The sequence below is a fragment of the Marinitenerispora sediminis genome (assembly GCF_003336425.1).
Classification (GTDB): domain Bacteria; phylum Actinomycetota; class Actinomycetes; order Streptosporangiales; family Streptosporangiaceae; genus Marinitenerispora; species Marinitenerispora sediminis.
Map to the genome: position 1 here is coordinate 1 of NZ_QEIO01000016.1, position 57,671 is coordinate 57,671.

The 57,671-nt window shown below is 75.3% G+C and carries 48 protein-coding genes (1 of these 48 running past the window's edge); 25 read left to right on the top strand and 23 right to left on the bottom strand.

Features of this window, described 5'->3' with window-relative positions:
• Positions 1-1,523: 1,523 nt before the first annotated feature.
• Positions 1,524-1,994 (top strand): nucleoside deaminase, encoded by a 471-nt coding sequence (locus DEF28_RS04605; RefSeq protein WP_114397380.1) that lies wholly within the window; start codon positions 1,524-1,526, stop codon positions 1,992-1,994.
• Positions 1,991-3,331 carry a cytosine permease gene (gene codB / locus DEF28_RS04610; RefSeq protein ID WP_114397381.1) on the top strand — a complete coding sequence of 447 codons (1,341 nt, stop codon included), beginning with the start codon at positions 1,991-1,993 and terminating at the stop codon, positions 3,329-3,331. The genes DEF28_RS04605 and codB overlap by 4 nt, the downstream gene beginning before the upstream one ends.
• A 63-nt stretch (positions 3,332-3,394) precedes the next feature.
• Here codB and DEF28_RS04615 read toward each other — a convergent pair whose 3' ends face one another.
• The 4 genes from DEF28_RS04615 to sigE form a co-directional block, all read right to left on the bottom strand.
• Entirely contained in the window at positions 3,395-4,480 is a 1,086-nt protein-coding gene (locus DEF28_RS04615; protein WP_233515089.1) for a S1C family serine protease, read from the bottom strand.
• Positions 4,481-5,279: 799 nt separating this feature from the next.
• A complete protein-coding gene (locus DEF28_RS04620) occupies positions 5,280-6,320 on the bottom strand; it encodes a sigma-E factor regulatory protein RseB domain-containing protein (RefSeq protein ID WP_114397383.1) in 1,041 nt (346 codons plus the stop codon).
• Between the two features lie 38 nt (positions 6,321-6,358).
• Complete coding sequence (locus tag DEF28_RS04625) at positions 6,359-7,195, bottom strand: zf-HC2 domain-containing protein (protein ID WP_114397384.1); 837 nt, start codon at positions 7,193-7,195, stop codon at positions 6,359-6,361.
• Positions 7,192-7,836, bottom strand: coding sequence for an RNA polymerase sigma factor SigE (sigE, locus tag DEF28_RS04630; protein WP_233515090.1), 645 nt, complete (start codon positions 7,834-7,836; stop codon positions 7,192-7,194). Before sigE ends, DEF28_RS04625 begins: the two co-directional genes overlap by 4 nt.
• Before the next feature lie 212 nt (positions 7,837-8,048).
• On the opposite strand from sigE, the gene DEF28_RS04635 reads away from it, so the two are divergent.
• Positions 8,049-8,753, top strand: coding sequence for an O-methyltransferase (locus DEF28_RS04635; RefSeq protein ID WP_374058090.1), 705 nt, complete (start codon positions 8,049-8,051; stop codon positions 8,751-8,753).
• Between the two features lie 84 nt (positions 8,754-8,837).
• Here the strand turns inward: DEF28_RS04635 and DEF28_RS04640 are convergent, their stop codons facing one another.
• Both DEF28_RS04640 and DEF28_RS04645 read right to left on the bottom strand, forming a co-directional pair.
• Positions 8,838-10,352, bottom strand: coding sequence for a leucyl aminopeptidase (locus tag DEF28_RS04640; RefSeq protein ID WP_114397386.1), 1,515 nt, complete (start codon positions 10,350-10,352; stop codon positions 8,838-8,840).
• Positions 10,353-10,495: 143 nt separating this feature from the next.
• Positions 10,496-10,663, bottom strand: coding sequence for a DUF3117 domain-containing protein (locus DEF28_RS04645; protein WP_114397387.1), 168 nt, complete (start codon positions 10,661-10,663; stop codon positions 10,496-10,498).
• A 279-nt stretch (positions 10,664-10,942) separates the two neighbouring features.
• On the opposite strand from DEF28_RS04645, the gene DEF28_RS04650 reads away from it, so the two are divergent.
• Positions 10,943-11,734, top strand: a complete 792-nt coding sequence (locus tag DEF28_RS04650) for an enoyl-CoA hydratase-related protein (RefSeq protein ID WP_114397388.1) — start codon at positions 10,943-10,945, stop codon at positions 11,732-11,734.
• A gap of 47 nt (positions 11,735-11,781) precedes the next feature.
• Here DEF28_RS04650 and DEF28_RS04655 read toward each other — a convergent pair whose 3' ends face one another.
• The 4 genes from DEF28_RS04655 to DEF28_RS28305 all read right to left on the bottom strand — a co-directional run bounded on the left by DEF28_RS04655 (position 11,782) and on the right by DEF28_RS28305 (position 15,303).
• Positions 11,782-13,257, bottom strand: a complete 1,476-nt coding sequence (locus tag DEF28_RS04655; RefSeq protein ID WP_114446108.1) for a serine/threonine-protein kinase — start codon at positions 13,255-13,257, stop codon at positions 11,782-11,784.
• Between the two features lie 141 nt (positions 13,258-13,398).
• Positions 13,399-13,971, bottom strand: coding sequence for a hypothetical protein (locus DEF28_RS04660; protein WP_309485806.1), 573 nt, complete (start codon positions 13,969-13,971; stop codon positions 13,399-13,401).
• Between the two features lie 367 nt (positions 13,972-14,338).
• Positions 14,339-14,806 (bottom strand): SRPBCC family protein, encoded by a 468-nt coding sequence (locus tag DEF28_RS04665; RefSeq protein ID WP_233515092.1) that lies wholly within the window; start codon positions 14,804-14,806, stop codon positions 14,339-14,341.
• Positions 14,803-15,303 (bottom strand): hypothetical protein, encoded by a 501-nt coding sequence (locus DEF28_RS28305; RefSeq protein WP_233515093.1) that lies wholly within the window; start codon positions 15,301-15,303, stop codon positions 14,803-14,805. The genes DEF28_RS04665 and DEF28_RS28305 overlap by 4 nt, the downstream gene beginning before the upstream one ends.
• Before the next feature lie 104 nt (positions 15,304-15,407).
• On the opposite strand from DEF28_RS28305, the gene DEF28_RS04675 reads away from it, so the two are divergent.
• Positions 15,408-15,728 carry a hypothetical protein gene (locus tag DEF28_RS04675; RefSeq protein ID WP_114397390.1) on the top strand — a complete coding sequence of 107 codons (321 nt, stop codon included), beginning with the start codon at positions 15,408-15,410 and terminating at the stop codon, positions 15,726-15,728.
• Positions 15,729-15,918: 190 nt separating this feature from the next.
• Positions 15,919-16,689: a nucleotidyltransferase domain-containing protein gene (locus DEF28_RS04680; protein WP_114397391.1), complete on the top strand. Its 771-nt coding sequence runs from the start codon at positions 15,919-15,921 to the stop codon at positions 16,687-16,689.
• A gap of 234 nt (positions 16,690-16,923) precedes the next feature.
• On the opposite strand, the gene DEF28_RS04685 is transcribed toward DEF28_RS04680, so the two are convergent.
• The gene (locus tag DEF28_RS04685) at positions 16,924-17,901 is read right to left on the bottom strand and encodes an LLM class flavin-dependent oxidoreductase (RefSeq protein ID WP_114397392.1); all 978 of its coding nucleotides are present in this window, start codon (positions 17,899-17,901) and stop codon (positions 16,924-16,926) included.
• Positions 17,902-19,025: 1,124 nt separating this feature from the next.
• On the opposite strand from DEF28_RS04685, the gene kdpA reads away from it, so the two are divergent.
• From kdpA to DEF28_RS04715, 5 genes are all read left to right on the top strand, one after another.
• On the top strand, positions 19,026-20,702 hold the full coding sequence (gene kdpA / locus DEF28_RS04695) for a potassium-transporting ATPase subunit KdpA (protein ID WP_114397394.1): 1,677 nt from the start codon (positions 19,026-19,028) through the stop codon (positions 20,700-20,702).
• Positions 20,703-22,817, top strand: a complete 2,115-nt coding sequence (gene kdpB / locus DEF28_RS04700; RefSeq protein WP_114397395.1) for a potassium-transporting ATPase subunit KdpB — start codon at positions 20,703-20,705, stop codon at positions 22,815-22,817. It begins immediately after the preceding gene.
• Position 22,818: 1 nt separating this feature from the next.
• Entirely contained in the window at positions 22,819-23,409 is a 591-nt protein-coding gene (gene kdpC / locus DEF28_RS04705) for a potassium-transporting ATPase subunit KdpC (RefSeq protein ID WP_114397396.1), read from the top strand.
• A 139-nt stretch (positions 23,410-23,548) separates the two neighbouring features.
• Positions 23,549-26,119, top strand: coding sequence for an ATP-binding protein (locus DEF28_RS04710; protein WP_114397397.1), 2,571 nt, complete (start codon positions 23,549-23,551; stop codon positions 26,117-26,119).
• A gap of 61 nt (positions 26,120-26,180) precedes the next feature.
• Complete coding sequence (locus tag DEF28_RS04715) at positions 26,181-26,867, top strand: response regulator (RefSeq protein WP_114397398.1); 687 nt, start codon at positions 26,181-26,183, stop codon at positions 26,865-26,867.
• A gap of 350 nt (positions 26,868-27,217) precedes the next feature.
• On the opposite strand, the gene DEF28_RS04720 is transcribed toward DEF28_RS04715, so the two are convergent.
• Entirely contained in the window at positions 27,218-28,138 is a 921-nt protein-coding gene (locus tag DEF28_RS04720; RefSeq protein WP_114397399.1) for an aminoglycoside phosphotransferase family protein, read from the bottom strand.
• Between the two features lie 290 nt (positions 28,139-28,428).
• Between DEF28_RS04720 and DEF28_RS04725 the strand changes: the two genes are divergently transcribed.
• From DEF28_RS04725 to DEF28_RS04735, 3 genes are all read left to right on the top strand, one after another.
• Positions 28,429-28,851, top strand: a complete 423-nt coding sequence (locus DEF28_RS04725) for a DUF6153 family protein (protein ID WP_114397400.1) — start codon at positions 28,429-28,431, stop codon at positions 28,849-28,851.
• A 114-nt stretch (positions 28,852-28,965) separates the two neighbouring features.
• On the top strand, positions 28,966-29,610 hold the full coding sequence (locus DEF28_RS04730) for a DUF305 domain-containing protein (RefSeq protein ID WP_233515094.1): 645 nt from the start codon (positions 28,966-28,968) through the stop codon (positions 29,608-29,610).
• Positions 29,611-29,832: 222 nt separating this feature from the next.
• A complete protein-coding gene (locus tag DEF28_RS04735; protein WP_114397402.1) occupies positions 29,833-30,192 on the top strand; it encodes an MmcQ/YjbR family DNA-binding protein in 360 nt (119 codons plus the stop codon).
• Positions 30,193-30,416: 224 nt separating this feature from the next.
• On the opposite strand, the gene DEF28_RS04740 is transcribed toward DEF28_RS04735, so the two are convergent.
• Positions 30,417-31,097 (bottom strand): sirohydrochlorin chelatase, encoded by a 681-nt coding sequence (locus tag DEF28_RS04740; protein WP_114397403.1) that lies wholly within the window; start codon positions 31,095-31,097, stop codon positions 30,417-30,419.
• 716 nt (positions 31,098-31,813) lie between these two features.
• Here DEF28_RS04740 and DEF28_RS04745 point away from each other — a divergent pair.
• The 4 genes from DEF28_RS04745 (at position 31,814) to DEF28_RS04760 (ending at position 36,353) form a co-directional block, all read left to right on the top strand.
• Positions 31,814-33,115, top strand: coding sequence for a hypothetical protein (locus DEF28_RS04745; RefSeq protein ID WP_114397404.1), 1,302 nt, complete (start codon positions 31,814-31,816; stop codon positions 33,113-33,115).
• Between the two features lie 638 nt (positions 33,116-33,753).
• Positions 33,754-34,563 (top strand): nucleotidyltransferase domain-containing protein, encoded by an 810-nt coding sequence (locus tag DEF28_RS04750; RefSeq protein WP_114397405.1) that lies wholly within the window; start codon positions 33,754-33,756, stop codon positions 34,561-34,563.
• Between the two features lie 39 nt (positions 34,564-34,602).
• Complete coding sequence (gene def / locus DEF28_RS04755; protein ID WP_114397406.1) at positions 34,603-35,175, top strand: peptide deformylase; 573 nt, start codon at positions 34,603-34,605, stop codon at positions 35,173-35,175.
• A gap of 191 nt (positions 35,176-35,366) precedes the next feature.
• Entirely contained in the window at positions 35,367-36,353 is a 987-nt protein-coding gene (locus tag DEF28_RS04760; protein ID WP_114397407.1) for a coiled-coil domain-containing protein, read from the top strand.
• A 192-nt stretch (positions 36,354-36,545) separates the two neighbouring features.
• On the opposite strand, the gene DEF28_RS04765 is transcribed toward DEF28_RS04760, so the two are convergent.
• The 5 genes from DEF28_RS04765 to DEF28_RS04785 form a co-directional block, all read right to left on the bottom strand.
• Positions 36,546-37,847, bottom strand: a complete 1,302-nt coding sequence (locus tag DEF28_RS04765) for an MFS transporter (RefSeq protein WP_114397408.1) — start codon at positions 37,845-37,847, stop codon at positions 36,546-36,548.
• A gap of 749 nt (positions 37,848-38,596) precedes the next feature.
• Positions 38,597-39,472 (bottom strand): alpha/beta hydrolase, encoded by an 876-nt coding sequence (locus tag DEF28_RS04770; protein ID WP_233515095.1) that lies wholly within the window; start codon positions 39,470-39,472, stop codon positions 38,597-38,599.
• Between the two features lie 105 nt (positions 39,473-39,577).
• Positions 39,578-40,168 (bottom strand): TetR/AcrR family transcriptional regulator, encoded by a 591-nt coding sequence (locus DEF28_RS04775; RefSeq protein WP_114433301.1) that lies wholly within the window; start codon positions 40,166-40,168, stop codon positions 39,578-39,580.
• A 49-nt stretch (positions 40,169-40,217) separates the two neighbouring features.
• Complete coding sequence (locus DEF28_RS04780) at positions 40,218-40,541, bottom strand: DMT family transporter (RefSeq protein ID WP_114397409.1); 324 nt, start codon at positions 40,539-40,541, stop codon at positions 40,218-40,220.
• 149 nt (positions 40,542-40,690) lie between these two features.
• The gene (locus DEF28_RS04785; protein WP_233515096.1) at positions 40,691-41,485 is read right to left on the bottom strand and encodes a CPBP family intramembrane glutamic endopeptidase; all 795 of its coding nucleotides are present in this window, start codon (positions 41,483-41,485) and stop codon (positions 40,691-40,693) included.
• A gap of 221 nt (positions 41,486-41,706) precedes the next feature.
• Between DEF28_RS04785 and DEF28_RS04790 the strand changes: the two genes are divergently transcribed.
• The gene (locus tag DEF28_RS04790) at positions 41,707-43,869 is read left to right on the top strand and encodes an elongation factor G-like protein EF-G2 (protein WP_114397413.1); all 2,163 of its coding nucleotides are present in this window, start codon (positions 41,707-41,709) and stop codon (positions 43,867-43,869) included.
• A 433-nt stretch (positions 43,870-44,302) separates the two neighbouring features.
• Here the strand turns inward: DEF28_RS04790 and DEF28_RS04800 are convergent, their stop codons facing one another.
• Positions 44,303-45,121, bottom strand: coding sequence for an inositol monophosphatase family protein (locus DEF28_RS04800; protein ID WP_114400710.1), 819 nt, complete (start codon positions 45,119-45,121; stop codon positions 44,303-44,305).
• A gap of 161 nt (positions 45,122-45,282) precedes the next feature.
• On the opposite strand from DEF28_RS04800, the gene DEF28_RS04805 reads away from it, so the two are divergent.
• The gene (locus DEF28_RS04805) at positions 45,283-46,224 is read left to right on the top strand and encodes a threonine ammonia-lyase (RefSeq protein WP_199493139.1); all 942 of its coding nucleotides are present in this window, start codon (positions 45,283-45,285) and stop codon (positions 46,222-46,224) included.
• 42 nt (positions 46,225-46,266) lie between these two features.
• Here the strand turns inward: DEF28_RS04805 and DEF28_RS04810 are convergent, their stop codons facing one another.
• Together DEF28_RS04810 and DEF28_RS04815 are read right to left on the bottom strand one after the other, a co-directional pair.
• The gene (locus DEF28_RS04810) at positions 46,267-47,064 is read right to left on the bottom strand and encodes a M48 family metallopeptidase (protein WP_114400709.1); all 798 of its coding nucleotides are present in this window, start codon (positions 47,062-47,064) and stop codon (positions 46,267-46,269) included.
• A gap of 493 nt (positions 47,065-47,557) precedes the next feature.
• On the bottom strand, positions 47,558-49,279 hold the full coding sequence (locus DEF28_RS04815; RefSeq protein ID WP_114446111.1) for an amidohydrolase: 1,722 nt from the start codon (positions 49,277-49,279) through the stop codon (positions 47,558-47,560).
• Positions 49,280-49,852: 573 nt separating this feature from the next.
• Between DEF28_RS04815 and DEF28_RS04820 the strand changes: the two genes are divergently transcribed.
• A complete protein-coding gene (locus tag DEF28_RS04820; RefSeq protein WP_233515097.1) occupies positions 49,853-50,965 on the top strand; it encodes an acyltransferase family protein in 1,113 nt (370 codons plus the stop codon).
• Between the two features lie 91 nt (positions 50,966-51,056).
• On the opposite strand, the gene DEF28_RS04825 is transcribed toward DEF28_RS04820, so the two are convergent.
• Positions 51,057-52,046: a CDP-alcohol phosphatidyltransferase family protein gene (locus tag DEF28_RS04825; protein ID WP_114433597.1), complete on the bottom strand. Its 990-nt coding sequence runs from the start codon at positions 52,044-52,046 to the stop codon at positions 51,057-51,059.
• A gap of 275 nt (positions 52,047-52,321) precedes the next feature.
• Between DEF28_RS04825 and DEF28_RS04830 the strand changes: the two genes are divergently transcribed.
• From DEF28_RS04830 to DEF28_RS04840, 3 genes are all read left to right on the top strand, one after another.
• Positions 52,322-53,761, top strand: a complete 1,440-nt coding sequence (locus tag DEF28_RS04830) for a GuaB1 family IMP dehydrogenase-related protein (RefSeq protein WP_114396079.1) — start codon at positions 52,322-52,324, stop codon at positions 53,759-53,761.
• A gap of 313 nt (positions 53,762-54,074) precedes the next feature.
• Positions 54,075-54,296 carry a hypothetical protein gene (locus tag DEF28_RS04835; RefSeq protein ID WP_114446109.1) on the top strand — a complete coding sequence of 74 codons (222 nt, stop codon included), beginning with the start codon at positions 54,075-54,077 and terminating at the stop codon, positions 54,294-54,296.
• A gap of 419 nt (positions 54,297-54,715) precedes the next feature.
• Complete coding sequence (locus DEF28_RS04840; RefSeq protein ID WP_114396080.1) at positions 54,716-55,111, top strand: DUF3592 domain-containing protein; 396 nt, start codon at positions 54,716-54,718, stop codon at positions 55,109-55,111.
• A 40-nt stretch (positions 55,112-55,151) separates the two neighbouring features.
• Here the strand turns inward: DEF28_RS04840 and DEF28_RS04845 are convergent, their stop codons facing one another.
• Positions 55,152-56,279 carry an RDD family protein gene (locus DEF28_RS04845; protein ID WP_114396081.1) on the bottom strand — a complete coding sequence of 376 codons (1,128 nt, stop codon included), beginning with the start codon at positions 56,277-56,279 and terminating at the stop codon, positions 55,152-55,154.
• Between the two features lie 389 nt (positions 56,280-56,668).
• On the opposite strand from DEF28_RS04845, the gene DEF28_RS04850 reads away from it, so the two are divergent.
• Positions 56,669-57,671: the beginning of a sensor histidine kinase gene (locus tag DEF28_RS04850; protein ID WP_233515098.1), read on the top strand. Its footprint extends 1,529 nt past the window's final position; only the first 1,003 of its 2,532 coding nucleotides appear in the window; the start codon lies at positions 56,669-56,671; its stop codon lies off the right edge, out of view.

Here is a 57,671-nt window from a genome sequence, read left to right on the forward strand (position 1 = left end):
GCCCCGCACGCCTCGTCGGGGCCGCGATAGGTGTCCCCCCGGGTGCGGCCCCCGCCTGCCCGCCGGTGGCCTCCCGGACTGCCGGCCGCCGCCCGGTCCCGGCTGCCCGCCACCGCACGGCGACTCGGCCCAGCGGCTCCTGCCGCCGCGCGATTCCGCCGGCGCGCGGTCCCGGACCACCAGCGCCCTTTCGGGACGCCCGGCCTGACGGGGCCGTTGGCCTCCTCGTCGGAACCCCGCCGCCCGGGGCCGCCGGGCTCTCCGGCATGGACCGGGACGCCAGACGCCGTCGAGCAGGCGTGACGGTCCCTCTCAGACCGCGGCCGCCGGACGGAGAGCTCTCAGGCGGCGCGGACGGCCCTGGAGCTCCGCCACGGAGGGCCTGGCGGACCGGCTCCGGCCGGTGGCCGTGAGGCAGGTAGGCGAGCGGCGAGTGGCGGGTGCCGCGCCGCAGCGGAGTGCCGACCAGCGGAACCGCGCCCGGCACCGGCGAGGCGGGCGCCCCTCCCCGTACCCGGCGGCAGCGCACTCGGCGGCCGCGGCGGGACACCGCCGATCGCGACCGCGAGGTGGTCCCCTCGGTACGGGCGCTGATGGGGGCATCGCGGTTGGCACTTGCGGCGGCCGGTGCCCAGCCGGGCGCCCGCACCCCGCAGCCGGCCTGGGGCCCGGGCCGCCGAGGACCGACAGGTGGTCTCGGACGCGATGTGCGGCAGGATCGCGGTGGCGCCTGGCCTCCCGGCTGATGGCCGCGGGCCGGCACGGCGGCGATCGTGCGGATGGACGTCTTCTCCCGCCGCGCGTCAGGGATCCGGACGCGCTCGTCCTCGGACCGGTTCCGCCCGGAGTCGGACGCCGGGTCCCCCGCCTGCGCCTTGGCGGCCAGCGTGCACCGGCCGCCGGTGACGGGCGCCGATCCGCCGGCCTCGTCCTCGTGCCTCTGGCGGTGGGAAGCACGGCCACGCCCCCTGAGCCCGCTCGGGCCGCTCCGGGGGATGCCGGCGGCACAGCCGGCAACGTTCGCGCTCGCGCCCGCCGAACTCACGCACCCCCCTTCGCTTGGGGCGCTTCCCGCGCCGTCGGCGTCCGCCACGGATCCGGCGTCCCCCGGGACCGGGGGGTGCGGCGGCCAGGAGGACCCGGGAGCTGCCGAGGCGGCCGTCACCGCTCCCCCGCCGGGCCCGGCATCCGCGGCCCGGGCCGCCACTCCGCCAGCCGCCGGGTGTGCGCCCGGAGGCGCCGCCCGGGTCGCCCGCCGGGGGAGGGGCGGCCGGGTGCGCGGCAGTCGCGGTGCAGGTCGTCGCGGCCGTCCGCGGCGCGGTGCCGGGCCGCGACGTGGCCGGGCGCACAGCTCCCGGCCGTCCCGTCACACCCGTGCGCTGGGTAGGGTCATCGAGACCCGTGGGGCGAATCGTCCGAATCGTCCCCTTGTCGGAGCGGTGACCGAAGTGATCTCCTGACGCCGCCGCCTCTGCCGTCGGGCCCCTCCGCCGTCCGCTCCGCCGAAAGGAAAGAACACCCGCATGACCGACACCGACACCGCGCGCTACGCGCACTGGCTGCGGATCGCCGTCGAGGAGGCCCGGACCGGCCTCGCCGAGGGCGGCATCCCCATCGGCGCCGCACTGATCGGCCGGGACGGCGCCGTCCTCGGCCGCGGCCGCAACCGCCGGGTGCAGGACGGCGACCCGTCCGTGCACGGCGAGACCGCCGCCTTCAAGGCCGCCGGGCGGCAGCGCTCCTACGCGGGCACCACGATGGTCACCACGCTGTCCCCCTGCTGGTACTGCAGCGGCCTGGTCCGGCAGTTCGGCATCAGCCGCGTGGTGATCGGCGAGGCCCGCACCTTCCACGGCGGCCACGACTGGCTGGCCGAGAACGGTGTGGAGGTGGTACTGCTCGACGACCCCGAGTGCGTCGGGCTGATGACCGACTTCATCGCCGCGAACCCCGAGCTGTGGAACGAGGACATCGGCGAGGAGGGCGACGCGTGAGCGCGGCCGACGAACCCGGCGACGACGCAACGACCGCGCCCACCGCCGGGACCGCCACCACGCCGGAGACGGGCCCGCGTCCCGCCCCCGGCAGCGACCCGGACTACCCGGTCGAGCCGGTCCCACCGCACGCCCGCCGCTCCCTCTTCTCGCTGGCGGTCGTGCTGACCGGGTTCACGCTGTTCACCCCCACCATGCTGGCCGGCGCCCAGGTCGGCGTGGCGTTCCCGCTCGGACCGCTCCTGGGCGTGCTCGCGCTCGGGTCGCTCGTGCTCGGCCTGTACGTGGCCGCCATCGGCTGGATCGGCGCCCGCAGCAATCTGACCACGGTCATGATGGCGCGCTACACGCTCGGCACCCGCGGGGCCAAGTTCGCCTCCCTGCTGCTCGGCGGCACCCAGATCGGCTGGTACGGCGTGTCCATCGCCACCGTGGGCCTGCTCGTGGCGCAGGTCGCGGGGTGGGGCGGCACCGGCGCGGCGCTGGTCATGGTGCTCGCGGGCGCGGTCATGGGGGTCACCGCCTACATCGGCTACCAGGGGATGTACTGGCTGTCGGTGGTCTCGGTGCCCCTGCTGCTCGCGCTGGCCGGCTGGGTGGGGTGGCGCGCGCTCGCCGAGACCGGAGGGGTCGCCGGGCTCGCCGCGATCGAACCCACGGCCACCCTGCCGCTGACCGCGGCCGTGACCATCATCGTGGGGACCTTCGCCTCGGGCGGCACCCAGGCGCCGAACTGGACCCGGTTCGCCCGCACTCCAGCCGCCGGCTTCTGGTCGTCCCTGATCGCCTTCTTCGGCGGGCAGCTCCTCATGCTGGCCTGCGGCGCCGTCGGCGCACTGGCGTTCGGGGAGGGCGACTTCGTCCTGGTGCTCTTCCAGCTGGGCCTGGTCGCGTGGGGCGTGGTGTTCCTCGTCGCGAACATCTGGACGACGAACGACAACGCCGCGTACGCCGTCGGCGTGGCCGGCGCGGAGATCTTCAACACCCGCTCCCGCAAGCCATGGGTGCTGGCGTGCGTCGTGATCGGCACGGCGCTCGCCGTCACCGGTATCTACGACCACCTGATCGGCTACCTGACCTGGCTGGGCATCCTCATCCCGCCGCTGGGCGGAGTGATCATCGGGGACTTCCTGCTCCGCCGGCGCGGTGAGCTCCCCGACTCCGCCACCCTGCCGGCCGTGCGCTGGGAGGTGGTGGCGGTGTACGTCGCCGCCTCGGTGGCGGCCTGGTGGAGCAGTGAGGCGGGCTGGTTCATCCCGCCCGTGGTAGGCGTGCTCGTCGCGGCCGGCGGCGCGCTGGCGGTGCACCGGCGTCCGGCCGCCCGCGCGGCCGGGTGAGGCGGCCGCCGGGGTCCCGGGCGGGTCGGCGCGGATCCGGCCCCGGGGCCCCGGCGGACGGGCTCACTCGTTCGATGAGCCGAGCGTCATCTGGGTCGTGTGCTCCTCGCCGTCGCGCTGGTAGGTGATCTCGACCTCGTCGCCCGGGGACCGGTCGCGGATCAGGGAGACCAGCTGGTTGGCGTCGCGGACCTCGACCCCGTCGAACTCCATGATGACGTCGCCGGACCGCAGGCCGGCCCGGTCGGCCGGGCCGTTGTCGACGACCGCTCGGCCGCCCGCCGCCTTGTCCGTGCTGATCAGCGCGCCGTTCTCCTGGTAGCGCATGTCCAGGACCGCGCCGATGACGGCGTAGGGCGCCTCGCCGGTGCGGATCAGCTGGTCCACGACCCGCTGGGCCTGCTTGGCCGGGATCGCGAAGCCCAGACCGATGCTGCCGGACTGCTCGCCGTTCATCCCGGTGCCCATGGTGGCGATCGCGGAGTTGACCCCGATGACGCGCCCCTGCGCGTCGACCAGCGGCCCGCCGGAGTTGCCGGGGTTGATGGCGGCGTCGGTCTGCAGCGCGTTGAGGTAGGTCTCTGCGCCGCTCTCCCCCACGGTGACCGGCCGGTCGACGGCGCTGATGATGCCGGTGGTGACCGTGCCGTCCAGACCGAGCGGCGCACCGATGGCGATGACGGTGTCGCCCACGGTCGCGTCGTCGGAGTCGCCGAACTCCAGCGGGTCGACGTCCAGCGGGTCCTTCAGTTCCAGCACGGCGAGGTCGGATCCGGGGGCCGCACCGACCACGGTGGCCGGGCTGGTGTGGCCGTCGCTGTACACGACCTCGATCCCGTCGCCCTCCAGCGCGGCGGAGACGTGGTGGTTGGTCACCACGTAGTTGTCCTGGATGACGAACCCGGAGCCGTTGCCGGTGCTCTGCGGGCCGGACCCGCGGATCGACACCACGCTCGGACTGACCCGCTGGGCCACGCCGGCGATGGTGTCCGGCGGCCGGCTCGGTGTGTCGCTCGGGACGTCGTTCGTCAGGTTGCTCGCCGCTCCCCGCGCGCGGTCCTCGGCGATCAGTCCGCCGACCACCCCGCCGACGCCGCCGGACAGCAGCCCCGCCGCGAGTACGGCCACCAGCGCCGCGCGCAGCGGCACGGAGCGACGCGGGCGGCGCTCCCCGAACCCGGCGGCCGGATCGGCGCCCGGCCCGCCCGGCTGGCCCGGCCCTGCTGGATATCCTGGCCCGCCCGGTTGGCCCGGCCCGCCGGGATGGCCGGGCCCGCTGGGATGACCGGGGCCGCCGGGATGGCCGGAGCCTCCGGGCCAGCCCGCCGACGGGGTCCAGCCACCGGACGCCGCGCCGTGGCCGCCCCACGGCGCGCCGCCGTTCTGACCGTCCGGTGGCCCGGCGGCGTATCCCCCGGTTCCCGGGGGCGGCCCGGCGGCCGGGCCCGGGTCGCCGGCGGCCTGCGCGCGGCCGTCGGCGGCGGGGTCGGCCGGCCACTGCGGGGCCGCGGCCGGCGGTGCGGACGCAGCCGGCTCCGAATCGGTGGGGCCGGCCGCCGGATGGTCCGCGGCCGCCGCGTCCCGCGGCGGCCGCGACCAGTCCCGCCCTCCTTCGCGCGGATCGCGCTGTCCGGTCTCGTCGGTCATGTGGTCTCCGTCTGTCGATGCGCCTCCCATCTTGGCGCACACAACATAAGCAGTTAGTTAAACCATCAACAGGTCGTACCAGGCGACTCGCCAGGAACCGCCGTGGTCGACCGAACATATGCCCGGTTTTCCCCGGAGTGACCCAGTCTGCCGAAAGGTTGATCACACCGGATCCAGCGCGGATTCATGCCCTTCCAAAGCCTCGCCCGAACCGGGCGGCGGGACGGCACCAGGCAGCGTACTCTCGGCACCGCGGAGCCGAGCCGGGGTGGGGCGGCGGGCGCCGGCACGCCCGCGCCCCTCACGGAGCCATGGCCCACAGCCAGTCGCCGAGGCGGTCGAACCCCCGGCCGACCTGGGTCACGAACGCGGCCCCGTCCGCCGGCACGAGCGCGGTGACCACGGCATCGACCTGTTCGGTCGGCGCGTCGGCCATGACCGTGTACACGAACCCGCCGTCCTCCCACACGCGCCGGTGCTGGCCGCCGTCGCTCACATAGACGGCGCGGCCGTCCCGGTACTCCGCCCGCATGCCGGCGACCTGCGCGTCGGCGGCGTCCAGGCGACCGCGCTGCACGAACACCGAGACCACCGAGATGCCCTCGGAGTAGCACAGGTGCACGATCCGGTCGTCACCGCGGCCGGTGGCCCTGGCATCGACCAGCACGACGCTCTCGGTGAGCCGGTCCGGTAGCCGCCAGCCGTCGCCGCGCAACTCCGCGCGCTCGTCCGAGGTGAGGGTGTCGCCCCACGGGTGCTCGGTGCCGCCCTCGGTGAGCGCGTCGGCGGGGGGATCGAAGTCGATCGAGACGAACGCGCTCACCTGCGCCATCCGGCCCTCGGAGTCGAAGGTCTCCCGGCGCAGCAGCAGCCCCGTGGCCTCGTCGAGCCAGAAGCGGCCGGCCACCGTGCCGTCACCGCGGCGCGCCTCGACGATGGCCGCCCGTCGTTCGCACACGGTGCCGGTGCCGGCCCGGACCACCCGGTAGTTGGTACGCAGCAGGTCGAGCAGCTTGGCGTCGACGTCGAGCGGCGAGGGCGCCGCCCTCAGCACCAGGCCGCCGCCCTCGACCGGAGCGGCTCCCGACGCGGTGAAGGAGGTACCCTCGCCCGGGCGGTTGACGACGTCGATGAGGCCGCTGTCGGCGTCCGCACCGTTGCGTGAGGAGATGAGCTGGACGCCCTCGTACCCGACGTCCTGCCCGGCCCGCACGGCGCGCCGCAGCACGGCCGCGCCGTCCGCCTCCTGGTCGAGCGAGCCCGGCGGGCCGGCGAACGCGTTGCCGGAGCCGGTCAGCGCGAGCAGGCACAGCAGGCACAGCAGGGCGGCGAGCACGAGCATCCGCCAGCTCCGCCGGCGCCCGCGAGCAGCGCCGGCCGTCACCGCGACCCGGCCGTGTCGCCGGAACCGGAGCCGTCCACCGACGCGGGGACGGCTCCGGGGCCATCGTGTTCACCTCCCGTGCGGGGTGCCCGTACGACGTCCACCGCGGTGACCGCGGCGGGATCGGGCAGCGACGCCTGCCGGGAGGTGAGTGCGTGCTCGACGGCGAACTCCGAGAACGCGGGGGTCACCAGCGGGGTCGCCTCCCGCTGCTGGCCGCCGGCCACGAAGGCGGTGCCGAGCGTCAGCGCCACCACGGACGCGCCCGCGACCGCGTACCGGGCCCGCCCCCACACCGGCCGCAGCCGGACCGCACCTGCGGTGCGCCGCGTCCGGCGGTCCGCGTCGGCCCGCTCGGCCGGCGCGGCCGGCTCCTCCTCGACGGGGAGTGTGGCCAGCGCGGCTCCGGTTCCGAACAGCGGGCCGTCGTCGCCGGGCCCGGTGCGGGGCGGCAGGCCGCCGCCGATGGGCCGGCTCGACCCGAGCGGGGGCATCGTGCCGAACCCGCCGCGTGGAGCGGCGTCGCCGGCCGACGGACCCGTGCGGCGCGCCAGGCCGTCCAGGAACCCGCGGGAGGGCATCGGCGGCCCGGAGGGCGGGTCGTCCGGCGGCGCGCCGCGGTCGGCCGCGGACAGCCCGGCCAGTCGGCCCATGAAGTCCATGGACGGTTCGGGCGCCCCCAGGCCGTTCAGCCGGCGCTTGAGCCGACGCAACATCTCGGCCTCGAAGCGGCACGACTCGCAGGCGGCCAGATGGCTCAGCGCCCGCTCGCGTTCCGCATGCCCCAGCTCCCCGTCGACCAGGGCGGACATGCGCTCCCCCAAGTGACTCATCGGCCCTCCACCTCCCGGGTCGCCACGGAGGGCGCGCCGCCGTCGTCCGGCAGCGCGTCCCCACTCCTGTCGGTCGCGTCGGCACCGCGTTGGCCGGTCAGGCGCCGACGGTGCTCCAACGCCGCGCGCAACTGGGCGCGGCCGCGGTGGATGCGGCTGCGCACGGTGCCGAGCTTGACCCCGAGCGTGGCCGCGATCTCCTCGTAGGACAGCCCCTCGATGTCGCAGAGCACCACGGGGGCGCGGAACTCGGCGGGCAGCGCGTCGAGGGCCGCCTGGATGTCGGCGTCGAAGTGCCGGTCGTCGTAGGCCTGCGCGGGGGACGGCTCTCGGCCGGAGATGCGCTCGTCGGCGGTGTCGGCGAGTCCTTCGAACCGGATGCGGGCGCGCCGGCGGGCCATGTCGAGGAAGAGGTTGGTGGTGATCCGGTGCAGCCAGCCCTCGAAGGTGCCGGGGGTGTAGTTGGCGAGTGAGCGGAAGACCCGGATGAAGACCTCCTGGGTGAGGTCCTCCGCGTCGTGCTGGTTGCCGGTGAGGCGGTAGGCCAACCGGTAGACGCGCATGGAGTGGGTGCGGACGACCTCGTCCCAGCTGGGGGGTTCCCACTGATCGAAGTCAACGGCAGAATCGGGGTCTGCCACCAGCGCTCCCTTCGTCGGCGCGGCCCCTCGTTCGCGTCTCGGGCCGTGTCGGTGTTCGCTTCGGCCGCCGCGCCGGCTCGGGACCGGGCGGGCGCGCCCTCCCCGATTGCAACGCCGCGGCCCGCCGATTAAGTTCCCGGGGGCCGCCCTGGGGGCCCGCGCGGGTTACGCTTTGCCAGGGGAGGATGTCCGGCCGTAGTCATGGCGCAACCGTGTGTGACGGCCGCGACCGCCGATCGAGTCCGTCACACGCGCCCGGGGAGGCCGTCATCGCCAGCCGAGACGACACACTGGCCTACATCGAGCAGTACGCCGCGGAGGACGACCCCCTGGCCTCCGCCCGGCGGGTGGGCCTGCGCGCGGACTCCCGTCCCGTCAGTCCGGCGAGCGGCGCCGCGCTGCGCTTCCTGGCCGCCGCCATCGCGGCACGGGCGGTGGTGGAGATCGGGACCGGCTGCGGCAGCTCGGGCATCTGGCTGCTGCGCGGGATGCGCCCCGACGGCATCCTGACCAGCGTGGACGTCGAGCCGGAGTACCAGGAGCACGCCCGCGACGCCTACCAGAGCGCCGGGTTCGCGGCGAACCGCGCCCGGCTGATCCACGGCCGCGCCCTCGACGTGCTCCCCCGGCTCACGGACGGCGCCTACGACATGGTCTTCATCGACGCGGCCAAGGGCGAGTACCCCGACTACCTGCAGGAGTCGCTGCGGCTGCTGCGGCGCGGGGGCATCGTGGTCTTCAACAACGCGCTGGAGGCGCACCCGCACTCCGACGGCCCGCTCGCGCTCTCCGACCCCGACTCAGCCGCCATCCGCGAGGCGGGCCGCCTGGTCCGCGAGGACGACCGGCTCACCCCGCTCCTGCTTCCGGTGGGCGACGGGCTGCTCGCCGCCATCCGGTCCGACGAGGCCCGTTAGGCCGCGGCGGGCGCTGCCGGGGGCCGCCGGCACGGGCAGCGGCGGGCGGACCGCGTCCGCTCGGGCCCGTGCCGGCGGTCCCGGCTACTCCGTCAGCCAGCGCAGCAGCAGCCGGGTACCGAACCCGGTGCCGCCCTTGGTGAGCTCCGCGCTCTCGGCCATGGACCGGCCCGGACCGGCGATGTCGAGGTGCGCCCAGGGGACGCCCCCGGTGAACTCCCGCAGGAACAGCGCCGCCTCGGTCGCGCCGGGGCGGCCGAAGTCGGCGCTGGTGCCGATGTTGGCCAGGTCGGCGACCCTCGACCGCAGCGTCGCCCGGTACTCCTCCACGAGCGGCATGCGCCACAGCGCTTCGCCGGACCGCTCGCCGGCCGCGACGAGCCGGGCGACCAGCTCGTCGTCGGTGCCGAACAGCGCGCCGATCCCGGTCCCGAGCGCCAGCTTGGCGGCTCCGGTCAGGGTGGCGACGTCGACGATGACGTCCGGCGCCAGCTCGGCGACGGCGTAGTCCATGGCGTCGGCGAGCACCAGCCGGCCCTCGGCGTCGGTGTTGAGCACCTCGACCGTGCGGCCGCCGAACGTGGTGATCACGTCCCCGGGGCGCTGCGCACCCCCCGAGAACGCGTTCTCGGCGATGGCCAGCAGCCCGGTCACGCGCACCGGCGAGCCGAGCTCGGCCAGCGCCGAGAGGACGCCGAGCACGACGGCGGCACCGCTCATGTCGGTCTTCATGAGCTTCATGTTGTCGTTGGGCTTCAACGACAACCCGCCGGTGTCGAACGTGATGCCCTTGCCCACGAGCACGACGTGCCGCTCCGGGTTCTCCGGCCGGTACTCCACGCGCACCAGGCGCGGCGGGCGCGCCGATCCGCCGCCGACGGCCAGGATCGCGCCGAACCCGTCGCGCTCCAAGTCGGCCTCGTCCCACACCTCGACGGCCAGGCCGGCGGCTCCGGCCACCTCCTCGGCACGCGCGGCCAGCCAGGCGGGGTCCTTCTCGGCGGACGGCGTGTTGATGAGGTCCCTCGCGAGCGCGGTGGCGCCCGCCAGGATCCGGCCGCGGGCGACCGCGGCCTCGTGCCGGCCCGGGTCGTCCGCCACCAGTTCGACCAGCGGGACGGGGCGCGGCCGCTTGGGCTCGGCGGCCAGGGAGAAGGTGTAGCCGGCGAGCAGCGCCCCCTCGACGAACGCGGTCAGCGCCTCGTCTCCGGCACCGGACCCCGCCGCACCGCCGGCGGGCAGTGCGATCGCGGCGCGCTCGCGTCCCCGGGCCGACCGGGCGAACGCCGCCCCGGCCCGCCGCAGGTCACGCGCGCCGAGGTCGCCGACGCCGACGAGGGCGAACCGCACCAGCCCGCGGCCGAGGTCGACCGGGAACTCGACGGTCTCGCCGGGCCGACCCGCGAATTCGTAGTGCGCGATCAGATCGGGCAGCGGCCCGGGGAGCCGCGCGGCGAGATCGGCGGGAACGGCTCCCGCTGCGGAGGCGACCGCGGCGGGCTGGTCGGAGGACCCCGCGGCGACGGGAAGCGCGAGCAGATCAGCGGCGGAGTCGATGAGAGGCCCCGGAACCGGGCGGATCTCCGTAGCGAAGGGCACGAACGCTCACAATCTCGACGTACTTGATGTACTCAGCCTGTCGCGGCCCGCCGCCGCCTCGGGAAACGGACGACCGCCGAGCGGATGGGGATTCCCCGCCGGCAGCGACCTGGGCGTCCTCGGGTGGAACGGCGGCCCGAAGGTCAGCCGACCACGCCGTTCAGCGCCGCGGCCAGCTCCGTCGCCTCTTCGGCCGACAGCTCGACGACAAGGCGCCCGCCGCCCTCCAGCGGGACTCGCATGATGATGCCGCGACCCTCCTTGGTGACCTCCATCGGACCATCACCGGTCCTCGGCTTCATCGCCGCCATGCCTTATCCCCTTTCGTAGGAAGAGCTCGCGTGAATGGGCCGGTCGACCGGCGTGCCGGCTCGCCTCCGGCGAGCCCCGCCGGGTCCTGGGCCGCATCCGCGTGACGCAGTGATCGAATCACTGGTCTGTCATTATCTCGGTTTTCAGACCGGATTGGGAACGATCGAGCGGTCCCCGGAGCATCGGGCCCAAAGATTCTGAACAGTTAAGGTTATAGCCGCGGCGCCGGACGGCCGCCCGCCCGGGCCGAGCCGATCGACCATGAACAGGGGATTCCCGTGCCCGAGTCAGACAGCGTCGTCTACGAGATCTCCGACGGCGTCGCGACGATCACTCTGAATCGCCCCGACTCCATGAACTCGCTGACGGTCGAGGCCAAGGAGGCGCTGCTCGCCGCGGTGGAGCGCGCCAAGAGCGACCGCGAGGCGCGGGCGGTGCTGCTCACCGGCAACGGCAAGGCGTTCTGCGCCGGGCAGGACCTGCGCGAGCACGCGGCCTCGCTGGGCGAGGGGCAGGGTCTCGGCGACACCGTCCGCAAGCACTACAACCCGATCGTGCTGGCGCTGGCCCGCATGCCCAAGCCGGTCGTCGCCGCGGTCAACGGTGTGGCGGCCGGCGCGGGCGCGTCGATCGCGTTCGCGTGCGACCTGCGCGTGGCCTCGGACCGGGCGTCGTTCGTGATGGCGTTCGCCAACGTCGGGCTGGGATCGGACTCCGGCGCCTCGTGGACGCTGCCGCGCCTGGTGGGCCACGCGCGCGCCGCGGAGCTGCTGCTGCTGGCCGAACCGGTGCCGGCGCGGCGCGCGCTGGAGATCGGGCTGGTCACGAAGGTGGTACCGGCGGACGAGCTGGCCGCGTCCGCCCGCGAACTGGCGCTGCGGCTGGCCAACGGCCCCACGGTGGCCTACGCCGCGATCAAGGCCGAACTGACCTTCGGCTCCGGCCTGGACCTGCAGAACGCCCTGGAGATGGAGGCCAGCCTCCAGGAGCAGTGCGCCGAGACCGCCGACCACCTCAACGCGACGCTGTCGTTCGTGAACAAGACCACGCCGGTCTTCGAGGGGCGCTGACCCGCGGCCGGAACCGGCCGCCGGTGTCGGCCGGTTCCGGCCGCGGGTCAGGCGCTCACCTGGTTGAGCAGCAGGACGACGAGGACGACGCCCACCAGCGCCACCAGCAGCACGCCGCCGAGCACCCCGGCCAGCAGCAGCATGTTGACGCCCGCCGGCCCGCCCTCCGGCGGCGGGGCCGGGAGCGGCGGACGGACGGGCGGAGCGGCCGGCGGGTAGCCGCCGGGCGGCCCGGCCTGCGGCCACACCGGGCCCGCCGCTGCCTGCGTCGGACCGGTCGGCGGTCCCACCGGTCCGGTGGGACCGGCCGGTCCGGCCGGGCGCGGCGCGAGATAGGGCGGCCCCGGGATACGCGGCCGCGCGGCGCCGCCGGAATCCGGTCCGCCGCCGACGAACGCGCCGCTCGGACCGGAACTGATGCGCACGTTCGACCCGAACCCGCCGAACGGCGGGGTCCGCGGCCCCGTCGCCGGTGTCTGCGGTCCGGAGAGGGGGCCGGGCGGCGGCCCCTGCTGGGCGGCGCGGCCAGGAGCGGTTCCGGCGTCCGCCACGGGGCTCGGCGGCGGTTCCACGGGAGCCCGGTGCGCACCGGGCCGCCCGGGCGCGGCCGACTCACCGGTGCGTCCTCCCGCCGCGGCGATCGCACCGGCCCGCAGCGTCTGGGGCGCCAGTTCGGCGACGCCGGCACCGGAGCCGGCGGGCGCGGCCGCGCCCCCGGCGACGCCGAGCACCCGCAGCAGCGTCTCGGCCGCGCCCGGCCGCAGGGCCGCGTCCTTGGCGAGGCAGCGCTCGACGATCTCGCGCAGGGGGCCGTCGAGCTCGCCCAGCTCGGGAGGCTCGTTGATCACCCGGTGCACCACGGCACGCAGCGACCCGTGCCCGAACGGGCCGCTCCCGGTGGCCGCGTGGACCATGGTCGCCCCCCAGGCGAACATGTCCACGGCCGGACCGAGCGGTCCGCCGGTGATCTGCTCGGGGGCCATGTAGGAGGGGGTACCGGCGATGCTGCTGGTCAGGATGGCGGTGCCCTCCAGGACCCGCGCGATCCCGAAGTCGATCACCCGGGGGCCGTCCGCTCCCATGAGCACGTTGGCCGGTTTGAAGTCGCGGTGCACGATCCCGGCCTGGTGGATGGCCGCGAGTGCGGTGACGGTGCCCACCGCGAGCCGCTCCAGCGCGGCGCCGCGCAGCGGGCCGTCGCCGCGCACCAGGTCCTTGAGGGAGGGGCCCTCGATGTACTCACTGACGACGTAGGGCGGGTCGGCGTCGATGTCGGCGTCCAGCACCTGGGCCGTGCAGAACCGGGCCACGCGGCGGGCGGTGCCGACCTCGTCGGCGAGCTGCCGGCGCAGTCCCGTCTGGTCGAGGGCGTCGGCGTGCAGCATCTTCACCGCGACCCGGGCGCCGTCGGGGGCCGTTCCGAGGTAGACCACCCCCTGGCCGCCGCGGCCGAGCCGCCCGGTGAGCTGGTAGTCCCCGACCTGACGCGGGTCCTCGTCGTTCAGTGGCCCGATGCCGGCCATAGCACCTCCCCCGCACGGCGCACGGCTGCGCGCACCTCACGAGCCGACCCTAACCCCCCGAGGTGGTGGACCGAACGACCCCGCCGCCCCGGCCCGCCGGAGGGCGGGACGGCGACGCGGGCGCCGGCACCAGCGTCAGCGTCAGCGCAGTGTGCCCGTGGAGGTCATGGGCGTGCCGTCGTGGGAGACGGCCTCCCAGCGGGCCTGGAGGGTGCCGGCGCGCACACCGGGCTCCAGGATCAGCTCGACCTCGTCGATGCAGCGCTGGTCGGGGTCGTAGGTCTCCACGTAGTCGAACGAGAGGCGGTCCTCGGCGCGCTCGGTGAGGGTGAGGCTGCCGCGGCAGTTGAGGGTGAACCACTCCGCGCTGCCGTGCTCGGAGCCCGCCGTGAGCTTGACGGTCGCGCCCCAGTCCACGACGTGCGCGCCGGACTCGTCCGTCTGCGCCATCTCGCCGCTCCAGCTGCCAGCGAAGGACTCGGGGACGCCGGTTCCGTCGTCGGCGCCGGCCGAGGGGCGCAGCAGCAGCCAGGCCGCGACGCCGCCGACCAGCACCACCGCGACCACCGCGGCGGCGGCCGCCAGGAGCGTCCGGCGCCGGCGGCCGCTGTGCCGCGCCGACCTGGGCGGCGGCCACAGGGACATCTGGCGGATCGGCGAGGGGGGCTCGATCCCGGCACGCTCCGACTCCGGCCGCTCTGGTCGTGTCGGCACGGAACTCACCGAGGGCCCGTGGTCGGGCGGGAGCGGCCCAGGCGGGGATGGGACGTACAGATCATCGCTTCCTCCAAGGCGGGCGGGTTCGTCGACCCGCCCGCGGGTACAGCGAACGAGAATAAGCCACCCGAACGTCCACTCTCAGGACAACCGGAGTGACGAACGCCACACACTCCGGCGCCGTGAGGACGGCCACGCCGGCCGGCGGAGGCCCGACCGCGGGCGGCGCGGCGGATCGGGGCCGCCCGGAGGCAGCCTGCGGCGCCCGGGTGGAGAGGTACGTCACTGGCCGCGCGGCGGTGCACGCCCGTCACGTCACGTCAACCGTCCCGCGCCGGTCCCCAGTGGAGCGGGGCCAGCGGCGTCACGCCCCGTCACCCGCGAGGCGCCCCAGCTTGCGGAGCGACCGGCGGAAGGCCGGCTCCACCGCGGCCCGGACCACCGGCCAGGCCAGCCGTCCGAGCGGGCCGAACGGGGGGTCGATCCACTCCGTCCAGGTGACCCGGCTGCGGCCATCGGGGAGGGGGGCCACGTCGAAGCGCCCCCGTCCCCGGACGACCCGGCCGAGGTGGCGCACCTCGCAGTGGCCGGCGGAGTCGCGCGTCGCCGGCCGCCAGGCGGTGATCTCCATCGGATCGGCGAAGCCCACCCGGCCGATCCCGGTGACCGCCTCGACGACGGCCCCCGGCCCCTGGCCCCCGCGGGCCCGGGTGAGCAGCATCCAGCGGTCGTGCCGGTCCCAGTCGACCAGCAGGCGCCACACCTGGTCGGCGGGCGCGGGGCACGGCTCCGTGACGGCGATCCGGCACGGAGCGCACCGCGGCCGCGTCACCCGCTCCCCGGGCCGTCGTCCGCCGCGCGCGGTTCGCGGCCGGGCCGGCCGCCGGCGGGCACGGAGCGCTCACCGAACGCCGGATCGTCGATCACGCTCTCCGGCCGGGTACGCTCCTCCGGCTCCTCGGCATCGGCGGGCTCGACCGGCTCGCCGTCGGGCGAGCGCGGGTACCACAGCCCGGGCTCGGTGTCAGCGCGCGACTCCGCGAGCCGGTGCTCCAGTTCGGCGATGCGCTCGTCGCGCTCGCGCAGCGCGGCGGCCACTCGGCGCAGCACCTCGTCAACGGCGCGCACGTGGTAGCCCCACAGCGCCAGCGGGAGCTCGATCCGGGAGACGTCCATGCCGGTCACGGGCCGGTCGGCGGGAAGGTCGAGCGGAGGGTGGTCCGCCGCGAAACGCGCCAACTGGCCGCCGCGCCCCATGACCGCGAACGCCACACCGGCCAGCACGGCGACGGCGGCCAGGGCGGTCAGGATCAGGATGGCTTGGTTCACGCCTCGATCGTGCCATACCGGGCGGGGCGCGACGCGGCCCGCGCACGCACGGTCACCGGCCGGCACCGGCCGGCGCGGCCGCCGTCCGTGCGAGACTCGGAAGCGTGCGCGACGACGAGCCCTCCCACCTGCTGGCACCTGACGCGGCAGCCCCGGACGGCGTGGTCGACGCCGGCGACCGGCCGTCGGCCGAACGGGTCCGCGCCCTCGTCGGGGAGGGCCGCCCGGTGCTGGTGCGCTGCCGCCCCCGGCCGGACCCGGCCGCCGATGCGGCAGAGACCGTCGCGCTGGTCGCCGTCTACGCCTGGCTCGGCGTGCGCTACTTCGCCACCGGCCACCCCCGGCAGGTGCGCCAGGCACTGGACATGGTGGCGTCCGTCCAGGGCCACCGCCCGCCGGCGGTCGCCCGCCGCGGCCTGGCCTGACGCCGCGCCGGCCTGACCGCGGCCCCGCGGCCCCGGGACGGCGCAGCGCGCAGGTCCAGGCAGCCGCGGAGCGCGCTCCGAAGAGCGGCCGGGGGCGGTCCGCGGTACTGGTCCGCGGCCCCTGGCCCCCTTCCCCCCATGGGCGAAATCCGCTTCGGTGAACCCCCGTCAACGTTCTAGGCTCGTCGCCATGAACGCGCCACTGCCGCCGCACATCGCCGAACTCGCCGACCAACTCGCCGCGCTGCCCGGTGCGGTGGCCGTCGTACTCGGCGGCTCCCGGGCCGCCGGGACGCACCGGCCCGACAGCGACTGGGACCTCGGCGTGTACTACCGCGCGTCCGAGCGCGCGGTGGATCCCGAGGACCTCCGGCGGCTCGGCCGTCCGGGGTACGTGTCGGCGCTCGGTGAGTGGGGGCCGATCGTGCACGGCGGCGGGTGGCTCTCCGTGGACGGCACCCCGGTGGACGTGCTGTTCCGCGACCTCGACCGGATCGAGCGGTGGGCGGCCGACGCCGAGCGCGGGGATTTCGAGGTGCTGACGCAGACGGGCTACGTGGTCGGGGCGCCGACCTACCTGCCTGTCGGTGAGCTCGCACTCGGCCGGCCCATCTCAGGGAGCGTGCCGCGCCCGGAGTTCTCCGAGGCACTCGCGGCGGCGGCCGCGGAGTACTGGGCCGGGCGGGCCGGGGTCTCGCTGATGTTCGCCGGGACGCACGCCGACGCCGGGGACCCGGTCTGCTGCGCGGGCATGCTCGTGGACGCGGTGCTCAGCGCGGCGCACTCCCGGCTCGCGGCGCGCCGGGAGTGGGTGCTCAACGAGAAGCGCCTCGTCGAGCGCGCCGGCCTGCTCGACACCCGGCAACTGCTCGCGCACCCGGGCGGCGGCCGGGCCGCGCTCCGGGAGACCGTAGCCGCCGTCAGCACGAGCCTCGGGATCACCCCGCCCACCCCCCGCTGAACGGCGACCGCGCCGGAGGCCGAGGTCTCCTGAGACCGGCGGCCTTCCGGACGCGGAGCTCCTGGGGCACCGCGTGTCGCCAGGACGTCCGCGCGGCGTCCCCCGCACCTGGGGCGGAGACGGCGGTGTCCTCGCGGGCGGTGCGACGGCCGGCCCGGCGGCAGCACGCCGGCCAGGCGCGGTCAGCGGCCCGGCGGTGGCGCGGCCGGCAGGCGGGCGGCCGACCGTCGGGCCTCAGCCCCGCAGCAGCGGAAGGACCCGCCCGGCCGCCCGGGACAGCTGCTCCGCCGCGTCGCCCGGCGGGTACAGGACCACGCTCTCGGCGCCGGCCGCGTGCAGCTCGGTGATGCGGCGGGCGCAGTCCTCGGGCGTGCCCACGACCGCGAGCGCGTCCACCCAGGCGTCCGGGACCGCGGCGACGCGCTCCGCCTCCGGCAGGGCGGCCAGCTCGCGTGCCTCGGCGGCGAAGCCGGTCGGCTCGATGTGCGCGGACAGCGCCGGGTCGACGACGGCCGCGGCGATGGTCGGGCGCAGCTCCGCACGGGCGCGGTCGCGGTCCTCGTCGACGTGGAACCAGGCGTTGACGTCCAGCCGATGCGGCCGTTCGGGACTGGTCCGGCCCGCCTCGACCGACCGCAGGGCGGCGGCGATGTACTCCGGCGACGCGGGCTCGGCGAGGTGGGTGCCGTCAGCGTGGCGCCCGGACACCCGCAGCGACTTCGGCCCGCGCACGCCGGCCACCACCGGAGGCACCACCGCCGGCGGGAACTCCAGCCGCACCCCGTCCAGCCGCACGTACCTGCCCTCCGTGGTCACGGTCTCCCCCGCGAGCAGCCGCCGGACGGCGTCCAGGTGCTCGGCGAGCGCGGTGAGCGGCGACGCGGGGGCCGCGCCGATCTGGCGCATCCACTCCGGCATGCCGTGGCCGATACCGGCGATCAGGCGGCCGGGGTGGGCCTCGGCGAGCGCGGCCAGTTCCATCGCGGTGAAGGCCGCGTTGCGCGCGACGGCGGGCAGGATGCCGACGCCGACGGTGACGCGCCCGGTGACGGCCAGCGCGGTCGCCGCGGCCGCGATCCCGCCGGCCAGGAAGCAGTCCTCGACGATCCACAGCTCGTCGAATCCGCCCCGCTCGACCTCGCGCGCGAGCGGCGGCAGCTCGGACAGCGGTAGACGGCACGGAAAGGTGAAGCCGACCTTCGGACGTGGCATGGATCACTCCTCGCTCGTGACCCAGGCAGCCTACCGAGCACCGGTCCCTCGAAGGGGCGGGAGTCCCCGTGCCGCACGGCCGCCGGGACCCCGGCCGTGTACCCGCCCGCCGCCTGGCCTCGGAAGGGCCGGGGCCGGAGCCGCCTCCCCCGCCGGACCCGGTGTACCAGCGGCTCCGCTCGGGGCGGTCCGGGCGCATCTGCGGCGGCGCCCCGCGGGCGGATCTTCTCCCCGCCACCGCGCCTGCCACCCGCGCCCCTCCAGGAGGCGGAGCGCTCCCCGCATCGTCCCCGCCCCGAGGCGACCGGCGTGGCAGGGCGGGGCCGGTACCGCGCTGCGGCTCGCTGTGCTCGCTTCCCATCGAAGCGCACACGGGCACACGGGCACACGGTGGGGCGGTACCGCCGACGGCGCGATGGGCGGGTGCTCCCGCGCATGGGCCCGGAGCCGGACCGCCGGTACCCGGCTGGCTCTTCCACGGCCGGCTTCCCACGCCGGCCGGCGGCGTGCCGCGCGGCCGCCTCCAGTGCGGGCCCACCAGCACGGCCCGCGAGGGCGGCGCACGGGCCGCGAAGCCGGCCCGGCCGCGCCGCCCCCGGCCGTTCCGCCGCCTCCTGCGCCGCACAGCACCGACCAGGGCCAGCCGGCCGCCGCCCGGCCACCCACGCCGCCGAGCGGCCGGCGGACGAGGACAGCCGCGCCGTGCCGGTGCCCGGCGGCTCACTGTTAAGGGTGCGTCAAAAACGGCCCCGTGAGGCGTCAGGACGCCATTAACACGCCCGTTACGTGGGCAATCGCCGAGTTGAATCGGCAATGACAGGTCTTGGCCCTGAACGTCCTGTGGCGGGTCAGCGGAAGCACCCCGGAGTGCGTCACGGGGTCCGTCCACCGCGCGGGCGCGGAGCCGCCCACCACGCCCACCGACCAGAGAAAGGGAGCGTTCTGTGCTCGACGTCGGCTTCGTCGCCCTGACGCTCGTGTGCTTCGCGATCGTCGGGATCACCGCGAGAGGGGTGTTCCGGCTGTGACGGCGATGATCCTCGGCATCCTCGGTCTGATCGCCGCGATCGGACTGATCGGCTACCTCGTGATCGTCCTGATCCTGCCGGGAAGGTTCTGAGCCCGTGTCCGACTCTCTCGCCGGGCTGCTCCAGATCTCCTTGGCGGTCGCACTGCTCGCCGCCCTCCGCATCCCCGTCGGCGACTACCTGGCGCACGTGTACACCAGCCCCCGGCACCTCGCCCCCGAGCGCCTCGTCTACCGGCTGTGCGGGGTGGACCCCGACCGCGAGCAGACCGCCGCCGGCTACCTCCGCGGGGTCCTGGCGTTCTCCCTGCTCTCGGTGCTCGCCCTCTACGGGCTGCAGCGCCTCCAGAACTGGCTGCCGCTGGCCGCCGGCATGGGCCCGGTCGCGCCCGGTACGGCGTGGAACACCGCCGTCTCCTTCGTGACGAACACGAACTGGCAGACCTACTCCGGCGAGTCCACCATGGGGCACCTCACCCAGATGGCCGGTCTCACCGTGCAGAACTTCCTGTCCGCCGCGATCGGCATGGCGGTGGCGATCGCGCTGGTCCGCGGGCTCATCCGGCGGCGGACGGAGCAGGTCGGCAACGTGTGGGTCGACCTGACCCGCACCGCCCTGCGGGTGCTGCTGCCGTTCGCGTTCGCCGCCGCGCTGCTGCTCGCCGCGGGCGGGGTGGTCCAGAACCTGTCCGGGCTCACCGCGCATACGACCCTGGACGGCGGCAGCCAGCTGCTGCCGGGCGGTCCGATCGCCTCCCAGGAGGCGATCAAGGAGCTCGGCACCAACGGCGGCGGTCCGTACAACGCCAACTCCGCCCACCCGTTCGAGAACCCGACCGCCTGGACCAACCTCCTGGAGGTACTGCTCCTGCTGCTCATCCCGGTCAGCCTGACCCGGACGTTCGGCACCATGCTGGCACGGTCCGGAGCCGGCACCCGGCGGCACGGACTCGCCCTCCTGGCCGCGATGGGCATCGTCTACGGCCTCGTGCTCGCGGGCGTGACGGCCGCCGAGGCGGCCGGCCGCGGCACCGCCGCGCAGGCGGCCGGCGCGGCCATGGAGGGCAAGGAGGTGCGCTTCGGCGAGTGGGCCTCCGCGCTGTTCGCCGCGTCCACCACCGCCACCTCCACCGGCGCGGTGAACTCCGCGCACGACTCCTTCACCGCGTTCGGCGGCGGGCTCGCGCTGTTCAACATGCTGCTCGGTGAGATCACTCCGGGCGGGGCGGGCTCCGGCCTCTACGGCATCCTCGTCGTGGCGATGCTCACCGTCTTCCTCGGCGGCCTGATGATCGGCCGGACTCCCGAGTACCTGGGCAAGCGGATCGGCGGACGCGAGATCAAGCTCATCGCGCTGTACATCCTCGCCACGCCGGCGCTGGTCCTCGTGCTCACCGGCATCGCCATGGCGCTGCCCTCGACCCGGGACGCGATGGCCAACGGCGGCATCCACGGCTTCACCGAGGTCCTGTACGCCTACGCCTCCACCGCCAACAACAACGGCAGCGCCTTCGGCGGGCTGAACGCCGGCACGCCGTTCCTCAGCCTCACCACGGGGCTGGCCATGCTCTTCGGCCGGTTCCTGCCCATCGTCCTCGTCCTCGCCCTGGCCGGCGCGCTCGCCCGGCAGCAGCCGTCCCCGGTGACGGCCGGCACCCTGCCGACCGACCGGCCGCTGTTCGTCGGCATGCTCACCGCCACGATCCTCATCGTCACCGGCCTGACCTTCTTCCCCGCGCTCGCGCTGGGCCCCATCGCCGAAGGACTGAGCTAGATGCCCGACCCCACCGCTCCACCGCGCGCCGGCGGCCCAAGGCGCCCCTCCGACGCCCACCCGCGCCCGGCACCGTCGCTCTTCGGCCCGCGCGCGCTGGCCGCCCAGCTTCCGTCGGCGCTGCGCAAGCTCGACCCGCGCACGATGGTGCGCACCCCCGTGATGTTCGTGGTGCTCGTCGGCTCGGTGCTCACCACGGTGTCCGCCCTCCTCGAACCGAGCGTGTTCGCGTGGGTTACGACCCTCTGGCTGTGGGCGACCGTGCTGTTCGCCAACCTGGCCGAGGCGGTCGCCGAGGGACGCGGCCGGGCGCAGGCGGACGCGCTGCGGCGCACCCGCACCGAGACGACGGCGCGGCTGCTGCGCGGCGGCACCGAGACGCCGGTCCCGGCGGCCCGGCTGGCCGTGGGCGACCTCGTGGTCTGCGAGGCGGGCGACGTCATCCCGAGCGACGGCGACGTGGTCGAGGGTGTGGCCAGCGTGGACGAGTCCGCCGTCACCGGCGAGTCCGCGCCGGTCATCCGCGAGTCCGGCGGCGACCGGTGCGCGGTCACCGGCGGCACCCGGGTGCTCAGCGACCGGATCGTCGTGCGGATCACCGCCGAGCCGGGGGCCACCTTCCTCGACCGGATGATCGCGCTGGTCGAGGGCGCGGACCGGCAGAAGACCCCGAACGAGATCGCCCTCAGCGCGCTGCTGGCCTCCCTCACCATCATCTTCCTGCTCGCGGTGGTCACCCTGCAGCCGTTCGCCGCCTACGCGGGGCAGCCGCAGCCGGTCCTCGTCCTGGTCGCGCTGCTGGTCTGCCTGATCCCCACCACCATCGGCGCGCTGCTGTCGGCCATCGGGATCGCCGGCATGGACCGGCTCGTCCGGCGCAACGTACTCGCGATGTCCGGACGCGCCGTGGAGGCCGCCGGCAACATCGACACCCTGCTGCTGGACAAGACCGGCACCATCACGCTCGGCAACCGCCAGGCCCACGAGCTGCTCCCGGTCGGGTCGGTGGCGGAGGCGGAGCTCGCGTCGGCCGCGCTGCTGGCCAGCGCGGCCGACGAGACCCCGGAGGGGCGCAGCATCGGCGCGCTGTGCCGGACCCGTCGGCTGCCCGCCGCACCGCCGTCCGGCGGCGTGGCCACCCTGGACGGCGCCGGGGGAACGCCGGTGCCGTTCAGCGCCGAGACCCGGATGAGCGGCATGGACCTGGCCGGCGGCCGCCGGATCCGCAAGGGCGCCGGATCGGCGGTGCGGCGCTGGGTCGAGGAGAACGGCGGACGCTACGACCCAGCGGTGGTGCCGCTGGTCGACGCCGTCTCGGCGCAGGGCGGCACCCCCCTGGTCGTCGCCGAGGCCGACGGCGCGGCGGCGCGGGTGCTCGGCGTCGTCCACCTCAAGGACGTCGTGAAGCCGGGGCTGCGGGAGCGGTTCGACCGGCTGCGCGCCATGGGCATCCGCACGGTGATGGTCACCGGTGACAACCCGCGCACCGCCCGCGCCATCGCCGAGGAGGCCGGGGTGGACGACTTCCTGGCCGAGGCGACCCCGCAGGACAAGCTCGACCTGATCCGGCGCGAGCAGGAGGGCGGCCGGCTGGTCGCGATGACCGGCGACGGCACCAACGACGCTCCGGCGCTCGCGCAGGCCGACGTCGGCGTCGCCATGAACTCGGGGACCAGCGCCGCCAAGGAGGCCGGCAACATGGTGGACCTCGACTCCGACCCGACCAAGCTCATCGAGATCGTGGAGATCGGCAAGCAGCTGCTCATCACGCGGGGCGCGCTGACCACGTTCTCGGTCGCCAACGACGTCGCGAAGTACTTCGCGATCATCCCGGCCATGTTCTCCGGCATCGCCGGGTACGAGGGACTGGCCCGGTTGAACGTCATGGGGCTGGCCGGCCCGGAGTCGGCGATCCTCTCGGCGGTCGTCTTCAACGCGCTGATCATCGTGGCGCTGATCCCGCTGGCCCTGCGCGGCGTCGCCTACCGGGCGGCCGGAGCCGCGCGGATGCTGCGCCGCAACCTGCTGGTGTACGGGGCCGGCGGACTCGTCGCGCCGTTCGCCGGCATCGCGCTGATCGACCTCGTCGTCTCCCGCATCCCCGGACTGGTGTGACATGGGACCTCTTCCGCAGTGGCTGCGGCCCTACGGCGCGGCCGTCCGCTTCCTCATCGTCATGACGGTGCTGCTCGGCGTGGGCTACCCGCTCGCGGTCACCGGGGTCGCCCAGGTGCTGCTCCCCCACCAGGCGAACGGCTCCCTGGTCCGGGACGACGGCCGGGTCGTGGGTTCGGCCCTGATCGGGCAGGACTTCGCCGGCCCCGAGTGGTTCCACCCGCGGCCCTCCGCCGCGGGCGAGGACGGCTACGACGGCGCGGCCAGCGGTGCCTCCAACCTCGGGCCGAACAGCCCGGAGCTGCGCGCGCTGGTCGAGGAGCGCCGGGCGGCGGTCGCCGCCGAGAACGGAGTGCCCGAGAGCGCGGTTCCGCCGGACGCGGTCACCGCGAGCGGCAGCGGCCTGGACCCGCACGTCTCGCCGGCCTACGCCGCGATCCAGGTCGACCGGGTGGCCCAGGCACGCGGCCTGTCCCCGGCCGCCGTGCGGGCGCTGGTCGCGGAGCACACCACCGGCCGCGCGCTGGGCGTCCTCGGGGAGCCCGGTGTGAACGTGCTGGAGCTGAACCTCGCCCTGGAGCAGGCCAGGTGAGCGCGCGGGCGGCCCGCCGAGCCGCCCCGCCGCCGGCGGCCCGCCCTAAGCTGGAACTGGTCGGACTGGCGACGTCCGGCCGGCCGCGCGGAGCGGGTCCGGGCGGCCCACCGCTCCTTCCGACGGGGACGGCGGCACGATGAACAGCGCGAGACGCGGACGGCTGCGGGTCTACCTCGGGGCGGCGCCCGGGGTCGGCAAGACGTTCGCCGCCCTGAGCGAGGCGCACCGCCGCCAGGAGCGCGGGGCCGACCTCGTGGTGGGCTACGTCGAGACCTACGACCGGCCGAGGACCACGGCGCTGCTCGGCGGCCTGGAGGTCCTGCCGCGCACGGTGCGGACCCACCGGGGCGCCCGCCTGGACGAGTTGGACCTCGACGCCCTGCTGGACCGCGCGCCGGCGATCGCGGTCGTGGACGAACTCGCGCACACCAACGTCCCCGGCTCGCGCAACGCCAAGCGGTGGCAGGACGTGGAGGAGCTGCTCGACGCCGGCATCGACGTCATCTCGACCCTGAACGTGCAGCACCTGGAGTCGCTGAACGACGTGGTGGAGCAGATCACCGGCGTCCGGCAGCGCGAGACCATCCCCGACGACGTGGTGCGCCGCGCCGACCAGATCGAACTGTGCGACATGTCCCCCTACGGGCTGCGCCGCCGGATGTCGCACGGCAACATCTACCCGGCGGAGAAGATCGACGCCGCGCTGTCCAACTACTTCCGCGAGGGCAACCTCACCGCGCTGCGCGAACTGGCGCTGCTCTGGGTGGCCGACCGGGTGGACGAGGGCCTGTCCCGCTACCGCGGCGAGCACAACATCCGCGAGACGTGGGAGGCCCGGGAGCGCGTGGTCGTGGCACTCACCGGCGGCCCGGAGGGCGAGACGCTGATCCGGCGCGCCGCGCGCATCGCCGCGCGCTCGCGCGGCGGCCAGCCGCAGCCCAGCCAGCTCATGGCGGTGCACGTGGTCTCCAGCGACGGCCTGACCTCGGCGGCGCCGGAGGCCATCGCCGACCAGCGTCGGCTGCTCGCCGAGCTCGGCGGCACCTACCACCAGGTGCTGGGTGACGACGTGGCCACCGCGCTGCTGGAGTTCGCGCGCGGGGTGAACGCCACGCAGATCGTCCTCGGCTCGTCGCGCCGCCCGGCCTGGCAGTACGTCTTCGGCCCCGGTGTGGGCGCGACCGTGGCACGGGAGTCCGGGGACGTCGACGTGCACATCGTCACGCACGAGGAGGTCGGGCGCGGCCGGGGGCTGCTGCCGCCGCTGACTCCGGGCGGCCTCGGCCCGGCCCGCCGGACGTGGGGGTGGGTCGCGGCCGGGCTCGGCCCCGCCGCCCTCGCCGCCGTGCTGCACCTGCCGGTGCTGGACACGCTCGGGCTGACCACCGACATGCTGTTCTTCCTGTCGGCCACGGTGGTGGTCGCGCTGGTGGGCGGGCTGTGGCCCGCGATGTTCGCGGCGGTGTGGGGCAGCCTGCTGGTCAACTACTTCTTCACCGAGCCGCTGTACCAGCTGCGCGTCTACCGGCCGGCGAACCTCGTGGCGCTCGCCGTCTCCATCCTGGTGGGCGTCGCCGTGGCGGTGGTGGTCGACCTCGCGGTGCGCCGGTCCAAGCAGGCGGCTCGGGCGCGTGCGGAGGCGAGCACGCTCAGCCTGCTGGCCGGCAGTGTTCTGGGCGTGCACGAGCCGATCCCGGCGCTGCTGCGGCGGCTGTGCGAGACGTTCGGCCAGCACTCGGCGGCGCTGCTGGAGCAGGGCGACGACGGCCGGTGGCGGCTGGTCGAGGGCGCGGGGCAAGCTCCGTGCGTCGATCCGGGCGAGGCCGACGCGCTGGTCTCGGTCAGCGACTCGCTCGCGCTCGCGCTGCGGGGACACGTGCTGCGCGCCGGCGACCGCCGCGTGCTCGGTGCGTTCGCCACCCACATCGGGATCGCGGCGGAACGGCAGCGGCTGGCCCGCGACGCGGCGGAGGCACGGCGGCAGGCCGCGGGCAACAAGATCCGCACCGCGCTGCTGGCCGCGGTCTCGCACGACCTGCGCACGCCGCTCACCTCCATCAAGGCGAGCGTCGGCAGCCTGCGCGCGACCGACATCGAGCTGTCCGAGACCGACCGCCGGGAGCTGCTGGAGAACATCGAGGAGTCCACCGACCGCCTGAACGTGCTGGTGGACAACCTCCTCGACATGAGCCGGCTGCAGACCGACACGGTACGCCCCAACCTGCGCGCGATCGGGCTGGAGGAGGTGGTACCGGCCACTCTCATCGGCATCCCCGGCGACGTCGCCGTGGACGTGCCCGAGGGGCTGCCGCGCGTGCACGCCGACCGCGGGCTGCTGGAACGCGCGGTGGCCAACGTGGTCGAGAACGCGGTCCGCCACCATCCCGCGGACGGCGGCCCGGTCCGGGTGGCGGCCAGCGCGCTCGGCGGGACGGTAGAACTACGGGTGACGGACCACGGGCCCGGGGTGCCGGACGAGTCGAAGGAGCGGATCTTCGAGGCGTTCCAGCGGCTCGGCGACGCACCGCGCGGCACCGGCATCGGTCTGGGGCTCGCGGTGGCGCGCGGGTTCACCGAGGCGATGGGCGGCTCGCTGACGGCGGAGGACACCCCCGGCGGCGGCCTGACGATGGTGTTCCGGCTGCACGGCTTGGCCGGAGCGGCCTCGGAACGGGAAGACCTCCACGCTGCCGCGGGGCCGGAATGAGTCCGAGCCGCTGCGGAGCGGGACGTAGGCAGCCGGAAGCGAGCGGAGACCGGGGTGGCGGATGCGGGTACTGGTCGTTGACGACGATGCGCAGATCCTGCGGGCCATGCGGATCAACCTGCGGGCGCGCGGCTACGACGTGGACATCGCGCCGGACGGCGCCTCGGCGCTGGCGGCGGCGGCCAAGCACTCCCCCGACATCGTCCTGCTCGACCTGGGGCTGCCGGACATGGAGGGCGTCGAGGTGATCGAGGGACTGCGCGGCTGGACGGCGGTGCCCATCATCGTGCTCTCCGCGCGGCACTCCTCGTCGGAGAAGGTGCAGGCGCTGGACGCGGGCGCCGACGACTACGTCACCAAGCCCTTCGGCATGGACGAACTGCTCGCCCGCCTGCGCGCCGCCGCCCGCCGCGCGGTCCGCGTCGAGGAGGCGCCCGTGGTGCGCACGCCGGCGTTCACGGTGGACTTGGGCGCGAAGCGGGTCTCCCGGGACGACGCCGAGGTGCGGCTCACCCCCACGGAGTGGCACATCCTGGAGATCCTGGTCCGCAACGCCGGCCGCCTGGTCAGCCAGCGCCAGCTCCTGCACGATGTGTGGGGGCCCGCCTACCAGAGCGAGACCAACTACCTGCGCGTCTACCTGGCCCAGCTCCGCCGCAAGCTGGAACCGGACCCCGCGCACCCCGTGTACCTCATCACCGAGGCGGGGATGGGCTACCGCTTCGAGGCGGGACCGCGAACACCGTGACGGTGCGCGGTACCGGCGCCTTCGGCCCGCAGGCGGCGGGGCGGGACGGCGGCCGCTCCGGCCGGACGTCGAGCACCGCCGCCGCGCCGCCGGTCCGCACGCGTGATACGGCCGTCCTCGCTGGCCCGGCGCGCGAGCCGCACCGCGCCGAGGCCCCGATCCCCGCGGCCGATGGGCCGCCCCCGGGCTTGGGGGCAGGGGCCCGCCGCACGGCCCCCCGGGGAGCCGGCGGGCCGACCGCCGTCCTCCTGACCGGGGGCGGGCGGCGGGGCCCGACGCGGGCGCGGGCGGCCGCGCCGGTCGTCCGCGCCGGTCGTCCGCGCCGGTGCCGGCACCCCGCGCTACCCCGTTCAGCAGGCCGCGAGGCTCATCAGGACCTCGAAGTCCGCCCCGCCGGCCTCGCCGCGGTTGGCGCGGGCGACGGCGTGGATCGGCGCGGCCGCGCGGCACCACCCCAGCAGCCGCGCCGGGGAGCTGCCGATGGCCGGCGCGAGCACGGAGATGCGGCGGTCGACCTCCTCGCGCGAGCCCGCCTGCCAGAGGACCCACTCCACCGCGTCGACCGCCGCGTCGCCGAGGCAGGCCCGGGGATCGATCGCCACCAGTCCGCGGCGCGGGCCGCCGTTCAGGACGTTGTGCGGGTGCAGGTCGCCGTGCAGTGCCACGACGTTGTCCTCGTTCGCCGTGAGCGCGCGGGCGCGCGCGTGGCCGTGGTGCAGCAGCACGGCGGGAACGAGATCGGCCGCGCGCCCCTCGGCGCGGCGGTGCTCCCACAGGTCGTAGAGGAAGTTGACGCGGCTCTGCAACGGGTGCAGGCGCGACACCTTGTGCTCGGGGAGGCGGGCGGTGTGCAGGTCCCGGATGAGCGCGGCGACCTCCTCCAGCGCGGGTGCGGGATCCATGTCCGCCACGTGCTCGCCGGGCTCGATCGCCTCCAGGAGCAGCCCGCCGCGCCGCTTGTCGACCTCCCACACGGCGGGTACCCGGCCGGTGGCCTCCCACAGTCCGAGCGTGCACGCCTCCGTGGCGAGGAGGGCGGGGTCGGGACCGACCTTCAGCACGGCCGCGGTGCCGTCGGCCCGCCGGACGAACATCACCACCGACGTCCGCCCGTGCGGCGCGGGGCCGGTGACGGTGAGTTTCCAGTCATCCGCCAGCTCGTCCACCAGGGCGGGGAGGCCGGAGAGCCAGTTCCGCGCCTTGCATCCGAACCGCCGGACCAGCCGTTCGCGCTGGACGTCGTCCACCAGATCCGTCAGGACACCGCTCATGTGGCCACCCCGCGCCTCCGGACCCGGGCCGGCCCGCCATCCGGCTCCCGCCGGGGCCGAGCCCTGTATCGCCGATGCTTCACGCGCTCTCCTCACGCCGCGGATCACTCGCATACCGGCTCGTGGACCGTCCCGGCCCGCCGGCGCCGGAGGCGCCCGGCCGCGGAGGCCGCCCCGGAGCGGAGCGACGCCGACGTCCACCGGCGGTCCGGTTGCGAGGATGACCCCCTTCCCCTACCCGGTGGGGGCGGGTCTCTATACCCCCGCGGGGCATTTACCCTGGGGACGTGATGTTCTCAGTACGCCGTCGGCGGCGCACCGCCCCGTGGACGTGGGCGCGTGCGCTGCTGCTGCTGTGCGTACTGACCGGTGTGGCGGGCATGCACACGCTCGGCCACCCGCACCCCGAGGAGCACCGGGCCGCGGCGGCGGTGTCCGTGCCCGCGGCCGACCACGCGGAGCCGTCCACGGCGCGCACCGCCATGGACGGTCCGGACAGCGGATCCGACTCGCCGCCGCCGATGGACCCCACCGCGGTCTGCCTGGCCGTCGGCGGGCTCGTGCTCGCCCTGCTCGGGGTGGCCGCCGCGGCGCTGCCGCGCTGGCCGGGCACCGCCGCCCGGGCGCGGGCGCGCGTCCGCCGCCGTCCCGCGCCCGACGAGTCGCCGCCGCGCCCGCCGTCCCTCTCCCGCCTCCAGGTGCTGCGGATCTAGATGCCCTCCGGAGCGCCGGCGCTTCCGCGCCCGCGCTCCCCACGGCGATCGATCCATCCGCCCGGCGCCGTCGCGCCGTGCGCGGATCCCACCTGTCGAGGAAGGGGACCTTCCATGTCCGTATCCAGCTCCATGCCCGGTTCCACCACCGCCCGTGTGCTGCTGCCCGCCGCCCTCACCGCGGCGCTGCTCCTCACCGGCTGCGCCGCTGATGGCGACGCCCCCGCCGCGGAGCCGACCGCGAGCGCGTCGGAGCAGGCCAGCGCCCGGCACAACGACGCCGACGTGATGTTCGCCCAGATGATGATCCCGCACCACGAGCAGGCCGTGGAGATGGCCCGGCTGGCCGAGGGGCGGGCCGGCGACGGCGTGGCGGAGCTCGCCGGGGCGATCGAGGCGGCCCAGGGCCCGGAGATCGAGCAGCTCGAATCGATGCTGGAAGCGTGGGGGGAGGAGCCCGAGAGCGGCTCCATGGACCACGGGATGCCGGGGATGATGAGCGACGAGGACATGGCCGACCTGGAGTCGGCCACCGGCGACGCCTTCGACCAGCGCTTCCTGGAGCTGATGATCGCCCACCACGAGGGCGCCATCGAGATGGCCGAGACGGAGATCGACGGCGGTGAGAACCCGGAGGCCGTCGCCCTCGCCGAGCAGGTCGTCGAGGACCAGCGCGCGGAGATCGCGCAGATGACCGCGATGCTCGGCGGCTCGCCGTCGGCCGGTACCGGTTCGGACGGTGGACACGGCGGCCACTGACCGCCGCGCGGCCCCGCGGCGGTGCGGGTGCCGGCTTCCGGCCGGCGCCCGCGCCCCGCTGGGCGGGGGTGCGGCCCCGGCTGCCGGCGCTCGATGGCCGCGGTCCCGAACGGCGCCCGCGGGCCGGGGCGGTGCGCTTGCCGGGGCGGTGGCTACCGCCCCTCCGGACGGCGAGCGGAGCCCACCGCACCACAGTCGCCCGATATGTGGTTATCTCACGTCATGGGTGTTGAGATCACGCGGTTCCTCCGGCTGGTGGACGCGCTGCCGGAGACCGAGCACCAGGAGACGGACCGGTACACGTCGTTCAGCGTGCACGACAGGAAGTTCGGGTACCTGTGGCCGCGCACGCGGACCGTGGGCCTGAAGCAGACGCTGTCCGAGCAGCTCGCCCTGGTGGCTGAGCGGCCGGAGGTCTTCGAGGTCCAGTTCACCTCGGGCGGCTTCGGCTGGGTCGTGGTGCACCTGGACGGAATCGAGCTGGACGAGCTGAGCGAGCTCGTGCTGGAGGCATGGCGGCTCACGGCGCCCGAGGACCTGCTCGCCGACCTCCCCACCCCGGCCTCCCTCGTCCGGGGCTGACCCGGGCGCGGCTGGGTGGGGTCCCGTCCGAGCCGCCTGCCTCGGCCGGTGTGCCTCCGGCCCGGAGGAGGCCCGCCGGCCCGAGCCGGGTGTGGGCGTCCTCGGAGGGCCCGGCCGCAGCGAACCGCGCGGGCCTCCGCCCCGCCCGGCCGTACCTGGTGGTGGGCCCGCCGGGGGAGCGGCCGCGCGGACGGCCCGCCGCCCGCGGCGTCGCGCGGCCTCCGCTAGGCGGCCAGCCGCGCGGTCGCCGCGCGGTGCTGGGCGAGCAGGGTGTCGACCACCACGCCGGCCGGCCACAGCGGAGCGGTGACGGCCGTGGCGTCGAGGTCGCGCAGGCGTCCGTGCCCCTCGCCCTCGACCAGCTGCCAGGCCGCGACGCAGACCCGGTCCTGGCCCCGGCGCCGCAGCCGCTCCACGGCGTCGGTGACCGACGGCGCCCACGCGCTGAGGTAGCCGACCTGCACGGGCGACTGCACCCGGCGGCTGAGCATGCGCGCCACCGAGGTGAGCTGGTGGCGCTCGTCCTGGTCGGAGGTCCCGTCCGCGGCGAGCACCACGCCGTCGCCGGGCCGCCATCCGGCCTGCTGGAGGCGGCGGGCGAGGCTGCCGACGATGGAGGGGACCGCGCCCAGCGGCGCCGTGGTGCAGGCGTCGAACCGGTGGTCGAGGTCCAGGCCGGCGAGCAGCTCCGCGCTGGCACGGTCACTGCCGGCCAGGTAGGCGGGGACGACGACGAGCGGTCCTTCGACCGCCTCGACCGCGGACCGGAGATCGTCGGCGGAGCCGAAGGACGAGACGACCGGGGCCTCTCCCCGCCGGGTCACCGCGTCGGCGAGGCCGCGCAGGGCCTCCGCCCGGTGCGCGTCGCGCGAGCTGTCGGCTGCCAGCATCATCGTGGGGACCATGTCCGTCTCCTTAGAATCGCCTGAGCGTCTGCCCGGTGTGAGGCAGTGTAAAGATCACGGATTTCACCGCGGTGACCTCGTGTTACACACGCGAGAACAGCAACCAATGACAGTGGCCGCACCGGGAAATACTCCGGTAAAGATCGCCGATTCGGCGCCACAGGCGGATGGGGGGAAATCTTCGTCGACATGACCAGCCCCTACGCCCTCACGGGGCCAATCGTATCCGGGCGGGTTTCCTCCCGCCATAGCGCGCCGCTGTTACCGCCGTCACTGGCACCGCCGCCGCATCGAGGCGTGCAGTCCGGCCGCACGGATCTCCGGCACCCCACGGACACTGCTTCCAACTTCTCTAGAGAAAATCCACGAGCTTCGAATTCGATAATTCCTCGACATTTGCCAGGGATTCGAAAATACCCGGATTCCGGGAGAAAATAACGCACAGCCGGCAGGAATCACCGTTCGCGAGACGGCGGCGGTCAGTTTCCTCCGTTTCCGCCGATGCCGGGTGCGGCCGCTGCGCGGAAGGCCGGGCCGGGGAATTCCCGGCCGCCGACCGGGGGCGGGCGCGCGGCCGCGGCCCGGCAGAGTGCGCCCGGCCGCCGCGCGCCTGGCGGGCGGGCGTGCCTGGCGGGCGGGCGTGCCTGGCGGGCGGGCGTGCCTGGACGGCGCCCCGGGCGGGTAGGTACCGTCCGCCCTGACGAGGAGGATGACCGGTGCTGCCGACCGCCGACGCCGCCCTGACCGACCGTGATCCCGGACTGCCCTCGCTGCGCACGCTTCTCGACCCGGACGCGCTGCGGGAGCGCCTCGCGGCGCTGCTCCCCGCCGGCGCCGAGCCTCCGATGCGCGTCCGGGTCGACCTGCTCGACTACCTCCCCGGTGGCCCAGGGCGCCCTGCGCGGGCCGCCGCGGTGCTGGAGTACGCCGACCGGACCAGGCGGGCGGTGCTCACGGCGCACCCCGCCGACAGCGGCCTTCCCGAACCGCCGGCCGGGGAGGCGCGGCCGCGTCCCGCGCCCTCGGCGCCCGGTGCCCTGGACACCGGCGAACTCGACGATCCCGGCTGGCCGGGGACGCTGGCGGATCCGGAGCATGGACTGACCGCCACCGCGGCCGCCGCCGACCCGGACCTGCCGGCGCTGCGGCACTTCACCTCGGCCGCCGGCGCCTTCGCCCCGCTCCCCGGCGGGCGGGTCCGCACGCTGCGGCACGAACCGGGTCGGCGCTGGACCGGCCGCGCGGAGGACGCCGACGGCCGGCCGGGGTACGCGGTGCGCTGCCGCGCCGGAGGCGTGAACGTGGCCGCACACCTGGCGCTGGCCGCCGCCGGGGTGCCCGTACCCGACATCGGCCGCGTCAGCAGGTACGGCGTGCTCGCCACCCGCTGGGTGCCCGGTGGCACGCTCGCCGACCTGCTGGCCGCCGCGGACCCCGCGAGCGCCGACGCCCTCGCCGCCGCCGGCGCACTGCTGGCCCGGATCCACGCGGTCGCGCCGCCCCGGGAGCTGCCCGGACCGGGCCCGGCTCCGGACACCGCCGCGGCCGCCCGCGCGGTGGCCGCGCTGCTGCCGGACCTGGCGGAGCGGGCCGCCGCGGTGGCCGGCGCCGCCCGGGCGGCCGTCGAGCGGGCGGACCGCGCCGGGGATCCGCCGGTGCTGTCCCCCGGGGCCTTCTCCGCCGACCGGCTCGCGGCTGGTGAACGCCTGTCGCCGCTGCACCTGGAGCGGGTCCGCGTGACGCATCCGGCCGAGGACCTGGCCGAGTTCGCCGCCGGCGAGATCGCGGCCGGCCGCGTCCCGGCGGGCGCGCCGCTGGAGCGGGTGCTGGGTCCGCTGCTCGACGGCTACCTCGCCGCGGCACCGCGCGGCGGTACCGCCGCGTGCCGCGCCCTTGCGGCACGCACGGCGGGCGCGCTGCTGCGCCGCGCGGTGCGCCCCTTCCGCCACCGGGACCCGCACTGGCCGGAGCGGACCGCCGAACTGCTGGCGGCGGCCGAGGTGTTGTCGAACGGGTGACCGGTGTGCGAGCGTGATGGCGTCCCGTGGCGCGGGGCCGCGGTCCGCGCGCACCACGCGGCCGCATGTCTGGGACGGCCGGTGGTCCCGCCCCAGCGCCCGCGTGTCTACGGAGGGCGGGGCACCGGCCGTCCGCGTCCCCGCGGCCGGTGTGGCCGCGACGGTCTCACTCCCCCAACGGCGCCGGCGGCGTGATCGTTCCGGCCGCCGTGCCTGGGTCCCGTCGCGCTCCATGATGGCGGCCGCGCGGGCGGTCCGGCGTCCGGGATCGTCCCTGGCGGCCCCCTGAGCCCGCCCTGATCCCGCCCCGGCCCCAGTGGCCGCCGCCGACACGTGTCAAGGGTGCAGGCACCACCATGCGCGCACATCCCATCGCCCATGACGTGGGGTGACAGGGCGAAGCTCGCCGGGCATCACTTGCCTTGGACGGGGCCGAGCTTCCAGACTTGGGAGTCACGGGGACATGGCGGCGCCACACCGTCCGTCTCGGGGGTGCACGGCGGTACCGTCGTCCCCGTCGGCGGTCGCCCGCCCGCTGCACGCGGCGGCACCCTCGCCCGCCGGCCGGGCGAGAGACCGCCGTCGCGCACAAGCCCACTACACGTCCGCGCCGGAACGCGGACCAGACGGGAGACCAGATGGCTGTCCATCCGCAGGTGCGGGCCGTGGCCGAGACTTTCCTGCACGATGTGGATACCGAGGCTCCGGGGCTGGTGGAGGGGCTGTACCTCACCGGCTCGGTGGCCCTGGGCGACTACCGTCCGCACTCCAGCGACGTCGACTTCGTCGTGGTGACGGGCCACCGGCTCACCGACGCCGACCGCACGGCGCTGCGCCGGGTGCACGCGCGGATGCGCTCCCGGTTCCCCCGGCCGCAGTTCAACGGCATCCACGTGACCTGGGAGGACCTGGTCGAGGACCCGGGCGCGTGCGGTCCGGTGGCCTCGGTCATCGGCGGCCGCTTCCGCGACCGCGCCGGGGCCGACGTGAACCCGGTCACCTGGCACGTACTGGCCGAGAAGGGCGTGCCGGTGCGCGGTCCGCTGCCGGTCGAGTTGGACGTGTGGGACGAGCGCGAGGGGCTGCGCGCCTGGTCGTTCGGCAGTCTCGACGAGCACTGGCGGCGCTGGCGGGCGAAGGCCGGCCGGCTGGTGACGCCGCGCGGCCTGGCGGCGCTCGGCTCGCTGGCCCCCTCCTGGAGCGTCCTCAGCGTCAGCCGCCTGCACTTCACGCTGCGCACGGGCGAGATCACCTCGAAGTCGGGCGCCGGCTTCTACGCGCTGCACGCCTTCCCCGAGCACTGGGACCGCATCGTCAACGAGTGCCTGCGCATCCGCCGCGACTCCCGGCTGCCGTCGCTGTACCGGAGCACGCTGGAACGCCGCCGGGCCGCGCTGGACTACATCGAGATGGTGCTGGACGACGCCCTGCGGCCGGCTCCGGCGTAGCCGCGTGCCCCGCGTCCGGGCGCGGCTACCCTGACTGGCATGACCATGCGCCCGATCGTGTACTTCGGCGACCCCGTACTCACCGCGCCGACCACCCCCGTCACGACCTTCGACCAGCACACCGAGGCGCTGGTCCGCGACCTCCTCGACACCGTGGACGCGCCCGGCCGGGCCGGCGTGGCGGCCACCCAGATCGGGGTCGGCCTGCGGGTGTTCAGCTACAACGTCGAGGGGCGGATCGGCTACGTCATCAACCCGGAGATCGCCGAGCTCTCCGAGGAGGTCCAGGACGACGGCGAGGGCTGCCTGTCCGTGCCGGGCCTGTGGTACCCGACGAAGCGGGCGCAGCACGCGGTGGTCACGGGCGTGGACCTGCGCAACGAGCCGGTGACGCTGCACGGCTCCGGCCTCATGGCGCGCTGCCTCCAGCACGAGACCGACCACCTCGACGGCGTCCTCTACCTCGACCGGCTGGAGCGGGACGACCGGCGGGCCGCGATGCGCGAGGTGCGGCAGTCGGCGTGGTTCCTGCGCGAGTCCCCGAGTGTCGGCGGCTCCGGTGGTACGGGAGGTACGGGGGCGCTCCCCAGCGCCTTCGGCGGTGCCCGGTGACCCACCACACCCTGTCCGCTTTGCCAGAACTGCCCGCCATGTCGCTTTCGCCATTAATTCCGGACAAGTACTAGGCAGGTAACGGGCGGATCTCGTAGGGTCTGCCCCAGCATCATGTGGCCCCCCGTTCACACCCCCCGCTGCCCGAGGCGCGGCCACGCCTGTCCACGACAGCGATCCCGGTGACTCACATGCATACTCCCCTGCTTCCCTCCTCTCCTCCCGCGCGCCGCGCCACCGCGCTCGCCGGACTCCTCGTCGCGGCCCTGCTCGCACTGCCCGCGCCGGCCCACGCCGACCCGCAGGACGACCTCAGCCTCGACGAGCTCACCGAACGGGCCGAGCAGCTGGAGGACGAGTACGACGGCGAACTCCGGCAGTACACCGACGCCAAGGAGGCGGCCGAGAAGGCCGCCGCGCGGCTCGCCCAGGTCGAGGAGGAGCTGGAGGAGGCCCGTGCGAGCGTCGGCCAGTTCGCGGCGACGCAGTACAAGGGCACCGGCCTGGACCCCGCCATCGAGCTCGCCCTCAGCGGCTCCCCCGAAAGCGTGCTGGAGGACGCCGCGGTGATCGGGCAGGTCTCCCACAGCAACAGCTCCCGCGTGCTCGCGCTGACCGAGCTGCGCGAGGAGCGCGAGCAGGCCAGCGAGGAGGCCGACGCCGCGCTGGACGAGGCACAGGAGCTCGTCGACGAGCTGGAGGAGCAGCGCGACGAGGTCCTGGAGCGCATCGAGCGCTACGAGGCCGAGCAGGTCCCGGAGCCCGCCGCCGGTGCCGGCTCCGGGAACGGGACCGTCCCCGAGAGCGCGAAGGGATGGGGCTTCGACGGCGCCACACCGCGCATGGCGGCGATCCGCGACGAGATCATCATGACCTTCGGCGCGCCCTACGACGTCGGCTGCCTGCGCCCGGGCGACCCGGGCGAGCACGGCTCCGGCCGCGCGTGCGACTTCATGATGAGCGCGGGCGGCGCCTCCCCCTCGGCGGGCAACCGGGAGCTCGGGACCCAGATCGCGGAGTACGCCCGGGCGAACGCCGACCGGCTCGGTGTCATGTACGTCATCTGGGAGCAGCGGATCTGGGACTCCCGCAACCCCGGCGCCGGCTGGCGGCAGATGGAGGACCGGGGCAGCATCACGCAGAACCACTACGACCACGTGCACGTCTCGTCGTTCTAGCGGACGCGTCGGGCCCGGCCGGACGGCTCGGCGCGGCACGCCCCGGGTCGGTGCCCGGCGGGACTCGGCGTCCGCCCGGAGCCGCCGGCCGCTCTGCGGAACCGACCGCCCAGGTCCGCGCGCCCGGCGCCCCGGTGCGCGGTCCCGAGGGGGACCGCCAGGACCCGCCGCCGACGGCAGGACGCTCGTCGGTCACGTCCCCGGGCGACCGGGAGCGGGACGCGCGCCGCGCCGGACGACCGGCAGGGACAGCACCACTGCGGACGCCGCCGCCGCGGCGGCGAACGCCGGCCCGTAGCCGAGGGACTGCACCGTGAGCCCGAGGACCACCGCGCCGGCACCCGTGCCGGCGTCGTAGCCGATGTTCCAGGCGGCGCTCGCCGTGCCGTACCCGCGCCGGCCGGCGCGGCGGAACATCGCGACCAGGGTGTCGTTCTGGGCGCCGCCGAACCCGGCGCCGAACAGCGACGCCCCGACGACGACCGCCACCGCGCCGGCCGCGCCGGTGGACCCGGTGGACCCGGCCGTGTCGAGCGGCCACAGCGCCCACGCCGTCAGGGCCAGCCCGGCCACCGCACCGACCACGCTGGGCAGCAGCGCCACGGGACGGCCGCGCCGGTCGGCGAGCGCGCCCGCCGCACCGCGCACCGCCAACTGGGCGACGCTGTAGCCGAGCAGGGCCGCGGTGGCCACCCGCGGCGTCTCCTCCAGCGGGATCGCCAGGAAGGTGACGACGCCGCTCGACGCGGCGGCCAGTACGAGCATGACGGTCAGCGGCGCGACCAGGGCCGCCAGGATCCGCCGCCGGTCCTCCGGCGCCGGCTCCGCGTCCGCGCCGGCGGACGGCGCCTCCTCCTGCGGCATGCCGTCGCCGCCGACGCGCCAGAGGACGACGGCGACGACGGCGCCGGCCAGCGGCGTGACGGCGGCGATCCAGAACACCGCGGTGAAACCGACCTGGAGCGCCAGCCACACGCCGGACGCCAGGTAGACCAGGTTGGGCAGCCCGACGGCGAGGCCGTAGGCGCCGCTGGCCCGGCCCACCTGGTCGGGCCGCACCATGCGGACGGCCAGCGCGGCGCCCACGACGCTGACCATGCCGAAGCCCACCCCGCGCACCGCGGAGACCGCGATCAGCGGTCCGAGGTCGGCGGTGACGGCGTACAGCGGCGTGGGCAGGCCGAGCAGCAGCGCGCCGGCCGGGAACGTCCGGCGGTAGCCGCCGCGGTCCAGCAGCCAGGGCATCGCCACCTGGGTGGCCACCGTGGTGAGCATGAACACGGACGTGGTCGCGCCGGCGCCCAGGGCGCCGGCTCCGCCGCGGGCGGCCCACATGGGGACGACCGGCAGCAGCAGGACGTAGCCGCAGAAGCTCGCGACGGTGGCGAGGACGAGCAGCCGGAAGGCGCGGCCCCGCAGGCCGTAAGGGTGCGAAGGCCCGACGATGGGACGATCGGCGCTGGGCGGGCGGGGTTCCGGCGTGACACGGCGCATCCCCCATTTCTATCCCCTGGGCGGGGTTCCGGCGGCGCGCGGCGCCCGGTGCCGCCCGGACGCGCACGTCGGAGCCCGGAATTCCAGGGGTGCACCGGGCCGCCCGCGCCGCCGGCCGCCGGTGGTGGAGCGGCCCGATCCGAGGGCGCGCGGCCGCGCGCCCTGGCGCGGCTCCGCAGGCTCGGACCCGGCTCCGGGCGGTGCCGGCGGCCACGCCCGGCCGGGGAGGTGCGGCGCTGTCCCCCGATGGCCGCGATCCCGGCGGTGGCCTCGGACCGCACGGCGTGCTCGTCGGAGCGGGCGGCCACCGCCCGGTCGCGTTCGAGCCGGTTGACCCCGCGCTCCGTCGCATGCCGGTCACCGTCGTCAGTCGAACCCGCGACCGGCGGGCACCCGCCCGGCCGGCTGCCGCGTTGGCGGACGGCCACCCGGTCCGCCGGCCCGGGGATGGTCGCTGTTGCTTCTGCGTCGGCACGGGTGGATCGCGGGTCACCGCTGAACCACGGGAACATGGCGGCGCGCACCCGCCGGCAGACGGGTGCGCGCCGAAGCGCCCCGGACGTTCGGCGCCGCCCGGGCACGCCGCGGGAGCGTGCGGACCGCGGTGCGGCTCCGTGCTGCCGCGGGGGGTGATCACCGCGAGCCGGCCCGTCCTGAGTGCGACGGGCTCCGCGACACCCCTGGCCCGCGCCCCGGCCGGGCGAGCGGCGAACCGGCGCTGGCGGCGGCTGATCCGGCCGCTGGCCGGATCAGCCCGGTCCCAGTGCCGCCCCGTCCGCGTCGGCGGGCCGAGCGCCCTCCGCCTGGGCCGGCGCGGTCGCCGGCGGGACGGCGGTCCCGTCCAGCCGGCCGGCCAGCCATCCGGCGATGCGGTCGGCGAGTTCGGGCGTGACGGCGCGCTCGGCGTGCCCCATGCCCGGTTCGATCCACAGCTCCCTGGGCTCGCGCGCCGCCTCGTGGACGCGGTACGCGTGCTCCAGCGGGAAGTAGGCGTCGGCGTCGCCGTGCACGACCAGGAGCGCGGCGGGCGCCACCCGGCCGGCGCTCTCGGTGGGGTCGGGCGGCACGGGGTCCCAGTGGCGGTCGACGACCCGGACCTTGCGGACCAGGCGCAGGAAGAGCCGCCCCGCCGGGCGCTCGATCCCGAAGTGCAGCAGCCGCATCCGCGAGGTACCCCGGTAGTACCAGCGGCTCGGTCCGCTCACCGCCACGACGGCGGCCGGCCCGCCGAACATCGCGGCGTGCCGGACGGCCACCGCGGCGCCCATGGAGAAGCCGACCGTGGCGAAGCGGGTGTAGCCCAGACCGCGCAGGTGCGCGAGCGCCGCCTCCAGGTCGTGCACCTCCCGGTCGCCCACCGTGCACACGCCGGTGGAGCTGCGGTGGCCGCGGAAGTCGAAGGCCAGGACGTCGCCGACCGCGAGCAGTCGCCGCGCGATCATGCGGGTGTGCGGGCTGCGCCAGGTCCCGGTGAAGCCGTTGGCCATGACGACGGCGCGGTCGGTGCGCCGGAGGCCGCGCAGCAGCACGGTGTCCAGCCGCACACCGTCGGAGGTGGTGAGGAGCTCCCGGTGCGCGGGCGGCGGAGTGGAGGGGCGGGGGGTGGTGCGTGCGACATCGGACACCCCTCCATGGTGCCCGACATGGCGGTGGCCGGCACGGGTGCCGTCCCGACCCCGGCACGGCGGGCCCGCACCACCTCCGCCGGTACGGCCGGCTCCGGACCGGCGTCAGCCGGTGCGCAGCCGGGGCAGCGCGGCGGCGAGGGCGCGGGCGGCGCTGCCCGCCGGGTCGGGGGTGTTCTCGGCGAGGGCCGTGACGAGCAGGCCGTCGCAGAGCGCGAGGAGCAGCCGGGCGTCCTCCGGGGTGAGCCGGCGCCCGGTGTGCTCGAAGGCGGGCGGCAGCAGCCGCACCAGTCCGGCGTTCCACTCCCGGACGGCCGCGGCGTAACCGGGGTTGCGGCCGGCCTGGACGTAGCTCTCGTAGAACAGCGGCAGGCCGGGGGTGTCGTCGGACCAGCCGATCATGTCGACCACGAGGCGGGCCAGCGGTTCGAGGCCGTCGGGGGCCGGCCGGGAGCGGAAGTCGGCCAGCAGCGCGCGCGCCCGGGTGAGGAACCGCTCGCCCATGCGCCCCAGCGCCTGGCGGGCGAGGTCCTCCAGCGAGTCGAAGTAGTAGGTGGTGGAGCCCAGCGGCACGCCGGCCCGGGTCGCCACCGTGCGGTGGCTCACCCCCGCGAACCCCTCCTCGGCGAGGATGTCGGCGGCGGCCGCCACGAGCTGCTCCCTGCGGCGCTCCCCACGGGACGTCAGGTCCGGCATCGCGCTCTCCTCCCCGTCCGGCCCCTCCCGGACGCCGTGCCCGAGGGTCCTAGTGCCCACCCCCCGCGAGCCGCAGGCCGACGACCCCGGCGACGATGAGCACGATCGAGACGACACGCAGCACCTGTACTGGGTCGCCGAGGAACATCATGCCGAAGACGGCGGTCCCCGCCGCCCCGATCCCGGTCCAGACGGCGTACGCGCTGCCCACCGGCAGGGTGCGCAGCGAGATCGAGAGCAGGGTGAACGACGCCACGGCCGCCGCGGCGAACGTGACGGTCGGCCAGAACCGGGTGAAGCCCGCGCTCAGCTTCAGGGCGACGGCGAAGACGGTCTCCAGCATTCCGGCCACGACGACCAGGAGCCACGCCATGGCAACCTCCATTCCTTGTACGGTCGTACATGAATGTACGGCCGTACAGGTTTGGGGGGCAATGTCAGGCGGGTCACCCCGGCGAGCGGTGGGAGACCGGCCGCGCCGCGCCAGGCCGCGGTCCGGACCGGACCGGACGCGGCGCGGCGTCAGGCCGCGGCGACGCGCCGGCGGCGGCCCGAGCCGGCGAAGAGCAGCCCGCCGAGGTCGATGGCGAGGTGCAGGACGACGGGGATGAGCAGGCTGCCGGTCCCGAGGTAGGTCAGCGTGAACAGCGCACCGAGCAGGCCCGGGCCGACGAGGCCCCACCATCCCTGGTAGACGTGCGCCACCGCGAACAGCAGGCAGGACAGCACCGCCGCCGCCCAGAGCGGCAGCCCGAGGGCGACGCCGAAGGCGATGAACAGCCCGCGGTACAGCAGCTCCTCGCACACCCCGGCCGTCACCGAGACCGCCAGGGCCAGCCGGCGCTCACGGCGGGACCGCGGCGCGAGCACGGCCGCGACGTGGGATCCAGGAGCGGGCCGCTCCGCCGCCGCGCTCCCCGCCGCCTCCCCGCGTTCCGGGGCGGCACCGCGTCGGCGCCCGGAGCGGCGGCGCGCCCCGGCGGCCGCCCCCCAGACGGCCAGCACGGCCGCGACCGTGCCGGCCCCCGTGAGCAGCGGCAGCAGCTCGTGCGGCGCCCGCAGCCCGAGGTCGCCGGGGCGCAGGCCCGGCGAGAGCACCAGGATCGCGGCGATGGCCGCGACCCACGACCACTGGAGCACGATCGTCAGTACGTAGAACCTGCCCAGTGCGCGCGGATCGCTGGAGCGCCGGCGGCGCAGCCGGGCGAACGCCCACCGCCCGAGCAGCGGCTCCCCGATCGCCGCGTACACCACCAGGGCGAGCCCGAGGACGGTCGCTGCGGAGCTGAACTGAGGAATGCTTTCGGACCACGGCACGGGGCACAGCCTAGGAGAAGATCTGACTGATATACCGGAAACCTCCGGTCACCCCGGGCGACACACCCCGCAGCCAGTGTCATTCCGCCAGGTCACGCCTGGTTCGGACACTTCCGTCCGGGTGCAGACCTTGTGATATCCGGCTCACGGGGCGACGGTAGAAGTGTCCCGCGTCACATCCGGTACGGGACACCGACGTCACCCGTGGGGAGCTGATGAGCATGGCGGAGAAATCCGGTCCGGCGATCACCGGCAGGGCACCCGCGGCCGACCGGCCCGCGAACATCCGAAACGTGGTGCTGGTCGGCCATTCCGGGACGGGCAAGACGACACTGGTGGAGGCGCTGCTCCACGCCGCCGGATCCACGAACCGCGCCGGTCGCGTCGAGGACGGCTCCACCGTCAGCGACTACGACGAGGCGGAGATCCGGCAGCGGCGCTCGATCAACCTCACCGTCGTACCCGTCATGGTCGACGGAGCCGACCCCGTCAAGGTGAACCTGCTGGACACCCCCGGCTACGCCGACTTCGTCGGCGACCTCCGGGCCGGGCTGCGGGCCGCCGACGCCGCGCTGTTCGTGCTCTCGGCCACCGACGGCATCGACGAGCGGACCCGGATGCTGTGGGAGGAGTGCGCGGCGCTCGACATGCCGCGCGCCGTCGCGGTCACCCGGGTCGACCACCCGCGCGCCGACTTCCTGGAGACGGTGCGGCAGTGCCAGGAGGCGTTCGGGGCGAACGTGCTGCCCGCCTACCTCCCCGTCACCGCCGGCGAGGGCGAGCACCGGACCGTGCGCGGGCTGATGGGGCTGCTCACCCGGCGCTACCACGACTACTCCACCGGAGGCCCCGTCGAGGCGGCGGCGCCCGAGGAGGTCGCGGACCTGGTCGCCTCCATGCGCGCCGCCCTGATCGAGGGCGTGATCCAGGAGAGCGAGGACGAGACCCTCATGGACCGCTACATGGCGGGCGAGGAACTCGATCCCGCCATGCTGGTCGCCGACCTGGAGACCGCCGTCGCGCGCGGCACCTTCTACCCCGTGCTCGCGGTCTCGACGACGACCGGGGTCGGGGTCGCCGAACTACTCACCGAGCTGCCACGGGCCTGCCCCGGTCCGCAGGAGCGGCCGGTCCCGCCGGTCACCACCCCGGACGGCGCGCCCGTGCCGGACCTGTCCTGCGACCCGGACGGCCCGCTGCTGGCCGAGGTGGTCAAGACCGTGAGCGACCCCTACGTCGGCCGGGTCAGCCTGGTCCGGGTGTTCTCCGGAACGCTGCGCCCGGACACCGTGGTGCACGTCAGCGGCCACGGGCTGGTCGATCGCGGGCACGAGGACCACGACGTGGCGGAGCGCGCCGGCGGCCTGGCGGTTCCGCTCGGCAAGGAGACGCACCCCGTGGGGCAGGTGGTGGCCGGCGACATCTGCGCGGTGGCCAAGCTCGGCCGGGCCGAGACCGGGGACACGCTCTCCGACCCCGACCGCCCGCTGCTCATGCGGCCGTGGACGTTCCCCGACCCGCTGCTTCCGGTGGCCGTGCGCGCCGCGTCCAAGTCCGACGAGGACAAGCTCGCCCAGGCGGTGGCCCGGCTGGCCGCGGAGGACGTCACCCTGCGGGTGGAGGTCAACCCGGAGACCCACCAGATGGTGCTGTGGTGCATGGGCGAGGCGCACCAGGACGTGGCGCTGGACCGCCTGGCCAACCGCTACGGCGTCAACGTGCTGACCGACGAGATGCGCATCCCGCTGCGGGAGACGTTCGCGGTACCGGCCCAGGGCATGGGCCGCAACGTCAAGCAGAGCGGTGGCCACGGCGAGTACGGCATCTGCCGGATCCGGGTGGAGCCGCTGCCCTCGGGTTCCGGGCTGGAGTTCGTCGACCAGATCGTCGGCGGGGTGGTGCCCCGCCAGTACATCCCGTCGGTGGAGAAGGGCGTCCGCGCCCAGATGGAGCACGGCGTCGCGTCCGGCTACCCGCTCGTGGACATCCGGGTCACGCTCTACGACGGCAAGGCGCACTCGGTCGACTCCTCCGACATGGCCTTCCAGAAGGCCGGCCGGCTCGCGCTGCGCGACGCCGCCGAGCACGCGCGGGTGGCCATGCTGGAGCCGGTGGACGAGCTGTCGGTCCTGGTCGCCGACGCCCACATGGGCGCGGTGATGAGCGACCTGTCGGCCCGCCGGGGCCGCGTCGTGGGGTCCGAACCCGTGCCACCGGGGCGCACCCTGATCCGCGCCGAGGTTCCGCAGCTGGAGATCGTCCGCTACGCGATCGATCTGAGGTCGGTGTCGCACGGCACCGGGACGTTCAGCCGCCGGTACCTGCGTCACGAGCCGCTGCCGGAGCACCTGGCGAAGCGCCACCTGGCCGAGCAGCACGGGTGAGCCGGCCCCGGATGGCTCGCGGGGCGGCCCCGGAGCACGGCGAACGGACCGGCCCCGGGCGCCCCGCATCGTCCCTGCGCGCCGGGCGCCGGGTGCCGGGTGCCGCGCACGCCGCTCCGCCGCCCGCGCGGCGGAGCGGCCCGCCCGGCCCGCCCGCTGTCGCGGCCGGCCGTCACAGCACACCCGTGTGAGCCGCCGGCACGCGCGTCGCGGACGCCGCCGCCACGGGCGGCATGGTCGGGACCGCGTCCGCCACCCCGATCCTCCGCCGGCGCCCGGCCGCCGCGGTTGAGCGGGCGGCCGGGTGGCGGCGCCGTTCTCCCGGGCACGGCGTCCCGGACTCCGCGCCGGACGGGCGCGGCGCGGTCCGGGCCGGCGGCCGCGCCAGGCGGCCCGCCGCGTCCCGCGGCGCCACCCGGCGGCGCCGCCCCGATCACCCCCGGACGGCCTGCGCCACCTCCTCCGCGAGTTCCGGGGTGGCCGCGATGACGCCTGACCAGCGCCGGGTGAGATCGGGGTCGATCTCCAGGGGGCGCCCGAACGCGTCGACGACCGCGCCGCCGGCGGCCGGGACCGTCACCATCGCCGCGACCAGGTCCATGATGCGGTGCACGTCGCCGCCGGCGTCGGCGAAGGCGTCGATGGCCCCCTCCGCCACCAGCGCGCCCTCCAGGCAGGTGCTGGAGAGGATGCGGATCCGGCCGGCGCGGTCGGTCAGCCGGTGCCACGCCTCCCGCGCGCGGGGGCGGGGGCGCAGGACGTCGACAGTGGCGCCGTCCAGCCGGGTGCGGCCGGAGGTGCGGTACGGGGTCGGCCGGCCGGCCACCGCGTGCCAGGTGCGCCCGGTGTCGAACCAGCAGGTCAGCGCCTCGGTGGCCGTGCCGTCCATGCTGACCGCGGCGGCGAGGCAGGACAGCGGGACACCGGACGCGGCGTTGGCCGACCCGTCCACCGGGTCCACGACCAGCGTGACCGCCGAACCGATGTCGACGAAGCCGATCTCCTCGCTGAGCAGGTTGGTCCCGGCCTGGCGGGCCGCCTCGGCGACGGCCTCCTCGACCAGCTCGTCCACCAGCATCGTCGGGGTGCCGTCGGCCCCCATGGCGGTCTCGGCGCCGAGCTCGGCCCGGGTGTGCCGGCGGCGGGCGTCTCCGTAGGCCCGGGCCGCGGCGCGGGCGACGGCGGCCAGCGCCGGGTGGACGCCGGTCGGGAGCACCGGTTCGGGAACCGGCCAGGGGATCGCGCTGGACATGTCGCTCCTGGGGTCGCGGGAGGAGGGTTTCCGGGGGCCGCGGCCCACTCTGCCGTATCGGGGCCGGCGGCCGAGGGGCGGCCCGGTGAGCGCCGGAACCGGCCGCCGGAGGCGGCCGAACGCCACTATGGGCCGGGGCCGCCGGCACCTACCATGCGCACATGGCGATCCGCACCCCCCTGAGCCTGGACCGTATCGAAGCCGCCGCCCACCTCGTCGACCCGGCGTTCCGCGACACGCCGCAGTTCGCGGACGAGAGCCTGTCGCGGCACCTGGGACGCGAGACGTTCCTGAAGATCGAGACCCTCAACCCGATCCGCTCGTTCAAGGGCCGCGGCGCCGACTTCCTGCTCCGCCAGACCGGGGAGACCCGCGCGATCGTGTGCGCCTCCGCCGGCAACTTCGGCCAGGCGATGGCCTACACGGCCCGGCAGCGCGGGCTGTCGGTGCGGGTGTTCGCCGCCGCGACCGCCAACCGGGTCAAGATCGCCCGCATGCGGGAGCTCGGCGCGCGGGTCGTCATCGGGGGAGACGACTTCGATGCCGCCAAGGCCGCCGCGCGCGAGTACGCCCGGGGGCGCGCCGGCTGCGTCTTCGTCGAGGACAGCCACGAGCCGCTGCTGGCCGAGGGTGCCGGCACCATCGGCGTCGAACTCGCGCCGCTGCGCCTGGACACGGTGCTGGTGCCGGTCGGCAACGGTGCCCTCGTCTCGGGCGTGGGCCGCTGGCTGAAGGCCGACTCGCCCGAGACGCGGGTGGTGGGCGTGTGCGCCGCCGGGGCGCCCGCCATGGCGCACAGCTGGCGGTCGGGGCGCCCGGTCTCCACCTCCTCGGTGCGCACGATCGCGGACGGCCTCGCCGTGCGGGTGCCGGTCCCGGCGGCGGTGGAGTGGATGACGGAGGTGGTGGACGACGTGCTCCTGGTGGACGACACCCAGGTCCTCGCGGCGCTGCGGCTGCTGCGGGACATGCTCGGCATCATCGTGGAGCCGGCCGCCGCGGTGGGCGTCGCCGCGCTCGCGCACCACCACGTGCCCGGTGCCCGGGTGGGCACCATCCTCACCGGTGCGAACTTCGCGCCCGAACTGGTCGCCATGCTGTGACGGCGCGGCGGTACCCCGGGCGGACCCCGCGGGCGCGCGGTGTCACAGCACCCGCCCCGGTCTGGAGCGGTCCCGCAGCGCCTCGAACCGCCAGGTGTTGACCGGGTGGCTGGAGAGCAGGTTGACGAGCAGCACGAAGAAGCCCTGGTCGGTGCGGGCGCGCGCGGCGATCTCGTCGAAGTCGACGGACCGGTAGAGGTACTTGCCGGCCACGAGCACGCGCAGGCCGGTCGCACCCTCGGGGCAGAACGCGTAGGCGTGGTTGTCGGCGGTGTACTCCTGCGCGCGGCTGAGGGACGTGCCGAGGCCGGGGATGAGGTTGGCGATCGAGATCCCGAGCTGCCGCCAGAAGGAGCTGTGCCCGGCGGCGATGTGGCCCACCTCGTGTCCGATGACGAACCGCAGGGTGTCGAGGTCGCCCTCCTTGTCGCCGACCTCGAACAGGTCGCTGTTGATGGCCACGTAGCGCCGGAACCCGTGCCCGGACGCGAAGGCGTTGATCTGCCCGTTGCCGAGCACGATGTAGGCGTCCGGCACTTCGGGCAGGTCGAACGCGCGCGCGGCGTCCACCACCATGCGGTACGCCTCGGGGAACTGCCGTTCGCTGAGCCGCACACCGTTGACCCGCTGCCGGGCGTAGAGCTGGCCCCGAGCGAAGAACACCAGTCCGGGGATGCCGAGGAGCAGCAGCGGCTCGGTCGTCTCCCCCTGGAGCGCCCGGTTGACGGCGCCGAGCACGGCCAGCGCGCTGACGCCCAGGCACACCAGGAGCAGGACGTTCTCCTGGGGGTGCCGGAACGCCCGCCGCCGTCGCCGGTTCCCCCAGTACATGATCGGCATGGGGTTCATTCTGCAACGCCGCCGCCGGCCGCGAAGGAGACCGCCGATATCGGTCAGGGGCCGCCGTTTCCGGGCGGCGCGGGCCGGGTTCCGGACCGCCAGCGGGCCGCGGCACCGCCCGGCGGCGTCCGGATCACTGAGAGGCCTGCCCGGACCGCGTGCGCGTATGGCGAGGGGCGTCAGCTCGGTGGGCGGGGACCGCGGCCCACCCCTGAGACCCCTCTCGGCACCCGCCGCGGCCATCGGACGGGGACGCCCTCCCGGGTCCGCCTTCGGCGCCGCCGCACCTCGCACCCGGCCCGGGCCGCGGCGGCCCCTGACCGCCGCCACCGCCGACCGGGGCGGAGCGGCGGCCCCGGTGCCGAGCTAGAGGCGGTACGGCGGTTCGTTCGGACCGGAGTCGCGGTCGGTCTCGGGCTGGTAGGGCACGGCCCCCGGCGGCGGAGGCGGCGCCGAGATCGGAGCACCCTGCGGCGGCTCGTCCGCCCCCAGATCACGGTCCGACTCCGGCCGATAGGGCCGGAGGCGGCGCCGAAATGGGAGCACCCTGCGGCGCGGGAGCGGAGAAGGCCGGCCCGGACGGCGGATCGGTGCGGCCGAAGGGCTGGGAGGGGCCGGTCTCGGTGCCGTGGACGGGCCCGCGGGGCGCTGGCGGCGGATCGAGCAGGTCGCCGCCGGCGTGCCGGCCGGCGCGCTCGGGAGCGGCCGGAGCGGGCTCGTCGTCAGCCAGCAGCGCCGCCATGTCGGCCTGCCGGGTGGAGCCGGCGCCGTCCTCGCCGGACACGCCCGCGGGCTCCGCGGGCGGCTGCGGGTACGGCTCGGCCGCGGGCGGCTCGGCGGGCCCGGCGCCGTCCATGCCGAACGCGCTCGGCAGCTGCGGAACGCCCGAGGCGGTGTCCTCCGGCCGGGCGAGGTAGGTGAGCGCCCCGATGGTCAGGGCGGCCAGCCCGGCGCGCAGCGTGGGTTCGCGGTCGGGGGCGAAGAACGGCGAGTGGTTGCTCGGCAGCGTCCCGAGCTTCTCGTAGGGGGTCTCGCCCGGCGCCGCGGCCCAGACGTCGTGCGGGGTGCCGCCGAGGAACCAGAACACATAGGGGACCGGGTCGTCGTCGCCGGGGAGCCCGAACTCGCCGAAGTCCTCGCTCCCGGAGAACGGCTCGGGGAAGTCGACCACGTAGGCGTCGCCGAAGTACGCCCGGTGCGCCGCCGCCAGGGCGGCCGTCTCCGCGGGGTCGTTGTCGGTGACACCGGCCTGCTGCGCCAGGGTGATCTCCGGCTCGCGCGGCGCTCCCGACGCCGCGGCCTCGGCCCGCACGATGCGCTCGACGGCCGTCTGCAGCTGCCGGCCGACGCGCTCGTTGAGAGCGCGGGTGTTGACCTCCAGGTACGCCTCGTCCGGGATGATGTTGGCCTTCGTGCCGGCGCGCAGCACGCCCACCGTCACGACGGCCATCTCGCCGGGGTCGACCTCGCGGGAGACGATGGTCTGCAACCGGTTGACGATGTTGGCGGCGATGACGACCGGGTCGACCGCGGTGTGCGGCCGGGAGGCGTGCCCGCCGGTGCCGTGGATGCGCACCTGCAGGGTGGTACCGGCGCCCAGGATGACGCCGGCGCGGTGCCCGATCATGCCCGCCGGCTGCGGGCCCACGTGCTGGGCGAGCGCGACGTCGGGTCGGCCGAAGCGCTCGTAGACGCCGTCGCGCAGCATCCCGGCGGCACCGTCGACGGTCTCCTCCGCCGGCTGGGCGACGATCATGAGGGTGCCGCTCCACTGCTCGCGGGCGCCCGCGAGCAGGTCGGCCGTTCCCACCAGGCACGCGGTGTGCAGGTCGTGGCCGCACGCGTGCATGATCGGGACCTCGTTGCCGTCGCCGTCCACACCGCGCGCGGTGCTCGCGTAGGGCAGTCCCGTCCGCTCCTCCACCGGCAGGGCGTCCATGTCCCCGCGCAGCAGCACGGTGGGGCCGTCGCCGTTGCGCAGGACGCCGACGACACCGGTGCCGCCGATGCCGGTGGCCACCTCGAAGCCGGCACGCGACAGCCATTCGGCCACCGCGCGCGCGGTGCGGTGCTCCTGGTGCGACAGTTCGGGGTTGCGGTGCAGGTCGACGTAGAACCCCTCGACCAGCGGGAAGATCTCGTCCACGAGCCCCATCACCGCGCTTCCGCGCTGCGCGACGCGCTGCGGATCGACCGCCTGCGGCACTGCTTCCACCTTCATTCCTCGGTCCGGAGGGCCCGCGCCGCGCTCGCGGCGCCGGTCCAGCGTCGGCGGGTGCACCGGGGCGCCGGCTCCGGCGTCACCGGCCGGTCCGCCCCGTCGCCCCTGGTACCGCCGCCGTCACCTGGCCGATTCTCCCGTTCCAGGTAACGAATCTCAAACGGCCGGCTTGGGAGGTGGCGGGCCTGCCGGCCAGGACCGCCCTCGTCAGCCCGCTGCCGCCGGTGTCGCGGCACGCCCCCAAGAGCGTCCGGAGGCGGGCCGGGCGGCCCGCCGCTCGCACCCGACAGGCCAATGTAGTGCGAGTACCGGGCGGAGCGCGCGTTTCTGGGGCGGCGATCACACCCCGCACACGCCCATGCACCCCCGGGAATGGTCGAATTTGGATCGGACCGATAGTCTGCCTTCTCAGAGATTTCCCAGCCGCATCCGCTAGGGCTCGTTCCCTGGCAGCCGGGGCCCCGTGTCGAGGGGCGGCGCTACGCAGCGCGCCGGCGCGGATGCATGGCGTGATCGTGACCCGCACTCTTCCGTGCCCACTTCCCGAAACCGTGACTCGGAGACCTCGTGGCCTCAACCACCACAGCCCTGCACCACCAGTCACATCCCGACGGCGAGAAGGCCGCGCCGTCCACCACCGCACCGGCCACCGGTGGCGCCCGCCCGCCCGGCGGTACCCCGGAACGGCGGCGCGACGCGCTGCTGGACAACGCGAAGTTCCTGCTGATCGTCCTCGTGGTGGTCGGGCATGTGATCTCGCCCGCGACCGACACCCGCCTCGCGGACGCGATCTACTTCTGGATCTACCTGTTCCACATGCCGGCGTTCGTGCTCATCTGCGGCTACCTGTCGAAGTCCTTCGACGGGTCGGCCCGCCGCGTGGACAAGCTGCTGACGACGGTCGTCGCGCCCTACCTGATCTTCTGGGGCATCTACGCCCTGCAGTCGCTGACCGTGGGCCGTTCCCTGCCGGACACCCCGCTCCAGCCGCTCTGGCTCACCTGGTTCCTCGCCGCGCTGTTCGTGTGGCGGCTCACGGTGCCGCTGTGGAAGCGCGTGCGCTGGCCGATCCCCGTGGCGATCGCGGTGTCGCTCGCCGCCAGCGTGGTGACCACCGGCGACGTGTTCGGGATGTCGCGGATCCTCAGCCTGCTGCCGTTCTTCGTCGCCGGCCTCATGCTGGAACCCCGGCACTTCGAGTTCCTCCGGCAGCGCTGGGTGCGCGTCTGGGCGGTCGGCGTCGTCCTCATCACCGCGGCGATGTCCTACATCTACCTGGAGCAGCTCAGCCTGGAGTGGGTGTACTGGCGGGAGAGCCTGCTCGAACGCGACGTCGACATCCTGCCGATCGGTATCCCGGGCCGGATCGTGTTCATGGTCCTCGCGGCCTCGCTCACGGCGGCGCTGCTGTCGCTCACCCCGCGCCGCACCACCTGGTTCACCGGCCTGGGCGCGCTCACGATGTACGTCTTCCTGCTGCACGGCCTGCCCATCCGGATCGCCGAGCAGTTCGGCTGGTACGACGTGGTCAACGGCTACGTCGGCCTGGCCGTCAACACGGCGGTCGCCGTGGGGATGGTCTTCCTGCTCTGCTCGCCGTGGGTCCGCCGCGCCACGCGGTGGGCCGTCGAGCCGCGCGTGGACTGGATCCTGCGGCGGGACCGGGCGCGCGGCGCCTGACCCGCCGTCGGAGCGGAACGACGAACGGGGCGGTGGTTCGCCGAGCGAACCACCGCCCCGTTCACGTCGCCGCGGCGCCGCGGCGCGGAGCTCAGCCCCGCAGCCGGTCGAGCTCCCGGGAGAAGTCCCGGGTGGCCAGCCACAGCTTGTACACGATGACGACCTCGAACAGCAGCAGCGCGGCGCACGAGAGCACCAGCACCGGCACCACGAGGCTCGGCCACGGGGTGAACAGCGACACGACCGCGGTGAGCGGCGCGACGACGCACACGAACATCTCGAACTCGATGCCGCTGAACAGGTGCGGGCGCACCCGGCTGCGCAGCAGCCGGTCCCGGACCCGCTCGTACCAGCCGAACTTCGCGCTGAAGCCCTGGTGCACGTCGATGACGCGCGCGCCCGCCGGATGGGCACCGGTCCGCACCTGCTCGGCGGCCACACCCGGGTTGTCGCGCAGCACCTCCTCCATGAACACGACCGGCGCGGCCTCGCCGGCGGCGCGCGGGGCGTCCTGCTCGGCGGTCTCGGTGCTCTCGGGGTCGTCCACCCCGGCGTCCACCGCGTCGCCGCGGGCCGCCGCACGCAGCTTCTCCCGCATCCCCTGGCGGGTCTTGGCCACCTGCGAGCCGTTGAGGTAGCGCAGCAGGTCGAGGAAGGTGACGACCGGGGCGAGCAGCAGGTAGACGGCGTCGCCGGTGGCCACCCACTGGCCGATCAGCAGGGCGAGCATGCAGCCGAAGAACCTGATGCGGTCGAAGACGAAGTCGACCCACGCGCCGAACACCGAGCCGTTGTTCTTCAGCCGGGCGATCTTGCCGTCCATGCAGTCCAGGACGAAACTGAGGTGGAACAGCACGGCGCCCGCGAGCAGCCACGGCCAGTCGCCCAGTGCGAAGCAGACCGCCGATCCGAGGCCGAGCACGCCCGCCCCGAACGTGATCTGGTTCGGGGTGATGTCGGTGCGGTTGGCGGTCCAGACGACCAGCCGCGCGGCGAGCGGGTCGACGAGGAACACCGTCCACCACGCGTCGCGCTTCTTGTAGGTGCGCTCGCGGACGTCCGCGAGTGTGAAACTCGTCATCTCATCTCCTGCGGGACTCCCGGCCGGGGTCGAGGGATCGGGCGCGCCACCGGGTGGCGACGCGCCGGGAGGGAGCACGATCCGGCGGGAGGGGAGGGTGGGTTTCAGCCGGAAGATCATTCCAGACAGTTGACGGGGGACGTAATCGGCGCAGTCATAATGAACCCGTAAGGGGGTTTCGAGCGAGACCGCGAGGCCGGTGAGGACCTCCGCGCCGAGCCCCAGGGAGCGACTGAGGTAGTAGCCTCCGTGGCGAGCGAACGGGATAGAGCGGCGTGCGCTTTCTGAACAACCAGGTTCCCGACCACGACCTGACCTACAGCGACGTGTTCATGGTCCCCCGGCGCTCAGCCGTGGGCTCCAGGCTCGACGTGGATCTCGCATCCCACGACGGCTCGGGGACCACCGTCCCCATCGTAGTGGCGAACATGACCGCGGTGGCCGGTCGCCGGATGGCCGAGACGGTCGCCCGCCGCGGCGGACTGGCGGTCATCCCGCAGGACATCCCGATCGAGGTCGTGTCCGACGTCATCGAGTGGACCAAGCAGCGCGACCTCGTGCACGACACCCCGATCACGCTGCACCCGGACGACACCGTGGGCGACGCGCTCAACCTGCTGCCCAAGCGCGCGCACAACGCGGTCATCGTCGTCGACGACAAGCGCCGTCCGGTCGGGGTGGTGACCGAGGCCGACTGCACGGGGGTCGACCGCTTCACCCAGCTGCGCGAGGTCATGTCCACCGACCTGCTCACCGTCTCGGCGGGGACCGACCCGAAGGAGGCGTTCGCGACGCTGCACGACTTCCGGCACCGGCTCGCGCCGGTGGTGGACGCGGACGGCTCGCTGGTCGGTGTGCTCACCCGCACGGGGGCGCTGCGCGCCACCCTGTACCAGCCGGCCGTGGACGCGGCGGGCCGGCTGCGGGTCGCCGCCGCGGTCGGGGTGAACGGCGACGTCGCCGGCAAGGCGGCGGCCCTGCTGGAGGCGGGCGCCGACACGCTCGTGATCGACACCGCGCACGGGCACCAGGAGAAGATGATCGGCGCCCTGCGCACGGTGCGCGCACTGGATCCGCAGGTGCCCGTGGTGGCCGGGAACGTGGTCACCGCCGAGGGCACCCGCGACCTCATCGAGGCCGGCGCCGACATCGTGAAGGTCGGCGTGGGGCCGGGCGCCATGTGCACCACCCGGATGATGACGGCGGTGGGCCGCCCGCAGTTCTCCGCGGTGCTGGAGTGCGCCGCGGCGGCCCGCGAGATGGGGCGGCACGTCTGGGCCGACGGCGGGGTGCGGCACCCGCGCGACGTCGCGCTGGCCCTGGCCGCCGGGGCCGGCAACGTGATGATCGGCTCCTGGTTCGCCGGCACCTACGAGTCGCCCGGCGACGTGATGCGCGACGCGCAGGGCCGGCTGTACAAGGAGAGCTTCGGCATGGCGTCGGCCCGCGCGGTGCGGCTGCGCACCGCCGAGGACTCACCGTTCGAGCGGGCCCGCAAGGCGCTGTTCGAGGAGGGCATCTCCACCGGCCGCATGTACCTCGACCCGGAGCGCCCCAGCGTCGAGGACCTGGTGGACGAGATCGTGGCCGGCGTGCGCAGCTCCATGACCTACGCCGGCGCCACCACCCTCGCGGAGTTCCACGAGCGGGCCACGGTCGGAATCCAGAGCGCGGCCGGCTACAGCGAGGGACAGCCGGTCCCGACGAGCTGGTAGTCCTCTCCCACCCCGACGCCCCGGCCGGACCGCCCGGCCGGGGAGGGCACCGTCTACTAGGGCTTCCCCGGCAAGGCCGAACTGGTCACCGCGCTGATCGGGTGCGGCGTGGACCGGCTCACCGGGCACCTGCGCTCCGCCGCCGAGGCGCGTCCGGAGCCGCCGCGCGCGGCACTGGCCGCGGTGCTCGCGCGCCGGACTGGAGTTCATCGGCGGCCACGAGCCGCTGGCCCGGCTGCGCACGTCGGAGGCGTGGCGGAGCCGGCGGGCGTGGCATGAGACGGCCCGGCGGATCCCCACGAACGCCGTCGGCGTGCTCGTGGCGATCCTGGTCCTGCTGGTGGCCGCCGGCGGGCTGCCGCGGGATCTCGGTACGCGGGTGGTCGGGGCGGGGCTGTTCGGGATGGCCGTGACCGTCGCGCTGGACTGGCGGACCCGGCGGCCGGACCCGCCGGTGGAGGAGGTCCTGGCCCCGCTGACGCGGATGGCGGCCGGTTCCCTGGACGCCGAGGCGGCGCGGGCGGTCGCCGGCTGAGACCCGGCCCGTCGGCGCGGCGCCGTCCTTTGGGCCGCGGCGCGGTGCCCGGCGGGCCCGGGACGCACCCGATGCGGATCGTCCGAGCCCGCCGCCGCGCGGAGCCTGGCGCGTGCCTGCCCTGGCCCCGTCGAGCGCGGCCGGCCGCGACACCCCGTCGGGTTTCACCGTGTCGTGGCGGCCACGGTGCCACGCTAGGGGTGGGACCCGCGGCGGCGCATCGGCCGTCCGGCGTATCCGGGAAGCTGCTCCCGGAGGATGGTGCCGTCATCCTCCGGGCGGACCGCCCGTACGGCGGCGGGCGCACCCGCCGCGGATCATGGTGCGCGGAACGATTCCGCGGGGTGCCGCGTCGTCCCGGGTGGGGACGTTCGCCTGAGCTCCGGCCGCGCCGGGGCGACAACGGGGAGGAGGACACCGTGGTGGTGCTGTATCCGCTGCTGCCGCTCGGGATCGGGGTCCTGGTCCTCGGCTGGCTGCTGTACACCGCTTGGCGGTCGGCGGTGCTGGCCGAGCGGGGCGAGCGCGCGCCGGCCGAGGTGGTGGGCTACCGCGAGGGGAGCGGTTCGTCGCGGATGGTGGTGCGGTTCCGCACCGGGGACGGACGCGAGGTGCTCGCCGCGCACGACAGCACGGGCTGGACCGCGGCACGTGCCGGGGACATCGTCACGGTCGCCTACGATCCGGCCCGTCCGGACCGCGCCCGCGTGGTGGACGCCCCCTGGCTGAGCCGCGGCGTCCCGATGCTGCTGGGGGCGCTGGGCGCGTGCTTCGTCGTGATCGGCGCGCTGCTGGGCCTGCTGGCCTGGCGCTGACCGCGGTGCGGTGGGGCGCCTGCCTGAATGAGGCCGGCCCTCATCCGGTCCGGCCGGCCGGGGCCGGCCGGGCGGAGCCGTCCGGCGGACGCGGCGGGATGTGGCGGACCATGGCACGGGGCAGTCCGCCGCCCACCGCCATGGTGCGGGTGACGACCCGGGTGCCGGCGAGCAGGTCCAGCAGCCCCGCCTGGTCGCGGCGCAGCACCGCGCAGCAGACGTGCGGCAGCAGGACGGCGAGCGACCACCACGCCAGGTCGAGGGCGGCGAGCGCGGCGATGGGCAGGTAGAAGGGCAGGGTGCGCGCGAGCACCCGGCGCCGCGCCGCGGGCCGCGGCGGGCCGGTGCCGGAGATGGCCACGTGCACGGCCGCCCGCCCCGGCGTGCAGCGGTCGCGGCGCAGCAGCGGGACCACCAGGCCGAGCGCGGCCAGCAGTCCGGCGAAGACCGCCGGGTGCGCCGTGGCCGCCGCGTCCGGCGGGATGGCGGGCACCGCTCCCAGCAGTGCGGCCAGAGCGGCCGCACCGGTCCAGCACAGCGCGAGGTCGAGGGCGTGCCCGGCCGTCCGGCGGGCCAGACTCGGCGGTAGCAGGTCGGGCACCGCCGCCGGCCAGCCGCGCGGCAGCCGCCGGCCCAGCGCGGCCGCCACCGACCACCCGAGCAGGGTGCCGAGCCCGGCCAGCAGGACGTCGTCCAGCGCGGCCACCCAGTGCGCGCACGGGGCCGGACCGAGCAGCCCGATGAGCTGGACGGCCTGCACCCCCGCCGCCAGCGCCAGCCCCAGGGCCGCCGCGCGGGCCCAGCCGGACCGGTAGCGGTGGCGGGCGAGCAGCCCCACCGGCAGGAACACCGCGGTGGTCATGGCGGCGCGCGCGAGGGCGGCACCGTTGGGAGGGAGGAGGGTGCCGCCGATCCCGCCCGCGGGCGGTGTGCCGCCCGCGGCGCAGCCGGGGCCGGCGCCGTCCGGCAGCGGCCAGACGGCGAAGGCGAGCAGGCCGCACCCGGTGGCGACCACGGCCGCGCCGACCCCGCCGCTCCAGCCGCCGACCCGCCCGTAGCGGCGGTGCTGGCGCGCGACGAAGCACGCCGCGGCCAGCACCGCGGCGAGCGCGACCGCAGGCACCGCCACGTCGGCGACTTCGGGTGACCGGACGACTACACCTTCCATGGCACCGACGCTAGCCACCGGCCGCGGGCCGCGCAGCGAAACCGGGAAAGCCGCGACACGCCCGGACGACCGAGTGACGCGGTCGACGCGTTCGGTAACTTTTTGATAATTCTTCCGAACCCGCCGACATGACCACTCGCCCCATTCGCCCTAGTCTGCCGACTGGGGGGACGGATGAGCGCTCTCGCGACCTGCGGGATCTTGAGCCCGAAACAACCCGTTCCCGCCCGCCAGTGGGAGATAGCGGCCAGTTACGGCAAGGGTACGATCCGATGGCCGGATTCCCCCTTTGGTGGAGTAATGACCGCGTAACGGCACGCAGACCGGCCGCGTCGAGCACGTGTCGCCCGCCCGGACCGCCCGCCTCCGTCGAGGTGCGGCGGGTCTGCGTGCCGTTACGCGGTCATTACCGGACCCGCCTCCGGCGGATCATCCTCGTTCCGACCGCGGCGCTGGTGGCGTTGTGGCTGGTAGCCAGCGGCTACCTGGCCTACAACGCACTCCTGCAGTACATGGTCGCCAGGGGCACCCAGGACATGCTGACCCCGGCGGCGGTCGCCCTCACCGCGGTCATGGACGAGCGCTCGGCCACGATCGCCTACCTGGAGGAGCCGTCGGAGTACGAGGACGCGCTGCGGGAGTCCCGCGGCGACTCCGACGTGCTCATGGAGGACGCCCTGACCCGGTTCGAGGGGGCGCTGTCCCTCTCCTCCCCCGAGGTGCAGGACCTCATCATCAGCCTGCGCGGCCGGTTCGACACCATCCCGGAGATCCGCGCCCAGGTGGACAGCGGCCAGGCGACCCGCGCCGACGTGCTGGAGTTCTACAACGCGCTGATGAAGAACGGCTCCGACCTGTTCGACCTGCAGTCGCGTGAGATCCCGGCGGCCAACGTCGTGGGCATCGGGATGAGCGCCACCTACACCTTCCGCACGGTCGACCTGCTCGCCCAGGCCGACTCCCAGCTCGCCCGCGCGTTCGCCACGGGCGAGCTGAGCACCGCGGACCAGCAGGCGTTCACCCGGCTGGTCGGCGCCTACCACCAGCAGCTCGACTCCATCCGCGACTTCATGGGGCCCGAGCAGGCCGCCGCGCTCACCCAGCTGGACCGCAGCCCGGAGTGGGCGGCGCTGGGCGAGCTGGAGGACCAGGTCACCTCCCGCCAGACCCGGACCGAGACCGACCCCGTCACCGGCCAGGAGACGGAGAACCTCGCCGTCCCCATCTCCGAGGAGGAGTGGCGCGAGGCCTACACCCCGGTCAAGCAGCAGCTGGTCGACATGGGCGCGTCCCAGGCGATGTACGCGGGCGACGTGCAGATCGGCAACGCCGTGCGCGCCGTCAGCGCCTTCCTCGGCATGGCGGTCGGCGTGGCGGTGATCTGCGTCCTGG

Coding starts and splice junctions, on each gene's coding strand:
- def (WP_114397406.1), top strand. CDS start 34,603: ATGACCATGCGCCCGATCGTGTACTTCGGCGACCCCGTACTCACCGCG.
- DEF28_RS04655 (WP_114446108.1), bottom strand. CDS start 13,257: ATGGCCGGCATCGGGCCACTGAACGACGAGGACCCGCGTCAGGTCGGG.
- kdpC (WP_114397396.1), top strand. CDS start 22,819: ATGGGACCTCTTCCGCAGTGGCTGCGGCCCTACGGCGCGGCCGTCCGC.
- DEF28_RS04715 (WP_114397398.1), top strand. CDS start 26,181: ATGCGGGTACTGGTCGTTGACGACGATGCGCAGATCCTGCGGGCCATG.
- DEF28_RS04645 (WP_114397387.1), bottom strand. CDS start 10,663: ATGGCGGCGATGAAGCCGAGGACCGGTGATGGTCCGATGGAGGTCACC.
- DEF28_RS04810 (WP_114400709.1), bottom strand. CDS start 47,064: ATGCCGATCATGTACTGGGGGAACCGGCGACGGCGGCGGGCGTTCCGG.
- DEF28_RS04725 (WP_114397400.1), top strand. CDS start 28,429: ATGTTCTCAGTACGCCGTCGGCGGCGCACCGCCCCGTGGACGTGGGCG.
- DEF28_RS04775 (WP_114433301.1), bottom strand. CDS start 40,168: ATGCCGGACCTGACGTCCCGTGGGGAGCGCCGCAGGGAGCAGCTCGTG.
- DEF28_RS04680 (WP_114397391.1), top strand. CDS start 15,919: ATGAACGCGCCACTGCCGCCGCACATCGCCGAACTCGCCGACCAACTC.
- DEF28_RS04685 (WP_114397392.1), bottom strand. CDS start 17,901: ATGCCACGTCCGAAGGTCGGCTTCACCTTTCCGTGCCGTCTACCGCTG.
- DEF28_RS04845 (WP_114396081.1), bottom strand. CDS start 56,279: ATGGAAGGTGTAGTCGTCCGGTCACCCGAAGTCGCCGACGTGGCGGTG.
- DEF28_RS04825 (WP_114433597.1), bottom strand. CDS start 52,046: ATGACGAGTTTCACACTCGCGGACGTCCGCGAGCGCACCTACAAGAAG.
- DEF28_RS04605 (WP_114397380.1), top strand. CDS start 1,524: ATGACCGACACCGACACCGCGCGCTACGCGCACTGGCTGCGGATCGCC.
- kdpB (WP_114397395.1), top strand. CDS start 20,703: ATGCCCGACCCCACCGCTCCACCGCGCGCCGGCGGCCCAAGGCGCCCC.
- DEF28_RS04730 (WP_233515094.1), top strand. CDS start 28,966: ATGTCCGTATCCAGCTCCATGCCCGGTTCCACCACCGCCCGTGTGCTG.
- DEF28_RS04710 (WP_114397397.1), top strand. CDS start 23,549: ATGAACAGCGCGAGACGCGGACGGCTGCGGGTCTACCTCGGGGCGGCG.
- DEF28_RS04740 (WP_114397403.1), bottom strand. CDS start 31,097: ATGGTCCCCACGATGATGCTGGCAGCCGACAGCTCGCGCGACGCGCAC.
- DEF28_RS04720 (WP_114397399.1), bottom strand. CDS start 28,138: ATGAGCGGTGTCCTGACGGATCTGGTGGACGACGTCCAGCGCGAACGG.
- DEF28_RS04750 (WP_114397405.1), top strand. CDS start 33,754: ATGGCTGTCCATCCGCAGGTGCGGGCCGTGGCCGAGACTTTCCTGCAC.
- DEF28_RS04805 (WP_199493139.1), top strand. CDS start 45,283: ATGGCGATCCGCACCCCCCTGAGCCTGGACCGTATCGAAGCCGCCGCC.
- DEF28_RS04780 (WP_114397409.1), bottom strand. CDS start 40,541: ATGGCGTGGCTCCTGGTCGTCGTGGCCGGAATGCTGGAGACCGTCTTC.
- DEF28_RS04760 (WP_114397407.1), top strand. CDS start 35,367: ATGCATACTCCCCTGCTTCCCTCCTCTCCTCCCGCGCGCCGCGCCACC.
- DEF28_RS04735 (WP_114397402.1), top strand. CDS start 29,833: ATGGGTGTTGAGATCACGCGGTTCCTCCGGCTGGTGGACGCGCTGCCG.
- DEF28_RS04800 (WP_114400710.1), bottom strand. CDS start 45,121: ATGTCCAGCGCGATCCCCTGGCCGGTTCCCGAACCGGTGCTCCCGACC.
- DEF28_RS04765 (WP_114397408.1), bottom strand. CDS start 37,847: ATGCGCCGTGTCACGCCGGAACCCCGCCCGCCCAGCGCCGATCGTCCC.
- DEF28_RS04625 (WP_114397384.1), bottom strand. CDS start 7,195: ATGAGTCACTTGGGGGAGCGCATGTCCGCCCTGGTCGACGGGGAGCTG.
- DEF28_RS04620 (WP_114397383.1), bottom strand. CDS start 6,320: ATGCTCGTGCTCGCCGCCCTGCTGTGCCTGCTGTGCCTGCTCGCGCTG.
- DEF28_RS04790 (WP_114397413.1), top strand. CDS start 41,707: ATGGCGGAGAAATCCGGTCCGGCGATCACCGGCAGGGCACCCGCGGCC.